This is a genomic window from Amycolatopsis acidicola, assembly GCF_007713735.2.
Classification (GTDB): Bacteria; Actinomycetota; Actinomycetes; order Mycobacteriales; family Pseudonocardiaceae; genus Amycolatopsis_E; species Amycolatopsis_E acidicola.
This window is the reverse complement of record NZ_VMNW02000055.1, coordinates 1-57,160: the sequence shown is the minus strand read 5'-3', so window position 1 is coordinate 57,160 and position 57,160 is coordinate 1. Positions and strand designations below refer to the sequence as shown.

Genomic DNA, 57,160 nt, shown 5'->3' with positions numbered 1-57,160 from the left:
ACATCGACCCCCACCAAGAACCCCGCCGCAACACCCTCCACACCATGCGCACCTGACAGGCCGGCGCTGCTCAGCCCTGGCGGGCGGGGCGGATGGTGATGTCGCCGATCTCGACGTCCTCCGGCTGCTCGATCGCGAACGCGATGGCGCGCGCGACGGCGTCCGGGCTGATGCCGAGCGCCGCCATCGCCTGCTGGGCCTGCTCACGCTGCTCAGGGTCGTCCACGTAGTCGACCAGCTCGGTCTGCACGAACCCCGGCGAGATCGACGTCGTGCGCAGGACGCCGTCGGTCGACTCCTGGCGCAGGGCTTCGAGCAGCGTGCGCACGGCGTTCTTGGTCCCGGCATAGACAGCCTGACCTGGCACGATCTTGATTCCCGACGTCGAGATCGTCGTAACGAGATGCCCATGGCCCTGGCTGCGGAACACCGGCAGCGCCGCGGCGATCCCGTGCAGCACACCACGCAGGTTGACGTCGATCATCGCGTCCCAGTCGTCCACGTCGAGCTTCTCGACGGGCGCGATCCTCGCGACTCCGGCGTTACCCACCAACACATCCAGCCGCCCGAACCGCTCCACAGCCAACGCCACCAGTCGCTCAAGGTCGACGCGTTTCGTGACGTCGACGTCCAGCAACTCGGCGCGCCCACCCGCGTTCCGGATCCGCTCCACGACGGACTCGAGCCGGTCCGTGCGCCGGGCGCCCAGGACCACGGCCGCCCCGCGGGCCGCCAACTCCACCGCCGTCGCCGCGCCGATCCCGCTGCTCGCGCCGGTTATCGCGACGACCTTGCTGTCCACACCACTCATCGAGAGGTCTCCTGCTCTAAGGTGACAGTTGTCCGGTTACGTCTTCCACTGTACCGGACAACTGTCCGCTTAGGGGAGGTGCTGTGACGGGTCGTGAGCTGAGGTCGGATGCCGTGGCCAACCGGGACCGCATCGTCGAGGTCGCGCGGGCCGAGCTGCGCAGGTCGAACGGTGCGGTCGCCGAGCTGAAACTGCACGGCATCGCGAAGTCGGCGGGTGTCGGGCAAGGAACCCTGTACCGCCACTTCCCGACTCGCGAGCACCTGCTGGCCGCGGTTTACAGCCAGGAGTTGACCCAACTCGTCGACACCGTCGAGCCGCTCCTCGCGGAGCGCCCGCCGCTTCGCGCACTGACCGCCTGGCTGGAACGGGTGGTCGAGTACGCGCGCGTGAAGCGCGGCGTCATGGCGGTGATCGAGGCCTCGGCGTGGCAGGACCTCTATGCGGGGCAGCATCACCGGCTGGACGAGGCACTCGCGACGTTGCTCTCGCGAGGCCAAGCCGCCGGCGACGTACGCCAGGGAATCGACGCGGCAGACGTGATCCTGCTACTGGGCGCCCTGTCGCGAATCCCCGAGCCGGAATGGGACACCCGCGCACCCACAGTAATAACGGTGATCGTCGACGGCTTGCGTTCTCGCTGAGAGAGAACTGCCGCCCCGCACTCCCGACGACCCACTCCCAAGACCGCCACCCGGCAACGCGAAGCGAGCCGTCCCGACGACCACACCCCTCCGCCGCTCCGATCCCCAGCCTGCTTTTGCGATCTTGGGGCTGGGTCAAGGTACTCTTTCCCGCCTTGACGCAGCCCCAAGATCGCAAACACTCACCGATCGGGGCGGCGGAGGGGTCCACACAGCGCGCCCTGCGCGCGTCCGTTGCTGCCCCAAGCCGAGCAACCACAAGGCCGAGGGACGCCGTCCCTACTTCAAACCTGATCGGACGAAGGCGTTCACGATGTGCCGTTGCAGTACCAGATACAGTGCGAAAACCGGCAAACATGCCAGTCCGGCCACGGCCATCAGCGGGCCCCAGTCGTTGCCTTCCGTGCCCATGAAACTCCGCAAACCCAGTTGTAGCACGGCATTGTTCCGCTGGAGCACCATCGCGGGCCAGAAGTACTCGTTCCACGAGTTCACGAACAGCAGGATGGTCAGCGCCGCCAGTGCGGGACGCAGGTTGGGCACCACGACCGTCCACAGTGTCGCCCACGATGAACGGCCATCCATTTTGGACGCTTCCAGCAGCTCCTTCGGGAACCCGTCCAGATGCTGCCGCAGCATGAGCACGCCGAGCGCCGAGCACAGGTTCGGGATGATCACCCCGGCCAGCGTGTTCAGCAGCCCGAGCTGGAACAGCAGCACGTAGTTGGGCAGCATCGTGACCTGGAACGGCACCAGCCAGGTCCCGACGAACGCCAGGAAAAGTGCGCGCTGCAAGGGAAAGCGCCAAGCGGCGAAGGCGTACGCGGCCAGGAGGCCGGTCAGCAGCTGGCCGAAGGCGGTCAGCAGGGCGACGATCATCGTGTTGCCCAGTAGCCCGGCCACGTCGACCTTGCCCGCCGCGTCCGCGTAGTTGCCGAGGGAAAGCGGCCACGGGAACGGCCGGAGCGAGAGTACGTCACCCGGCCGCCGCAGTGAAGTGGCGTAGAGCCAGTAGATCGGGAACACGCACAGCACGCCGAGTACGGCGAGCACCGCGTGCCCCCGGATCGTCCGCCACCGTTCGCCCACGCTCGTCTCCTCAGTTGTCGTGGAAGGTCAGCCGCTCGGAAAGCCACACGAGGATCGCCGCTACCACACCGAAACCGATGAACAACAGCATCCCCGCGGCGGCACCGAGACCCGCGTCGTAGCTGTGGAAGCTGTAGTCCCACAACAGGTAGTAGACGTTCGTGGTGGCATCGGCCGGGCCGCCCTGGGTGAGCGTGTCGATCAGCGGGAACGTCCACTGCGCCGACAACAACACGGTCATCAGGGTCAGGAACACCAGTGTCGGCGAAAGCAGCGGCAGCGTGATCCACCGCGTGATCTGCCAGCGCGAAGCCCCGTCCAGCTGCGCCGCCTCGGCGTAGTCGCCGTTGATGTTGGCCAGCCCGGCGGAAACCACCAGCACCGCGAAACCCACCAGATGCCAGCCGGTGATCAGCACGATCGCCGGATTCGCCGTGGTGATCTCGTGCAGCCAGTTCGCCGACGTGCCCAGCAGCCGGTTCACCGCGCCCGCGCCCGGGTCCAGCAGCCACTGCCACACCGCGGCACTCGCCACCGGAGCCACGAGCATCGGCGAGAAGACCAGCGCCTGGTACACGCTCCGCGCCCGGCCCTTGATCCGCTTGCTCAGCAGGCCGACGAGCACCGGGATGCCGATCGTGAACGGCAGCAGCCCGCCGATCACGAACAGCGTCCGCGTCACCGACTGCCCGAGCGCGGGCAGCTGCAGGAGCCGTTCGTAGTTGGCGAAACCCGCCGGCACCATCGGCTGCGTCGGCAGCAGATTCCACGAGTAGAACGACAGCTGCGCCGTCTGCACCAGCGGCCGGTAGGTCCAGATCACCAGCAACGCCAACGCGGGCGCCAGGTACAGGTACGGCGGCGCGGCCCGCAAGAGCCGCACCGGCAGCGACGGCCTTGCCACACGGGGCACGGCCACCGCCACCGGCGCGGGGATCTCGACGAACGTCACTTGCCGCCACCGGGCATCAGCGACACCGCCTGGTTCTTCGCCGCGGTGAGCGTGGACTGCGGGTCCGCGCCCTGGTAGACGGACTTCTCGACGGCGTCCATCATCCCGTCCCGGATCTGCAGATAGCTGTTGCCGGGGAAGGAGGTCCAGGGCTCCATCCTGGCCAGCTGCTCGACGTTCGGCTTGATCATCGGGTTCTTCGCGGCCCACGCCTGCAGCCCGTTCGGGTCGTCCAGCAGGCCGGTGCGCAGCGGCAGGTAGCCGATCTTGCTGGCGATCGTGGTGTAGGCGTCCTCACTGGTCAGGAACTTGATCAGCTCCCAGGCCGCGCGCTGCTTGGCCGCGTCGTTGGACAGCACGAACAGTGAGGCACCCGAGTTGGTCGGCACGGTCGGCTTGCCGTCGAAGCTCGGCATCCGCGCCGCGCGCAGGTCCCATTTGTCCTTGGCGCCCTTGGTGAACGTGGCCTGGATCGCGCTGGTCTCCAGGATCATCCCCAGGTCACCGCGCGCGAACTCCTCGTAGCCCTGCTGCTGCGTCAGCTTCGGGGTACTGCCGGTGTTCACCATGTTCTGCGCCATCTTCACGACGTCCACGTTGGTGGCGTCGTCGAAGGTGAGCGTCTTGCGGTCCTCGCTGAGCACGCGGCCGCCGTCGGAACGCACCAGGCTCTGGTAGCACCAGTCCTTCGCGGTCTTGGTCAGGCAGTCCAGGTAGGCGCCGTCCTTGTGCGTGACGTTCTTGATCGCCTGCGCGTCCTGCTGCACCTCGGCCCACGTCGTGGGCGGTTTGCTCGGGTCGAGTCCGGCCTGCTGGAACAGGGTGGCGTTGTAGTAGAGCACCGGGGTGGAGAACACGAACGGCACCCCGTAGGTCTTGCCTTCCCAGTCGCCCAGCGTGCGGGCGGCCGGGGCGTAGGGGTACTTCGCGCCGTCGAAGTTGGCCTGCACGGCTTCCTTGCCGACAACGTCGTCCAGCGGCTTCGCGCCGAGGCCGTGGATGGTGAAGTCGAGGTCGGAGAAGCCGAGCTGCGCGACATCGGGCGGGCTGCCCGCGGCCATCTGCGCCTGGATCGAGGAGATCGTGTCGGTCGCCGGGTTGGGGCTGTTGCCCTGCGGCTTCTGCGCCTTGACGTGGATGTTGGGGTGCGCCTGCTGGAACTTGCCGATCAGCTCGTTGAAGGTGTCGGTCCAGGCGCCGGCCTGGCCGAAGTTGTAGCTCTCGAACACGATCGACACCTGCTGGTCGGCCGCGAGCTCGGGGGCGCGGGCGACCGTGCTGGTCTGCCCGGCGTCCGTGCTGCCGAGGCCGCAGGCCGTAGCCGTGAGCGCGGTGACGACCGCGAGCGCGGCCACTTTCCGTTTCATACCTGGAACTCCTTTGTCGGGGCGGGGGAAAGCGAGGGAGCCCAGAGCAGCCGCCTGCCGCTGTCGCGGTGGAACAGATGCACGTGGGCGGGGTCGGTGGAGAGGCTGACGTCGTCACCGGCGGCGAGCCCGAGCGGGCGCGGGCCGCGCACGCAGACCCGCGTGTCGCCGACCGAACAGTGCGCGACCTCTTCGCTGCCGAGGTTTTCCAGCAGGCGCACGATTCCGCGCAGGTCGCGGCGTTCTCCGCCGAGGCGCAGGTGCTCGGGCCGGATCCCGAGGGTGACCTCGGTTTCCGGCAGCTCGGCGGTGATGCCGAGCGGAACCTCGAGCTCGGACGCCACGGCGAACAGCGAACCGCCGCGGCTGACGAGTGTGGCGGGCAGCAGGTTCATCGCCGGCGCGCCGAGGAAGCTCGCGACGAAGGTGGACGCGGGCTCGTCGTAGACCTGCGCGGGGGTGCCGACCTGTTCGAGTTTTCCCTTGTTCAGCACGGCGATCCGGGTCGCCATGGTCATCGCCTCCACCTGGTCGTGGGTGACGTAGACGAACGTGGTGCCGAGCCTGCGGTGCAGCTCGGTCAGCTCGGAGCGGGTCGCGGTCCGCAGTTTCGCGTCCAGATTGGACAGTGGCTCGTCCATCAGGAACGCGCCGGGATCGCGCACCAGCGCCCGGCCCAGCGCCACCCGCTGCCGCTGCCCGCCGGACAGCTCGCGCGGTTTGCGCTCGAGGAAGTCGGCGAGGTCCAGGACCTTCGCGACCTCGTCGACCTTGTCGCGCGCCTGCGCCTTCGACCGGCCGCGGGCGCGCAGCGGGAACCCGATGTTGCGCGCGACCGAAAGGTGCGGGTACAGCGCGTAGCTCTGGAACACCATGGCGAGGTCGCGGTCCCGGGGCGGGGTGTGCGTGATGTCCTTGCCGTCCAGGGTGATCCGGCCGGCGGTCAGTGGGGCGAGCCCGGCGATCGCGCGCAGCAGGGTCGACTTCCCGCACCCGCTCGGGCCGAGCAGCACGAGGAACTCCCCGTCGCCGATGTCGAGGCTCACCTCGTCCACGGCGGCGACCCCGCCGAACCGTTTGGTCGCCCCTTCGAGCTGGATCCGGCTCACCGAATGGCCTCCCGTGCGTTTTCCGTGATCACTGCGATGCCCCGGGATCACACCATCGCGGGATGTATCGCAGGTGAACGGGCGGACACGAGTGAAATCGGCAAAACCGCTGATCAGAGCCCGGAACAGGGATTATCGAAATCGCCTGCGCATCGATCGGCGAGCCGAATCACGGGCGGCCATCGGAATTTCCGATCGGTTGAGAACAATCGCCTTCGAGAGGGCATTCCGGCCGGAAGCCCGCGGTTAGCGTGAATCAGTGACTCCGCGCCCCCGGCTCGTGCTGACCCTGGTCTGCGTCGCGACGTTCCTGGTGTATCTGGACACCAGCATCACGCCCGTCGCGATCCCCGCCATCGACGCCGATCTCGGCGCCGGGGAGACCGCCGCCCAGTGGCTGCTCGACGCTTACACGCTCGCGTTCGCGTGCCTCCTGCTCACCGCCGGTTCGCTCGGCGATCGCCTCGGCCGCAAGACGGTGCTGCTGCTCGGGACGGCGGGCTTCACGCTCGCGTCCGTCGCGTGCGCGCTCGCCCCGGACATCGGGTTCCTCATCGGGGCCCGTGCCACGCAAGGCGTGTGCGCCGCGGCCGTCGTTCCGCTTTCGCTGGCCGTGACGTCGTCCCTGTTCGACGACGCCCGCGCCCGCGCGACGGCCATCGGCGTGTGGGGCGGCACCAGCGGTGTCGCGCTCGCGCTCGGGCCGCTGCTCGGTGGGGTGCTGGTGCAGGCGTCGGGGTGGCGCGGCATGTTCTGGATCAACCTGCCGATCGGGCTGGTCGCCGTACTCGGTCTGCTGTGGACGATGCCCTCGGTGGCCCCGGCGGGCGGGCGTCGGCTGGACTTCGCCGGGCAGATCCTGTTCGTGCTGGGCGGTTCCGCGTTGACGTTCGCGCTCATCGAGGGCGGTTCGTACGGCTGGGGTTCGGTGCCCGTCGTGGCGCTGCTGGCCGGGGGAGTGGTCGCGCTGGCCGTGTTCGTGGGGTGGGAACTGCGCGCGCCCGCGCCGATGCTGCCGCCGCGGTTGTTGCGGATCCCGGCGGTCGCCATCGCTTGCGCGGTGAACTTCCTCGGGCTCTTCGGGCTCTACGCGGTGTTGTATGTGGTGACCGTGTATCTGCAGGACACGCTCGGGCTTTCCCCGCTGGGAACCGGTTTGCGGTTCCTCGCCCTGTTCGGTTTCCTCGGCGTCACGGCGATTTTCGCTTCGTCGGTGGTGGCCAGGCTGGGCACGCGGCGCACGATGGTGACCGGCCTGGCGTGCATCACGACCGGCCTCGCCGGGCTCACGCTGCTGGAGACCGGGGTGCCGTATCCGGGCTATGGCTGGGCTTTCGTGTTGCTGGGCGTCGGGATCCCGTTGTCCGGCGGGGTGGTCGCGATCCAGGCGATGATGGGCGCGGTCCCGCCGTCCCTCGGCGGCACGGCTTCGGGCACGATGAACACGTTCCGCCAGTTCGGCGCGGTGTTCGGGGTGGCGCTGGCCGGGATCCTGCCCACGCCGACGATCACTTTCCTGGTGGCGGCCGCGGGCGCTTTGCTCGGTGTGGTGGCGGTCCTGATGCAGCGAACCGCGGTGGCGGAGCCGGTACCGGCACCCGTGAGCTGACGCCGGTCGATGCTCTGCGGTCCGGTGGCTGGTGTTCGCGTTCAGTTCCGCAACCGGACTCGGACAAAGGACCCGGCCAGCCCCAGGAGACCGAGAGCGATCAGCGGGAACACCCAGGCTCTACGCGCCGCGACCGCGGCGTCGCAGGCTCGCTGGTTGTCCAGATCGAAGCCGTGGTTGGCGGCTAGGGGAACACCGCACGAGAGCTGTCCAGCCGAAGTCGGGTGGGAGAAGTCGAAGTTCGAGACGATTCCCGTTGCGTGCACCTGCCACACCATCCCGAGCACCGCGACCACGAGGATCACGGCCGCGACGATGCGAGACCAAGGCTCGTGATGCGTGTTCCCGGAAGCCGGCGGCTTCCGGGAACGGTACGCTGTAACAGTCCTACGCCGGAGGTTTCCCCTCCACCAGCCACGCCGCCACGGCGGGGGCGATCACGTCGCTGTCCTTGATCCACGCGAAATGGTCGCGGTGCGCCACCCCGGAATCCGCGTCGATGTGCCACTTCGCGAGTTTCGCCGCCGGGATACGGCCGCCGAGGAAGTCCACATTGGACTTCGGGCCGAGGGTGTCCTCGTCCAGTGAGATCAGCAGCACCGGCAGGTCCAGTGCCCTGAGCAGCACGTTGTAGTTGCGCGACGTGCCCTTCGGCCGGTACCGGCTGGTCAGCGAGTGCCGCGACCAGTCGATCATCACGCCACCCGCCATCGCGCCCGGGATCAGCACGCCACCGGGCCACCAGCCCTTGACCCGCGAAACCAGCCCGATCCACTGGATCTTCCCCAGCGCTTCGGCCCACCGGCGCGGGCCGAAGGCGCGCCAGAACACCGTGCCCGTCCCGATCGTGGCGACACCGGCGATCTGGTCCCGGTGCGCGCTCGCGTACAGCAGCGCGACCTGCCCGCCGAGGCTGTGCCCGAACAGGTGCAGCGGCGCGCCCGGAAAACGCTCCTGGAGCGCCCGCACGATCGCGGGCAGGTCGACCTCGATCAGCTCCCGGTACCCGAAATCCGGGCCCTCGCGCAGCGCGGGCTTGCTTTCGCCCTGCGCGCGCAGGTCGACGGTCGCCGCGGTGAGGCCGGCTTCCCGCAGCGCCTTGGCCATCGGCAGGTAGAACTTCGCCTTCATCGCCATCGCGGGCAGCAGCAGCACGACCGGCGCGGCCGGGTCCTGGTGCGGCAGCAGGCGGACCACGAAGGACTGGCCGTCCGCGGTCGTGACGTCCAGTGATTCGAGCTCGGAGAACATCCCGTCGCCTCTCAGGAGGTGGTGCAGACGTACTCGAAGGTGAACTTGGCGACCAGCACGTCCTTCTCGTCGTACAGGTGCGCCCGGCCGTCGAGGTCGAAGCGGCCGCCGCCACCGGCGATGATCGCCCGCGCGTCGCGCTCGTCGACGGTGGCGACGGCGCGGATCCGGCCGATCGCGGGCTTGCGGAACGCCGAGCCCGCCGTGCGCAGCACCAGCATGTCCACAGTGGACAGTGCGGGCGCGACGGCACCGACGAACGCGCACGCGCCCGCGATGTCGGCGGCCAGGAACTGGGCCCCGGCATGCACGGTGTTCAGGTGGTTGCGCAGGTGCGGCTCATCCGGGATCTCCACGACCGCCCGCTCCGGGGCGATCCCGGTGATCTCGATCCCGGCGTGGTTGCCGAAGGGCACCAGCGTCGAGGAGATCTCGCGCAGCTTGTCGTAGTCGGGCTCGCCGGTGACGGCCGCGGCGAACGCGGCGGAGAACGTGAGAGCGGTGTCTGTCATGGGTTTTCCCCTCAACGATGGGTGCGCAGCACACGCCGCGCGATGGACCAGCGGAGCACTTCGGACGGACCCTCGTAGATGCGGAACGCCCTTGCCTCGACCAGGAACCGCGCCACCAGGTGGTCTTCGGTGACGCCGAGCGCCCCGTGCAGCTGGACGGCGCGGTCCAGCACCCGCCACACTGCTTCGGAGACGAAGGTCTTCGCCACCGACGCGAGATGACGGGCGGGCGAACTCGCGGCTCCTTCTTCGTCGATCGCCGTGGCGGCGCGCAGGATCAGCCCGCGCGAGGCCTCGATGTCGATTTCGTTGTCGGCCAGCTGTGCCTGCGCCATCCCGTGGTCGGCGATGCGCGCGCCGAACGACTCGCGCCCGGAGATGTGCCGCGCGGTCAGCTCCTGCGCGCGGACGGCGAGCCCGAGCCAGTTCATGCAGAACGTCAGCCGTGACGGGGCGAGCCGCACCTGCGCGTACTCCATGCCCTGGCCGACTTCGCCGAGCACCGCCTCGTCGGGCACGAAGCAGTCGGTGAAGGTGACCTCGCAGTGCCCGCCGGGCGCGCTGGTGTGGTCCAGCGTCGGCATCCGGCGGATCACCCGGAACCCGGGATTGTCCTTGTCCACCAGGAACATCGTCGGCCCGTCCTCGGTGCGCGCGACGCAGATGACGAACGCGGCCCCGTCGGCGCCGGTGGTGAAATGCTTGGCGCCGTTGATGATCCAGCCACCAGCCACCTCCTCGGCGGTGGTGCGCAGCATGCCCGGATCCGAACCGGCGCCGGGCGCGGGCTCGGTCATCGCGATCGCGGAGCGGACTTCGCCGGAGGCCAGCGGGGCGAGGTAGCGTTCGGCCTGCGTCGCGTTCGCGGCGTGAGCGAGCAGGTGGATGTTGCCGTCGTCGGGAGCCCAGCAGTTCAGCGCGAGCGGGCCGATCAGGCTGGTGCCCGCGGCTTCCAGCACCACGGCCTGCGCACGGGTGTCGAGGCCGAGCCCGCCGTACTGCACGGGCGAAAGCGGCCCGAACACCCCGGCTTCCTTCGCGGCCTTCTGCAGTTCGAGGCGGAGCGCGTCGTCCATCGGGCGGCTGTCGGCGACGATCTCCCGTTCGACGGGGAAGACGACTTCGGTGACGAAACGGCGAGTACGGTCGGCGAGTTCCCGCGTGTCCATGCGCCCAGTCTCGCCCCGCGCCCGCGCGGCGCCGGGACTTCATTGTGAAAACCAATCGGGCGAGTCGGATGTCGGCGCGCACGGCGAATCGGCCGCGTTCTTCGTGACGCTGGAAGCGTTTCGTGGAGCGAGGAGGGTACGTGCGAACGGTCCGGGTTACGGCGAAAACCTTACTGGCCGAAGAAGTGGCGTCGATCGAGCTAACCGGCGGTGACCTGCCGGCGTGGGCTCCCGGTGCCCACATCGACGTGGAGGTCCGGCCCGGGCTGGTGCGGCAGTACTCGCTGTGCGGCGAACCCGGCGCGCCGTGGCGGATCGCGGTGCTGCGCGAGGATCCCGGCCGCGGCGGCTCGCGGCATCTGCACGACGAGGTGCGGGTCGGCGACGAGCTGCGCGCCGGTGAGCCCCGCAACAATTTCCCGCTCACTCCATCGCCGGAATACGTGTTCGTCGCCGGTGGGATCGGGATCACGCCGTTGCTCCCGATGCTCCGCGAAGCCGACGCCGCGGGCGCCTCGTGGGAGCTGTACTACGGAGGGCGCCGGCGGGACCGGATGGCTTTCCTCGACGAGCTTTCCCGGTACGGCGAACGCGTGCACGTGCTCCCCGAGGACGAACACGGTTTGCTGCCGTTGAAGGAAATCTTCGCGGCGAGCGACGCCCCGGTGTACTGCTGCGGCCCGGAACCCTTGCTCGCGGCGGCGGAAAAGGTCTGCCCGCCAGGACGATTGCGCGTGGAGCGGTTCCACGCTCGTGAGCAAAGTGGACCTTCGGCCGGGTTCGAGGTGTCCGCCGGTGGCCGCACCATCCCGGTCGGACCGGAAGAGTCCATTTTGGACGCTCTCGATGCCGCGGGCATCCCGATGCCGTCCTCGTGCCGCGAAGGAACCTGCGGCAGCTGCGAGACCCCGGTGCTGGAAGGGGAAGTGGACCACCGTGATTCGGTGCTGTCCGAAGAGGAACGCGCGGCGGGCAAGACCATGATGGTTTGTGTGTCCCGCGCCCGCTCGCCGCGGCTCGTGCTGGACCTCTGACAGGCGATAGGCGCCGCCAATCGATCATTCGATCTTCGCCGTTCGTGGCTGCCCGGCGGGCGCGCAACGGTCATGCTGCCAGGAAGCCAGCGCGGGCCACCGGCCGCCGGTGCACGCGCGGGGAAACGACATCGGCAGATCGGAAGGCACGTATGCAGCTCACCGTTCTCGGATGCCGGTCGGGGATGCCCGCCGGTGGCCACCCGAGTTCCGGCTACCTCGTGGACACCGCGCGGACGCGGATCCTCCTGGACTGCGGGCCCGGCATCGCCACCGCGCTGTCCGCGGTCACCGGGCCCGCCGCGCTGGACGCCATCGTCATCAGCCACCTGCACGCCGACCACTGCTACGACCTGCTGCCGCTGGGCAAGATCCTGATCTCGGACTCGCTGCGGTTCCCCGGCGGGCCCGACCCGGTCACCGAGGAGCTGCGGCCGGTGCCGCTGTTCGTACCGGCCGGGGCGCGGGAGCTGTTCGCCCGCTGGGCGGGGCTGTTCCCGGTGACGTCGATGCCGATGCTCGACCAGGCCTTCGAACGCGCCTTCGCGGTGCGCGAGTACGAGTCGGGCGACCGGTTCGAGATCGGCGACGCCACGGTCGGCCTGCACGAGCTGAAGCACGTGCTGCCCAACTGCGGGATCCGCGTGGAGAGCGGCAGCCGGACGATCGCGTACACCGGCGACACCGGCGTGACCGATGCGACGACGAAGCTCGCGGCGGACGCCGATCTGCTGCTCGCCGAGGCGACGCTCAGCGTCCCGGATCAGACCGATCACGGGCACCTGTGCGGCGGCGACGCCGGGCGCATCGCGGCCCGCGCCGGGGTGGGGGAGCTGATGCTGACGCACTTCTGCTGCACCGAACCGGAGTGGCTGGACGCGCTGCGCGCCGACGCGGCGAGTGAGTTCGACGGCCCGATCCGGCTCGCCAGGCCGGGCGAGGTCGTTCAGGTGCCTGTGAGGTGAAAGCCCCATGGTGGGGCGGTGTTCGAGACCGCCCCACCGGTGTATAACGACCTACACGGCGCCGCTCTCACGCGCCGGCGCCGCCGTCCACCGGGACGATCGCGCCTGTCACCATCGAAGCACGATCGCTGAGGAGCCAGGCGGCCACCTCGGCGACCTCGCGGGGTTCGGCCATCCGGCCGAGCGGGCTCGACGCCTTGATGTGCTCGACGATGCCGGGCGTCGCCGCCTCCCATGCGTCGATCATCTCCGTCGCGGTGCCGCCGGGGGTGATGCCGTTGACCCGGATGCCCTGTGCCGCCCAGGTCACGGCCGCGGTCTCGGTGATGCTGTTGAGCGCCCGTTTCATGGCCCCGTAAGCGGGAAGCGCGGGGTTCGCGCGGCGGCTGCCGATACTCGAAGTGTTGACGATCGCCCCGCCGCCGTGTTCGCGCATCAGCCCGGCTTCGGCGGTCATCGCGGTCCAGTGCCCGCGGAAGTTCACCGCGAACTGCCGGTCGATGTCCTCGTCGCTCGTGGCGTCGAGCGGGCCGGGCTGCTGGATCGCGGCGCCGTTGTTGAAGGCGCCGTCGAGCCGCCCGTGCAGCTGCCCGATGTGGTCGACGGCGGCGCGCACGCTCTCGTTGTCGGCCAGATCCACCGCCACGGAATCGGCGACGCCGCCGTCCGCGCGGATTTCCTTGACGAGGAGGTCGAGTGCGGCGGTGCCGCGGGAGGCGAGTACGACGGAGGCGCCTTCGCGGGCGAAGAGCCGGGCCGCGGCCGCCCCGATTCCGCGGCTGGCGCCGGTGATGAACACGACCTTGCCGGTGAGCAGGCCGCGAGGAGTGGTGTCGATTTCGGTCATGTCCCCAGTGCAGTCCGGCGGCCGCGCCGGAGGCAGGCACAGGCGGTACCAGGATCCGCCGCCGCGGGGCGGGCAGACTGGAGGTATGGACAAGCACGAGCTCGGGGCGTTCCTCCGCAGCCGCCGCGAGCGGCTCCGGCCCGACGACGTCGGCCTCCCCTCGGGGCCGCGTCGCCGCACGCCGGGGCTGCGGCGCGAGGAGGTGGCCGTTCTCGCGCACATCTCGACGGAGTACTACGTCCGGCTCGAGCAGGGCCGCGCGCCGCGTCCGTCGGGCGAGGTCCTCGCCGGGATCGCGGTCGCGCTGCGGCTCACCGACGCCGAGTCCGACCACCTGCACGTCCTCGCGGGCACGGCGCCGAACCGCACCGGGCTGCACCGCCGCGACGTCCGGCCGAGCATCCTCGCGCTCATCGAGCGGCTGCCGCAGACGGCCGCCTTCGTGATCTCCGCCGCGTTCGAGGTGCTCGCGTGGAACGAGCTCGCGGCCGCGCTGATGGAGGACTTCGGCAAGCTCGCCCCCGAGGACCGCAACCTCGCGCGCCGCGCGTTCCTCGGGCCCGCCCACCCCGGCACGAGGCTGTACGGGATCTCGGATCTCGCGGATTTCCGGCACCACGTGGTGATGGAGCTGCGGGCCACCTTCGCCCGCTACCCGTCCGACCCGGCCGTGGCGGGGCTGGTCGCGGACCTCCGCGAAGGCAGCCCCGACTTCGCCCGGCTCTGGGAGCGGCACGACGTGCAGGCCGCGCCGGTGCTCCGCAAGACGTTCCGGCATCCGGCGGTCGGGGAGATCACCGTCGACTGCGACAGCCTCATGCTCTCCGACCGCGACCAGCACCTGGTGCTCTACAGCGCGCCAGCCGGCTCCCACGACGCCGAAGCCTTGGCACTGCTGAACGTCCTCGGGACGGAAGCACAGCTCTAGCACCGAAGGCCCGGCCGTCGAGGGAGACGCGCCTACAGCCCGTACGTCTTGCCGATGATGTCGCGCTGGATCTCGCTCGTGCCACCGTACACAGTGGACACCACCGTCGAACGCAGCAGCCGCTCCATGCCGTATTCGGTGGCATAGCCGTATCCGCCCAGCATCTGCATCCCGTCGAGGGCCATCGCCTTGGCGAACTCGGTCGCCTTCAGCTTCGCCATGGAAGCCTCACGCGGCAACGGTTTCCCGCCGGCGGCGTCGATCTTGCGCGCCACGTCGTGCACGAGCAGCCGGGTGCACTCCAGTTCCGTGGCGTGGTCGGCGAGCCGGTGCTTGAGCGCCTGGAACGAGCCGACGGGACGGCCGAACTGCCTGCGCTCCCGCACATAAGCCACCGTGTCGTCGAACGCGCGGCGCGCGGTGCCGAGCATCAGCGCGGCGAGGATCATCCGCTCCAGGTTCAGCCCGGCCATCAGCTGGCCCCAGCCCTGCCCCGGCTCGCCGACCACCGCGTTCTCCGGCAGCACGCAGTCGGTGAAGTAGAGGTCGTTGACCTCACGCCCGCCCATCGTGTCGATCCCGTGCACCGCAAGGCCTTCCGTGCCCGCCGGGACCGAGAACATGGTCAGCCCGTCGTGTTTCCCGCCGTCCCCGGAGGTGCGCGCGACGAGCAGGATGTGCTTGGCGATGTGCGCGTTGGAGCACCACGTCTTCTGCCCGTTGATCACCCAGCCGTCCTCCTGCTGGACCGCCTTGCAGGAGAGCGCGCCGACGTCGGAACCCGCGCCGGGCTCGGACATCGACACCGAGAGCACGTCGCCGCGCAGGAAATCCCCGAGCACCTCGCGTTTGCGCTCCTCGCCTGCGAACTTCTCGTACGACGCGGCGGTGATCACCGAGGTGGCGAACCCGCCGATCGGCACCTGGTGGTATCCCGTGGTTTCCAGGAACAGCACCAGTTCCAGCATGCCCTGGCCCGCGCCGCCGTATTCCTCGGGGAAGGCCACGCCGAGCCAGCCCAGCTCGGCCATCTTCCGGTACAGCGCCTCGTTGTGCGGATTCCGCCCCTCGTCGGTGAGCCGGAGCCACTGCTCCCTGGTGCCGGCCTCGCGGCGGCAGAACTCGTCGACGGCGGTGACGAAATCACGCTGTTCGGTGGTCAGGGTCACGAGAATTTTCCTCCTGCGTCCATCCGGAGCTTGTAGAGATACAAGGCTACGTGTTATGTATCTCTATATCAACGGCCTTCGGGACTCGAGGAGGAGTTCACGACATGGCGAACCTCAGCCGACGCAAGATGCTGCTTTCCGGCGGTGCGCTCGGGGCGATCGGCGCGCTGAGCGTCGCCTCGCCCGCGCAGGCGAGAACCTTGATGAACTGGACCTGGGCGCCGAGTGGTTCGGTCGCCGGGGCCGGGGCGGGCGCGGATCCGAGGTGGGTCTGGGACGAAGAGGCCGATCCGGTCGCCGCGGCCCTGCTCGACAGCGGGGTCGTGCCCCAGGTCAACGCCCTGCTGAAGAACTGGACCCGCAACGACCAGCCGTTGCCGGACGGATTGCCCGACTACCTCCACGCGTTCATGGAGAAGGCGCGCCAGCTGCCCGCCTGGGCCGATCAGGCGAAGCTCAACCAGGCCGCGGACTTCAACAAGCGCCGCGGGCTGTATCTCAACCTGCTCAACGGGGTCGGCGGCGGAATGCTCAGCACCGCGATCGTCAAGGAGGCCCAGGCGGTCTACTACTCCAAGGGTGGCGCGGACATGGAGGACCGCGTCGCGAAGACGAGCATGCTGGGCTTCGCCGTCGGCGCGCTGGACGCCTACCAGCCCGCCGGCACCTGCATCGTGCAGGCGGTGAAGACGCGGCTGGTGCACGCCGCCGTGCGGCATCTGCTGCCGCAGTCTCCTTATTGGACCGGTGACGTGCCGATCAGCCAGAACGACATGCTCGTCACCTGGCACACCCTGCCGACCTTCGCGATGCGCAAGATGCTCGAGTGGAAGGTGCCGATCAACGCCGCCGACTCCGCGGCCTACCTGCACGTGTGGCAGGTGACCGCGCACATGCTCGGCATCCGCGACGAGTACATCCCCGCCTCCTGGGACGCGGCCAACGCGCAGTCGGACCAGGTGCTGCCCCCGGCGATGGCGTCGACGCGCGAGGGCATCGAGCTGACCGACATCCTGCTCGGCCAGCTCGCCGAGCAGACCAGCCCGGGCAGCATCAGCAGGCCGCTGTGCAACGCGCTCGCCCGCTACCTCGTCGGCGACCAGGTGGCCGACTGGGACGCCATCCCGCGTGAACCCGTCTGGGACCCCGCGGTTTCCGCCGCGTGGCCGGTGCTGGTGGCCTTCCGCGAGGGCCTCGTCCCGTTGCCGCTCGTGCCCGAAGCGGCGTGGGTGATCGACGAGGCCGCCCGCCAGTACATCCTCTTCTACCTCACCAAGGGACAGGGCACCGTGATCGACATCCCGACGATCAACCGGCCGAGCTGAACGGGATGACGACGAGATGGGTCATTCTCTCCGGCGCCGGCAGTTCCTCGGTTTCGTGCTCGCGGCCCCGGCACTGGTGGCCGCGGCGGAACCCGGCGTGGCCGGGGCGTCCCCGGAGGTCGCGGATCTGCTCGATCTCAATTCCGCGCTGACCGCGGCCGCCCTGCCGACCTCCGGCCTGATCACGGTGGAGGTCGGGGAGGACGGCACGGTCTCGTTCGCGTTGCCGCGGGCGGAAGTGGGACAGGGCATCACGACGTCGAGCGCGATGCTGATCGCCGAGGAACTGTCCGTGCCGCTGGAGCGGGTGCGGGTGACACTGGCCGACGCCCGGCCGGAGCTGTTGTTCAACCAGCTCACCGGCGCGTCGAACACGACGATCTCGACCTACACCCCGATCAGGGTCGCCGCGGCGATCGCCCGGGATCGCTTGCTGCAGGCGGCTTCCGCGGAGCTGGGCGCGCCGGTCGCCGCGCTCAGCCTGCGGTCCGGTGTGGTCACCGGCCCGTCGGGCCGGGGCATCGAAATCGGCTCGCTCGCGAAGAAAGCGGCGAGCACGACGACCCAGCAGGTGTCGGTCACGCTCACGTCCCGGGCGGATTTCTCGGTCATCGGCACGCCTCGCAACCGGGTCGACGCGCTCGCGGCGGTCACCGGGCGCAAGACCTTCGCGATGGATCTCCAGGTCCCGGACGCGAAACCGGCCATGGTGTGCCGTCCGCCTACGCTCAACGGCACGGTCGGCTCGGTGTCCAATATGGACGAAGTGCGGGCCATGCCCGGGGTCACCGACATCGCGGTGATCTCCACCGGCGTGGCCGTGCGGGCCGGCACGTTCGGGCAGTGCATCGAGGCCGTGCGTGCGCTGCGGGTTTCGTGGAAACCCGGTACCGCGGAAGGGAAATCCGACGACGTCGTGCAGCGGGAACTCGCCGCGGCCGAGCTGCCGCCCGGGCTCCCGCCGCTCACGCCGACGGTGGAGGGCCGGTTCACGTTCCAGTTCCGCAGCAACAGCGCGCTGGAGACCAACTGCGCGGTGGCGGACGTGCGGCACGGGCGGGCCGAGATCTGGGCGTCGCTGAAATCGCCGATCGTCGCGCGGCAGAGTATCGCGCTGAAACTCGGGATCCCCGTCGACGCGGTCAGCGTGCACGTGGTCGAAGGTGGTGGTTCCTTCGGGCGCAAGCTTTTCTTCGACGCCGCGCTGGAGGCCGCCGAGGCGTCGCGGAAGATGGGCAAGCCGGTCAAGCTCATGTGGCACCGCGCCGACGATTCGCGCCAGGGCCGCACACACCCGATGGCGACGTCACGAGTGCGCGTGGCGTATGCCGGCGATGTCGTGCTCGGCTACGAACAACGGCACACCAGCGTTTCCACCGATCTCAGCCACGGGTTCGGCGAGATCGTCACCGCGCTGGCCGCGCGGCTTCCGGTGGGGGACATCGGGTTCTCCGAGGTGTTCTTCCAGCTCAGCCAGACGATGCCGTACGACTTCGGGCCCAGCAGCCAGCTGCTGAGCGAGACCGACAAGAGCTTCAACACCGGCAGTATGCGCAACGTCTATTCGCCCGACGTCACCACCGCGCGCGAGCTGATCGTGGACCAGCTCGCGGCCCGGCGCGGCCAGGATCCTTACCAGTTCCGGCGCGAGCGGATCCACGACGATCGCTCACGGGCGGCGCTCGATGCCGTGGCACAGGCCGGTTCCTGGGGCCGGGCCATGCCGGCCGGCACCGCGCAGGGCATCGCGTTCCACGCCGAATACCACTCGGTGAGCGCCTGCCTCGTGGAGATCGACTGCCGCCCCGCGACGACCGGCAGGCCCATTCGCGACGGCGTGGCCGGCCCGCGCGTCACGAAGGTCGTGTTCGCCGTGGACGTGGGGCTCGCCGTCAACCCGCGCGGGCTGGAGGCGCAGATGATGGGCGGCATCTCCGACGGGATCGCGCAGGCGCTGACGTCCAGCCTGCACCTGAAGGACGGCTACTTCCTGGAAGCCAGCTGGGACAACTACTTCTACACCCGGCAGTGGAACACCACGCTGGAACTGCGGATCCTGGTGCTGCCCAGTTCGTCGGAGGAACCGGGCGGCGCGGGTGAGCTCGCCGTGGCCGGTTCGATGGCGGCGGTCGCGTGCGCCTACGGGCGGGCCACCGGGACCATGCCCACCCGGTTCCCGGTCAACCACGGCACGCTGTCCTTCACCCCGAAACCCACCGTCCCGCCGGTGCCCGCCTCGCCGCTCGACGGACTGAACTACGCGTGGTGAACGGAGGTTTTCCTTGTCAGAACACACTTTCCGGGTCAACGGCGCGCAGGTGACCGTCGATGTCCCCGACGACGAGCGGCTGCTGTGGGTGCTGCGCGACGTCCTCGGCATCACCGGGCCGAAGTACGGCTGCGGCATCAACGTCTGCAAGGCGTGCACGAGCCACCTCAACGGCAAGGCGATCAACCCGTGCTCCATTCCCGTGCGGGACATCGGGCCGGACGACGAGATCACCACCATCGAAGGACTCCCGGCGACGGTGGGCCGGGAACTGCACCCGATGCAGCAGGCGTGGCTCGACCACGACGTCGCGCAGTGCGGCTACTGCCAGCCGGGGCAGATCATGGCCGCCGTCGCGCTGGTACGCCGTGTCGCCGCCGAGAACCGGGACCTCACCGACGACGACCTGGACAGCCTCCGCAACATCTGCCGCTGCGGGACCTACGTCCGGATCCGCGACGCCATCAGGACGGGGGCGAAGAACATGTGAGCGAGTCAGCCCTCGCGGGGCTGCAGCATCGGCACGAGGAACTTCCGCGCCACCGCGGCGAGTTGCTCCTCGTCGTCGAGGTCGATCAGGCGGCTCGGGATCGCCAGGAAGGAGGCGGACACCCGGACCATCATCTCGGCCGCGAGATCGGCGTCCGTCTCGGCGGGCATGGTGCCCGCGTGCTGCTCCTGGCGGAGCTGGCCGGCGACGAACTGCCGCACCGTGGCGAGGATCGCGCCGTCGTCGGTGATCATGGACTGCACGAGCAGGTTCGGCTCCGCGTCCAGCAGGCCGCCGATCAGCGGGTTCCGCCGGATCGCCCGCAGCGAGCTGACGAAACCCAGCACCAGCCGGTCCGCCGCGGTTTCCGCCTGTTTGATGTCGACGAGGAACTGGTCGAAATAGCGCCGGAATTCGCGGCGGACGACCTGTTCGACGAGCGCGTCCTTGTTCGCGAACCGGCGGTACACGGTGATACGGGAAACCCCGGCCCGTTTCGCCACATCCTCCATTGTGGACCGCTGGATGCCCATGCGGCAGAACTGTTCGTACGCCGCGTCGAGCACGCGGCCCCGGATCTGGTCGGTGTCGTCGACCTGTTCGACCGCGTCGGTATACGCGCGCTCCAAAAGCGAATCGGAGCCCGCCGGGCCCAGGAAAGGGGAAGCCGGTTCCACGATCACCTCCTCGGTCAGCTGATTCTGCCTCATGCCGCACCTTCCGCTTTCAGCCTAGGTCTTGTGATGGCTCCCACAACGTGGTCTCATGAATGATACGCAGATTCAATTTGCGTATCACAGTATCACTCCAGCTCTCTGTCTCGAGGAGAAGCGAAGGAATGGACAAAATCACCAGGCGCAACGCGCTGAAAGCCGGTGGGGCACTGGGGGTGCTCGGTGCGGTGAGCGTCGCCGCGCCGGCACAGGCCCAGACGCTGTGGACATGGTCCGCGAAGGGGTCGGTCGCGGGGGCCGGGGAAGGGGCCGATCCGCGCTGGGTGTGGGACCCGGAGGCCGATCCGCTGCTCGCCTCGGTCATCGACCGCGGCGACGTGCCCGCCGTCAACGAGCTGCTGCGCACCTGGACCAAGAACGGCCAGGCGCTGCCTGCCGGGCTGCCCGCGGACGTCAAGGAGTTCATGGAGCAGGCGCGGCAGCTGCCGTCGTGGGCGGACCAGAACAAACTCGCCACCGCGTTCCGGTTCAACCAGAAGCGCGGGCTGTACCTGGGGGTGCTCTACGGCCTGGCCAGCGGGATGATGAGCACGGTCATCCCGCACGAGGCGCGCGCCGTGTACTACTCCAAGGGCGGCGCGGACATGAAGGACCGCATCTCCAAGACCGCCAAGCTCGGCTACGACATCGGCACCGAGAACGCCTTCGGACCCGACGGCGAGATGATCGTGACCGCGGTGAAGACCAGGATGGTGCACGCGGCCGTGCGGCATCTGCTGCCGCAGTCGCCGAACTGGACCGCGAACGCCGACCAGACGGTACCGATCAGCCAGCGGGACATGATGGTCACCTGGCACAGCCTGCCGACCACGGTGATGCAGAAGCTGACCGCGTGGAAGGTGCCCATCCCAGCGGACGAGTCCGACGCCTTCCTGCACTCGTGGCAGCTGGGCGCCCACATGCTCGGGATCAAGGACGAGTACATCCCGAACTCGTGGGACGAGGCCAATTCCCAGGCCAAGCAGGTGCTCGACCCGGTGCTGGCGCCGACCGACGAGGGCATCAACCTGGCGAACATCCTGCTCAACCTCGGCTCCTCGGTCGACGGCGGCATCGTGACGCCGCACATCCTCGGCGCCTTCACGCGCTTCATGCTCGGGGACCAGATCGCGGGCTGGCTGCAGATCCCCAAGGAGCCCGTGTGGGACCCGCTTCTGAACACGGCCTGGGGCCCGTTCGTCGCCGTCCGGGAGGGACTGCTGCCGTTCCCGCTGGCGCCCGCCGCCTACTGGACGTTCGACGAGTTCCTCCGCCAGGCGGCGCTGCTGTTCCTGTCCGAAGCCAAGCCGATCAGCATCGAGATCCCGGTCGCGAACCGGCCGTTCTGAGCTCGTGCCCGCCGGCCACGGGGGAGGCCGGCGGGCACGGACGGATTTCCGCTGAATGGGAAAACGGGTAGTCAGAGGCCGGGAAAGCGCCGAAACTCGGCGTTATGCGTACTCAGGTCGCCATCGTCGGCGCCGGCCCTGCCGGGTTGCTGCTGTCCCATCTGCTCGACAACGCGGGAATCGAATCCGTGGTACTGGAAACCCGGTCACGGGAGTATGTCGAGGCACGGATCCGCGCCGGGATCCTCGAACAGTCCACAGTGGACCTTCTGCACGAGTGCGGGCTGGGGGAGCGGCTGGCACGCGAGGGCGACGAGCACCGCGGCATCTACCTGCAGTGGCCACACGAGCGCCATCACCTCGACTTCGTCGACATGATCGGGCGGAGCGTAACCGTGTACGGGCAGACCGAGGTCACCAAGGACCTCGGGAAGGCGCGCGAGGCCGCGGGGCAGGAATTCCGGTACGAGATCAGCGAAACCGCGGTGCACGACCTGGAGACCGATCAGCCGTACGTGACCTTCACCGGGGCGGACGGCCGCGCCGAGCGGCTCGACGCCGACGTGGTCGTGGGCTGTGACGGCTCGTTCGGCCCGTGCCGGGCGGCGGTCCCGGACGCGGGCAAGCAGACGTGGGAGCGCACGTACCCGTACTCGTGGCTCGGTGTGCTCGCGGACGTGGCGCCGTCCACCGATGAGTTGATCTACGCCTGGCATCCGGACGGGTTCGCGATGCACTCGATGCGCTCGGCGACCGTGAGCCGGCTGTACCTGCAGGTGCCCAACGGCACCGACATCGCCGACTGGTCCGACGACCGGATCTGGGAGGCGCTGGCCACGCGGCTCGGGCACGGGCAGGACGGCTGGACGCTGACGCCGGGGCCGATCACCGACAAGTCCGTGCTGCCGATGCGCAGTTTCGTGCAGCAGCCGATGCGCCACGGTCGCCTGTTCCTCGCCGGGGACGCCGCGCACATCGTGCCGCCCACCGGCGCGAAGGGGCTCAACCTGGCGGTGGCCGATGTCGCGCTGCTGGCTCCGGCACTGGCGGCTTTGGTGCAGGACAAGGATTCCTCGCTCGCCGACGCGTACTCGGACACCGCGCTGCGGCGGGTCTGGCGCTGCACGCACTTCTCGTGGTGGATGACGACGATGCTCCACCAGTCCGGCGACCCGTTCGACCAGCAGCTGCAGCTCTCGCAGCTGCGCTGGATCGCGAGCAGCGAAGCCGGGCGCACCGGGCTGGCGGAGAACTACGCGGGCCTGCCGATCGGGTTCTGACGCAAGGAAACCCGGATTCCCTGGGGGAATCCGGGTTTCCTTCGTGCGGGTCAGCGGCCGAGTTCGAGTACCGGGGTTCGGTGCGTTTCCCGGGCCGTCCACGCCGCGAAGGCCGAGATCGCCCCGCAGCCGAGCGCGAACACCGAGACGGGCCACCAGGCCGTGGAGCCCTCGCCGGTGATGGCGACCGCGATCGACGGCGAGAAACCGGCGAGCAGGAAGCCGAGCTGGGTGCCGATCGCGAACCCGGTGTAGCGCACGCGGGCGTCGAACATCTCGGTGAAGAACGAGGGCCAGAGCCCGTTCACGGCGCTGTAGGCGATGCCCGCGTGCAGCACGCCCATGACGAACACCAGCGGCATCGAGCCGGTGCTGATCGCCCACAGGTACGCCACGAGCGTGATCGCCGAAGCGAGCGCGCCGAACACCCACACCGGCCGCCGCCCGATCCGGTCGGAAAGCAAGGCCCACAACGGAATCGCGGGAATCGCCACCGCGTTCGCGACCACCGACACCCACAGCAGCGACGCCTTGTCCAGGCCCACGGCGCTGGACGTGCCGAACGCCAGCGCGAAAACGGCGAACAGCGTCTGGAACACCGCGAACACCGAGCAGCCGATCACCCGGAGCAGATCGCGCCACTGCTCGCGCAGCAACGTGACCAGCGGCAGAGCGGGTGCCGGTTCCTCGACGGCCGTGAACACCGGCGTTTCGTCGAGGCGCCGCCGGATGAAGTAGGCCACCGCGACGACGAAAACGCTGAGCAGGAAGGGAATCCGCCAGCCCCACGCGTGCAGGTCGTCCTTCGGCAGCGCGGCGACGGGGAGGAACACGAGCGTCGCCAGCACCATCCCGGCCGCGAACCCGGACATGGCGAAGCTGGTGAAGAACCCGCGGCGGCCCTCCGGCGCGTATTCGAGGGTCAGCGTGCTGGCCCCGGCCGCCTCACCGCCGGCGGAAAGTCCTTGCACCAGACGGCAGATCACGAGCAGCACCGGCGCCAGCGTGCCGACCGAGTCGTAGGTGGGCAGGCAGCCGATGGCCAGACTGCTGGCACCCATGAGGAGCACCGTCGCGAGCAGCACGCCGCGCCGCCCGAAGCGGTCGCCGAAGTGTCCGAACACGACCGCGCCCAGCGGGCGGGCGACGTAGGCGATGCCGAACGTCGCGAGCGCCAGCACGGCCGAGACCGTGGGGTTGCCGGGCGGGAAGAAGACGGTGCTGAAGACGAGCGCGGCGGCGGAGCCGTAGATGAAGAAGTCGTAGTACTCGAGCAGACTGCCGAGAAACGCGGCGAGCGCGGCACGCCGGGCAAGATCCCGTTCGCGCGCGGGGGCTTCCAGAGCAACGGACACCTGATCTCCTTTGGTCGATGTGTCCTGAGTTGCCAGAAGGGTGCGGGCGCGGGGTCACCCGGCGGAACAGTGGCTCCATTGAATGAGAAGCCGCGGTGGGCCAAGATGAGGACATGGCGCGTTCGAACTCCGGGGAATCCGTCCTCACGCGGGTGGACAGGGTGCTCTCGTGCTTCGACGCCGACAACCCGACCCGCACGGCGTCCGACATCGCGCGGCACGCCCGGCTGCCGATCGCCACCGCGCACCGGCTGGTCAACGAGCTCGTGACGCTCGGCTACCTCGAACGCACGCCGGGCCGCCGCATCCGGCTCGGGGTGCGGCTGTGGGAGCTGGCCTCCCGCGGCTCGCGCGCGGCGGGCCTGCGCGAGGCGGCGATGCCGGTGATGGAGGACCTCCACGCCGTCGTCGGCCACCATACCCAGCTTTCGGTACGAGACGGGTTCGAGGCGCTGTTCCTCGAACGACTGTCCACAAGGGGCGGTTCGCGCAACATCATCCGCGTCGCCGGGCGCCTGCCCGCGCACGCGTGTTCGTCGGGGATCGTGCTGATCGCGCACGCACCAGCCGAGGTCCAGGAGGAGCTGCTCGCCTCACGGCTCAAGCGCTACACCGACCGCACCCCGGCCGACCCGACGACGTTGCGCAGCCTGCTCGCCGACGTACGCAGCCGCGGCGTCGCCGTCGCGGACGGGTTCATCACGCCGGGCGCCACCGGGGTCGCGGTGCCGATCCGCGGGCCGCAGGAGGACGTCGTGGCGGCGCTCAACGTGGTCGTCCCGTCCGGTGATGGCAACGCCCCGGCCCAGATTTCCGCGTTGCTGGCGGCGGCGCGGTCGATCTCCCGCGCGCTGGGCCTGCATCCGCGGCTGGACGCGGACCTGACCTCGATGTAGGGCGAACTTCTCATTCAACGGAGTCCTCCTTTCGCGGCGGACCCGCGCGGGGCGATCGTCGGGGGAGAGATCCTCCGTCGAGCAAAGGGGTCGCCGATGATCCGGCACGTCGTCCTGTTCCGCTGGAAGCCCGGGTACGACCCGGGGGAGTGGCTGGCGGTGGTGCGCGGGCTGCCGGCACGGATCCCGGAGATCCAATCCCTGTCGGTGGGCGAAGACGTCCTGCACGCGGAGCGTTCCTGGGACGCGGCGATCGTCGCCGATTTCGAGCGGATCGAGGATGTCGCCACCTACACGGCGCATCCCGCGCACCAGCCTGCGATCGCGCTGTCCGGCGCGGGTGCCGAGCAGATCGTTTCCGTCGATTTCGAGGTGGCCTGATGAGGGTCGCGGGGAAGACGGCGATCGTCACCGGTGCCGCCGGGGATCTCGGCCGCGCCACGGCGAAGAAGCTCGCGGAAGAGGGCGCGACCGTCGTCAACTTCGACCGCGCGGCGGCGGAAGGCGGCTGGGACGGGCTCGCGGTGCGGGACCGGATCGTCGACGTCACGTCCGAGGAAAGCGTTGCCACGGCGGTGGAAGAGGTCGTCGCCGAACTGGGCGCGCCGGACATCCTGGTCAACGCGGCCGGGATCATCGGCCGCCCCGCGCCGTCGCACGACGCGACCGTCGAGGAGTTCGACCGGATCTTCGGCGTCAACGTGAAGGGCGTCTGGCTGATGACCCGCGCCGTCGTGCCGCACATGATCTCCGCCGGGCGCGGCAGCATCGTGAACTTCTCCTCCATCCACGGCCTCACCGGCGGCAAGACCGTGCCGCTGTACCACGCGACCAAGGGCGCGGTGCGGCTCCTGTCCAAAGCGGACGCCGCGGCCTACGGCGAGTACGGGATCCGGGTCAACTCGGTGCACCCTGGTTCGATGCGCAGCCGGATGAGCCGGGCCGCCGCGGAGAACTCGGCGATCGGGCCCGAGGCCTACTACCGCCAGCTCGTCGGCGGGAATCCCTTGCCAAGACAGGGAGAACCGGAAGAGATCGCGTACGCGGTGCTCTACCTCGCGTCCGACGAATCCGCTTTCACCACCGGCGCCGAACTGGTCGTCGACGGCGGCTACACGGCCATCTGAACCACGTTTCGAAGGAGAAACAGTGCAGACCATCAACACCGACGTGCTCGTCATCGGTTCCGGCGCCGCCGGGATCGCCACCGCGCTCAAGGCCGCGCACGAAGGCCACAGCGTGATCGTCGTCGACAAGGACCGCTACCTCGGTGGCACGACCGCCATCTCCGGTGGCTGGGCGTGGCTTCCCGGCAACCGGCAGGGAGTGTCGCAAGGGGACACTCGCGAGGAGGCCGAGACCTACATCCGCCACCTGGCAGGGAAAAGTTACGACCCGGTGGCCGCCGGGGTGTTCCTCGACAGCGTGCCGGAGGCGATGAACTTCTTCGAGGACGACGCCCGCATCGAGTTCCAGTACCCGGAGAAGGCGCCGGACTACCAGATGGACACGCCGGGCGCGAAGGTCTCCGGCCGCGCGGTGACCGTGCCCGCCGCCGACGCGCGGATGCTCGGCCACAACCGGCTTCGCGTGCAGCCGTACCTGTTGTCGTACACCGTTTTCGGCTACATGCCGGAGGTCGGCCCGGACATCGCGATGTTCCTCAAGGCCAACCAGAACCTCAAGGCGTTCACCTACGCGGCGAAGCGCGTCACCTCGACGTGGGCGCAGACGTTGCTGCACAAGCGCGCGTACACGCGCACCAACGGCAATGCGCTGATGACCCGTATGATCGCCGCGGCGGACGAGGCCGGGGTGCGGATGTGGACCTCCACCAGCGCGCAGGAAATCCTGCGCGACGCGTCCGGTGCCGTGACCGGCGCCCGGCTCTCGGGCGAGCACGCCGGTGAGGTGCGCGCCCGGCTCGGCGTGGTCATCGCCGCCGGCGGGTTTTCCGGGAACGCGGACCTGCGCAAGCGGTTCTTCCCGCACGACCCCGAGGGCACGAACCACACCACGCCGACGATCGGCCATCACGGCGATTCACTGCGGCTGGCGGAACCCTTCGGCGGGCACATCGACGACACCCCGCACCAGCCGGCGGCGTGGGGCCCGGTCACGGTGTTCCACGGGCTGCGCGGGCAGAAGCGGTGGTTCCCGCACTTGCGCGCGTTCGGGCTGCCGGGCTTGATCGCGGTGGACCGCGAGGGCGTGCGGTTCGCCAACGAATCGTTGTCCTACCACGACTACGGCGTCGAAATGCTCAAGAACGACAAGGGGCGCGAGGGCACGTACGGCTGGATCATCGCGGACCAGAAGGCGATGCGCCGGTACGGGATCGGGTACGCGAAGCCGTGGCCGTTCCCGCAGACCTACTTCAAGCGCTCCGGCTTCCTGCACAAGGCCCCGACGGTGGCGGCGCTCGCGCGCGAGATCGGCGTTCCGGCGGACCGGCTGCAGGCGACGCTCGACGAGTTCAACGCCGGGGCCGCGCGCGGCGAGGACCCGAAGTTCCAGCGCGGGTCCAACTGGTTCCACCACTTCAAGGGGGACATGGACCACAAGCCGAACCCCAATCTCGCGCCGATCGACCAGGGGCCGTACTACGCGGTGAAAATCGAGATGGGTGACCTGGGCACGTACGCCGGGCTGGCGGTCAACACGCGCAGCGAGGTCCTCGACGACGACAACCAGCCGGTGCCCGGCCTGTACGCCGTGGGCACGGCGGCGGTGAGCGTGTTCGGCGGCGGGTATCCGGGGTATGGCGCCAACATCGGGCCGGCGATGGTGTTCGGTTACCGGGTCGGGCGGGACATCGCCGCGCACGCCGAAGAACGTCGTGTGGCGAAGCCCGCGGCGAGGAAATCGGTGCGGTCGTGACTTCTGGCGTGGTGGTCGTGACCGGGTCGGCGTCGGGCTTGGGCGCGCGGATCCGAGAGCGGGCGTCGGGTGACGGGTGGGCCGTCGCCGGGATCGACGTCGCCGGGGGCGAGTACCAGGCGGACGTCCGCGACCCGGCCGCGCTGCGGCGGGTGTTCGCGGAGATCCGTGAGCGGTACGGGCGGGTCGCGGGGCTGGTCAACAGCGCCGGGCTGACCCGCCCGGGCCCCTCGGCCACGCTCCCGGAGGCCGACTGGCGGATGGTCGTGGATGTCGACCTGTCGGGGACTTTCTTCGCCTGCCAGGCGGCTTTCGGGCATTTCGCCGAGTGCGCTTCGGTCGTCAACATCTCGTCCATCGCCGCGGCGCGGGGCCTGCCCGCGCGCGCGGCGTACAGCGCGGCGAAGGCGGGAGTCACGGGGCTGACGAACGCGCTCGCCGCGGAGTGGGGGCCGCTCGGGTTCCGGGTGAACGCGGTCGGCCCGGCGTGGACGAACACCCCGCTGGTGCGGAAAATGGTGGCCGACGGCGTCCTCGACGAACGCTCGATGACGGACGCGATCCCGCTGGGCCGCCTGTGCACCGAGGACGACGTGGCCGACGCGGTGCTGTTCCTGCTGTCGGCTCGCGCCTCCTTCGTGAACGGCCAGACGCTGTACGTGGACGGCGGATACTCGGCCGCCGGATGAGCGCGTGTTTGCCTTTCGCGCGGGCGTGTTGGCCGTTCGCGCGGGCGTGTTGGCCCTCGGGGGTGGTGTGTCGGCTTGCCCTCCCCGGGATAGGTACGGCGGTGGGGGCGATCCGCGAACGGGAGTGGCCAACTCGCGAACGGGGGTGGCCAATTCGTGGGCGGGAGTGGCCAACATGGGCGCCGGGTGGGGGCGCTGCCGCGGCGGGCTCGGTCCCGGGTCAGAGATCCAGCACCAGCCGCGCGCCCCGGCACCGGGACACGCAGATCATCATCGTGTCGTTCGCGGCCTGTTCTTCGGGGGTGAGGAGCGAATCGCGGTGGTCGGGGGTGCCCTCGAGCACCGGGGTTTCGCACGTGCCGCACGTGCCCTCGCGGCAGGAGGACAGCACGGGGAGCCCGGCGTTCTCCGCCACGTCGAGGATCGAGCGGTCCGCGGGCACCGGGCAGGTCACGCCGGAGCGGGCGAACTCGACCGAGAAGCCCGTCCGCGCGCCGGTGTCTTCCTTGGGGGAGAAGCGTTCCGTGTGCAGGCTGACCGGGAGGCGCGCGGCCTTCGCCTCGACGGCCGCGAGCAGCGGCTCCGGGCCGCAGCAGTAGACGGCCGTCCCGTCGGGAACGTCGGCGAGCAGGCCGTCCAGCTCCAGCGGACCGGTTTCGTCCGAGGGTGACAACGCCACTCTGTCCCCGTACTTCTGGGTCAGCTCGTCGGCGAACGCCATCGACGAATGCCGCCGCCCGCCGTAGGCCAGCCACCATTCGGCCCCGCTCGCGTCGGCCGCCGCGACCATCGGGACGAGCGGCGTGATCCCGATCCCGCCCGCGATGAACAGGTACGAGCCGGCCTCGACGAGCGGAAAGTGGTTACGTGGCCCGCCGATCCGCACCAGCGCGCCCGCCTGCAGCTCGTCGTGCACGAAAGCCGACCCGCCGCGGCCATCGGTTTCGCGCAGGACAGCCACTTCCAGCATCGAACGGTCACCGGGGTCCCCGCACAGCGAGTACTGGCGGACCAGGTCCGTCCCCAGCCGCAGGTCCACGTGGGCGCCCGCGCTCCACTCCGGCACCTGCCCGCCACCGGGCAGGCGCAGCGTCAGCCGCACGACTCCGTCGGCGATGGTTTCCTTCTGCGCCAGCAGAACCTCGAGATCGGTCATGACTGAACAGTCAACGCGAGCCGGTGAACACGCGCGTGGCGCGCACGTCAAATTCCCGTGTCGGCGGTCTCACCGCAGGCACCCGGGCGCGTGAAAACCGTTGCGGCGCTTGGCAAATACTACGCACACTTCCCCGCGAAAGGGAAGCGGGACGCGGATCCCGAAGTGGGAGCTGTTTGCCCGCGCCCCTAGCCGAGGGTGAGGCGTACGGACACGCGCTGCGGGAAACGCCGGGGCCACGCGTTCGGGAGGTCGCTCTGCGCGGCAGGCCACGCGCAGACGATGACGTTCAGGTTCCGCGCCAGCTGGGTCAGCAACCGCTCCACGAAAGCCGTCGTCTGGGCCGGGTCGAACGGTCCGCGCCGGGCCTGGAAGTAGACCACCCCGCGGTTGGACACGGCCAGCAGCACGTTCACGTCACCGAAATAGTCGCGGAACCCGGTCATCAGGTTCTGCCTGCCTGACACCGGCCCGCGCCGCGCGCCCACGGGCTGGCGAGGCCGCGTCCAGGCCATCCACAGCACATCGGCGTCGCTGAGCCACTCGTTGCCCGCGGCGGAACTCCGCTGGCGCGGTACGACGGCGGTGACCCGGCCGCGCATCAGCTCCAGCAGCCGCGGCTCCTCGATCAGCCCCCATCGCACGAGGTACTGCGACACCGTTGCCGCGCTGATCAGCACCCCGAACTCCCGGTTCACCAGTTCGACGATCGCCTGGCGCGTCCACAGCCGGTGTGGCAGGCCGTGCTCGTCCGGTGTTCCGTCCACAATGGTCCGCACCGTCTGTGCCTGCTGCTCGGGGGAGAGCGCGAGCTGCTCGCCAGGGCGGCGCCCGCGCCGTTTGGGGCGGAAGGCGTCGTCGCCCTCGCGCTGGTAGGCGGAAACCCAGGCGCCGACGGTTTTCCTCGACACACCGAACAGCCGCGCGACCTCGGCGCGGGTGACCCCGGCCTCGACCGCGGCGACGGCTCTTCGCCGGAGTGCTTCCAGCGCTTCCGCGGAAAGACTCCGGGCGTCACGAGTGGCCATGTCCAAGCCCTGAATGGTGGCGAGTGTCCTGTTCGTGATCAATACGGTCCCGTGAACGAATCATCACCACTCGCCGGATCGCGGGGAGACGGTCGTAACGCGGCGTTAACGCCCGCCAAGGACCCAGCGCCGCACCAAGACCGCGCTCACGACGCTCAGCAGCATTAACGCCGTGAGTTCGGTCAGCGGCAGCTGTTCCGCGCTGGTGGGCAGGACGTCCGCGGAACCGCCGGACTGCGGCGAGGCGCCGAGCGCGGTGGGCTGGCTGATGTCCAGCGGCGCGGACACGCCCGGGATGCCGGATCCGCTCAGCGGGAAGAACGTGGCCACCGGCAGGGGAGTGCCGAACAGCGCGCCCCCGCCGGAGCCGAACCGGCTGGGCGCGGCTACATCGGCCGGTGTGGACGAAAGCCCGCCGCTGACCGGATTCGCCGGGGCGACGGGTTGCGCGGGCTGTGCTGGCTGAGCCGGCGCGGCGGGCGGGGCGGGGAGCGCCGGGACCACCCCGTGCAGCACGAGGCCGCACAACGAGTCCAGCGTCTGCGACAGCAGCGAAGTCAGCTGCCCCAGAACCGGCCCCAGCAACGGAATCTGGCCCAGCCGCCCGGTCACCGCGTCCGCGATGTCCGCGCCGGTGACCGTCGACCGTCCCTCGGGGATCGTGCCCACGGGGATCGGGCTCGTGTTCGCCCATGCGGTCCGGAACTGGCCGGAGAGCAGCCCGAGCGGATCCAGCTTGTCGAGCGCGCTGGTGATCGGCGCGGTGACCGAGGCCGGGTCGAGCAGTACTTGACGGCCCGGGGCACCCTCGACTGTCGCCGAGCACGAGACGATCGTCGACTCGGCGGCGGTGGCGGGCGTGGCGCTCAAGAGGAAGAAGGTCAGTGTGCCGGCGGCCATGATTCGTCGCGATCGCATGTGCTGTCCCTTCACGAGGTTGCGAGCCAGCCGGTGGGGAGGGCGGCCGCGCCGGCGGGCCAGTCACGGACGACCAGCCGGACGTCGCGGGAGAGCTGCATGCGCAGCCTGCCGTGGAACCGGGTCAGCACGTCGGCGGTGAACGGCTCGTCCGCGGCGTGGAAGTGCAGGAGCCCGCGGCGGTTCACCGCCACCAGCGCGTGGCAGCTGCCCTCGCCCGCCGGTGGCCCCGGCCGCGTCCAGCTGACCAGGAACGTCTCTTGTGGACAGTCCGGGGCGCCGGGGGAGCGCGGGAGGAACCCCCAGCGGCTGAGGTACTGGTCGACCGTGACCCCGGCCAGCGCGACGCCGAACGCGTCGTGGATCAGGTCCGCGACGGCCTTGCGCGTCCACAGCAGATACGGCAGGCCCTGTTCGTCCGGCGGGCCCGACACGATCGCGGTGACCAGCCAGGACTGCTGTTGTTCGGTCAGCACCAGGAATTCGCCGGTGCGGCGGCCCCGGCGGCGCGGGCGGAACGCCGATTCACCGTCGGAGCGGTAGGCGCGGACCCAGTTCCCGACGGCCCTTCTCGACACGCCCAGCTGGCGCGCGGCCTGGGCCTGCGAGATCCCGGATTCGACGGCGGCGACGGCCCGCCGCCGCAGTTCTTCGAGCGCGTCCGCCGGGAGGTTGCGGGCGCCGGCGGAGGCGTGGCCGATCGTGCGCGGCAGATGCGGTGCGCGCATGAAGAGTCCTTTCTTGACTTTTCGCGCCGCGGTGGCGGAAACCGCGGTCCGCCCATTACTCCGGTCCTTTGTGACCGGTGGGTCACGCGCGCGTTGAAGAGTGATTAAAGAACTGCCGCGGAAGATTTTCCGGGGAGTGATTCCGGGGCGGGAATGGCACCGTCGCGCCGGTTCGATACGGCAAAGATAGCACATCCGCGCGCGTGGTCAAGATCGTCGATGACGGCCGTTTCCGCAGCAGGCCGGGCCGGCGTTCCCCGGCGTCACCCGGAAGGCCGAGTGACCTATTTGCCCGCGCGGGCATTATCCGGACACCCCGGCGTCCTTTGTGGACCGGGAACGGAACGGGCTGCCGTCCGGGGCCGGGGAACTGCCGGAACGCGGGTGTTTCGCGGAGATGAACGGGAGTGACCCGATGCCGGTTGACGGCGGCGGCCCGCGGCTGGTCAACTCTTCGCTGCTCGTGCCACGATGTGCCGCGGCGCAACGGAAAGCGCCGCGCTGGGCGAGCGGAACGCGGGGGCCGGTGGACGTTCCGCCCGTCCGCCGGCCCCCGCCGGGACCCCGGCCGCATCCGGGGTCGTCCCCACGATATGCGCGCGGACGGCGCGATGCCTGAGGGGAACCTTTGAATCGCGCTTCCCGGGAAGGACAGGTCTTCGGGTGATGCTGAAGTTCGGAACGTTCGCGGCCGGCCTGCTGGCCGCGGTCTCCTGTGTCTGGTCACTGGGGCTGGTGGCCCAAGGTCTGGGAGACCAGCCTCCGCCGCGGGCGAACAGCGCCGGTGCTCCCCGCGTGACGGCTCCCGCGCAACCGGGGATCGCCACGCCATCCGCCCCGGCGCCGCCGATGGTCACCCCGGCCCCAACCGGCGTGACATCCCCGATATCGCCGTCACCGGCGACGATCACGCGAAGCGGCACGGCCACGATCTCCGCGCCGAATCCGCCATCGGTGACCACGGAAACGACGGTCGTCCCGACGTATATCTCGATCACGCCCGAGCCGACCACGACGCCGAGCACGGCGCCGCCGGAAACGACCACCACGACCGAACCCGCCCCGACGAGCCCGCCCGCGGCCGGGTGTATGGCCGACGGACTCGTGGGCGCGCTGCTCTGTACCGTCGCCGACCTACTGGGCTGAAATAACCGCGACCCGTGTCGCGGCTATTTCATTCCCACCGTGGGCACAATTTTACCGCGCATTCCGTGAACCCATTCACGACGCCGTCCGAAGTGGACCGGAGCAAAGTTCATTACGGGGTAACATTGACCGCTTCCCGTTGTGGTTCACTTTTTTCGTCCGGAACCACAGGTGCCGGTGGAATTCTTCCTTCCACCGCTTTTCCGCGCGCCGTGGTTCGACCGGAAAGAGAAAGGAAGCCCATGTCCGAAGCAGCTCCGCCGTCGGCCTCGAAGAGGCGAAGGCGGTTCCGGGTGGTGGCCGCGGTAGCCGCGGCCGCGGTCACCACCTCCGTCGTGGTCGCCACACCGGCCTCGGCGCAGTTCCCGGTCGGGGTCGGCCCCGTGCCGATCTCGTTCCACCTCAGGGACGACAACGGCAAGTGGTTCGACTCCGGGCTCAACCTGTTCGGCGACCAGTCGCTGGCCGTGGCGGAGATGCCGCGGCTCGGCACGGTGGGCGGGCTGACCACCGGTGGCGAATTGACCAGCCTGCTCAACTCCGACCTCTCCGGCGCGCTGGGGAACCTGGTGCGCAACGTCGCGGGCCAGGTGCCGGTGCTGGGCTCGCTCGGCACCGAACTGTGGAAGGCGCTGAACCTCGACAGCACGCTCGCGTCGATCCAGTCCATCGGGGCGTCCAATCCGGACGCCACGGCGTCGGCCACGAAGGCGGCGGGGCTGCTCGGCTCGTTCGCGACGGAGCTGTCCACGCTCCCGGCGGACCAGCCGCTCGACCTCAACGCGCTGCCGGTCGGCCTCGACCTGCAGGGAGCGCTCAACGACCTGGCCAAGTTCGCGGTCAAGGGCCCGCCCGTGACGGTGAACTTCACGGTCGACCCGAACGAGTCCTCCGGTATCCGCGACCCGATGGGGCTCATCGCCCCCGAAGGCGCGCAGGGCTTCCCGTACGAGAACCCGGCAGGCGCGTTCTTCGGTGAGCGGTCGATCCAGCTGACCGAGCCGGGCCTGTACGCCTTCACCGACATGGTGACGCCGTACATGCTGGGCGCCGTGGTGGTCGACGATCCGCTCACCATCGGGCTCGACTTCGGGAAGGCCTCGCAGGTCAACTCGCGGAACCTGGTGGTGCCGACGAACTCCGACATCGTCAACCGGCTGGTGAACACGTTCTTCAACATCACCAACCCGAACAACTGGCAGCAGTTCAAGGCGGACTCGGAGAACTCGTTCGACCCGATCCAGCCGCCGGTGCCGATCCTGGAGTACGACGCCGCGGGCAACCCGGTGCTGATCCCGAACCTGGACGCCTACTTCGACACGAAGTTCTCGTACCCGAAGACACTGGCCAAGGGGAACCAGCTTCCCGCTGCGCCCGGTGTCGGCGAGGTGTGGATCGACACCGAGATGGAGGAGTGGGCAGGCAAGGACAAGGTCGGGTCCGCGACGAAGGTCGACGTCACCAACTGGACCGTCGACCGCAAGATCGGCGCTCCGTCGATCGACATGAACAACCCGCACAACATGTGGACCGACAAGGACTACAAGTACCTGTACCAAACGGAATGGTTCTCCGACAAGGTGGACGTGTTCGACCGCAACACCGGTCAGTTCATCCGCTCCACCCAGGTCGGGCACAACCCGGCGCACGTGATGACGGAACCGGGCAGTGACAACCTGGTGATCGGGATCAACGCGGGCAACGAGGTCGTCGAGCTGGCGCCCGGCGGCACGAACGTGCTCCGCAAGATCACGGTCAGCCCGACCGGCGAGGTCCGCCACCCGCACGCGCACTGGACCAGCGCGGACGGCAAGACCGTCGTCACGCCGAACGTGCTGACCAACAACGCGTCGGTGATCGACATGCCGACGGGCACGGTCAAGACGGAGAAGACCGGGCAGTTCCCGATCGCGACGAGCATGACACCGGACTCCTCGAAGTTCTACACGGCCGACTTCCTCGGCGAGTCGCTCACCTGCGTCTCGCTGGCGGGGAACGCCTGTAACGAGAACGGGCAGAAGGTGCACAGCAAGACGATCGACCTGTGGGCGAACTACAGCCCCCAGGACGGTCCGAAGAGCGGCGCGCCGTTCGGCGGGCTGACCATCCAGCTGCCGGTGAGCCCGGACGGCAAGGCGCTGCTCGCGGCGAACGTGCTGTCCCAGACGGTCACGGTGGTCGACCCGAAGACCGACCAGATCGTCAAGGACCTGCCCTGCACGGGTGGCTGCCACGGCATCAACTTCGGTGCCAAGAAGGGCGGCGGCTACTACGCCTACGTGTCGAACAAGTTCTCCAACGTCATGCAGATCATCGATATCGACCCGAACAACGACGGCAACATCTCGGACGCGAAGGTGGCGGGCCAGCTGACGCTGGACCCGACGTCCTCGACCAAGATGGACGGCTCGATCTCGGGCAAGGCCGGTTACGGCGGTCAGGGCGTCCTGCCCGTGCCGCTGGTCTACAACGGCTGGGCGCAGCAGAACCAGGGAAGCTGGCGCAGCCAGCTGACCTGTCAGCAGCTGAACCCCATCACCCCGTCCGCGTGTAGCTGACCGGTTCGTGGCCCGGGGCGGGACTTGGCCCCCGCCCCGGGCCACGGCTTCGAGGAGAGTCCGCGATGTCCCACCGCCAGAAAGCCTTGCTCCACACCGTGATCGCGCTGTGCGCGGCGTTCGCCGGGCTGTTGCTCGCACCCGCGCCGGCCTCGGCGCAGGTGTCCATCGTGCCCGACCAGGTCGACGGCGGTGGCACGCACACCTTCGCCTTCCGCCTCGCCGACGGGAAACCGGGCACCGCGACGACCCGCCTGGAGCTCACGTTCCCGCCGGACCCGCCGGTCGCCTACGTCAAGGTCGATCCGGTGCCGGGCTGGACCGTCACCGTCACCCCGCGGCCGCTCGACCCGCCCGTCCAGGCCGGAGACCGGACGGTAAGCGAGGTCGCGGCCTCGCTCGTGCTCGACGGCGGGTCCGTGCGGCCCGGCGAGTTCGAGCAGTTCCTCGTCACGCTCGGCCCGCTGCCCGGCGACGGGCGGCTCACGTTCGAAGCGAAGCAGACTTTCGCCGACGGCACCGTCGCGCAATGGGGAGCCACGACGGCTCCCGCGCCGGTGATCACGCTCGGCTCCGGTGCCGTCGCCGGTGCCGCTGGCACGCCCGGCGCCGTGGCGAAGGGCGAAGCCGCCGCTTCGCCCGCGCCCGCGAACCAGGCGGCCAGGACGGAAATGGTCAGCAGCACAGGGTTTCCGTACTCCGTGCTGTGGGGCGCGCTGGTGCTCGCGGCCGTCGTGATCGGTGTCGTCTGGCTGCGTGCGCGGCGGAAAGCGGGTGCGGAATGACGCTGGTGAAGGAACGCTCCCGGACCCGCCGCCGCCCTGTCGCGGCGCCGCTTCTCGGGTTTCTCGTGCTCGTCGGGGTGTGCTGGGCGATCGTGCTGGCGGCGACCCCGTCGCCGGCCGGGAATCCCGTGCTGCTGACGACTTCGCCGGGCAGCGCCGAGCTCGTCAAATCGCCGGACGAGGTCGTGCTGACCTTCGACCGGCCGGTGCCGGCCGGGCTGGCCACGGTGCGCGTCCTCGACCCGGACGGCAGCCAGGTCGTGTTCGAACGGCCGGTGCACCCGGACGGCCGCGAGGACCGGATTTCCGTGCCCATGCCCAAAGAACGTCACGAGGGCACCTACGCGATCGCGTGGACGATGCCCTCGGACCGGCTGGAACCGATCAGCGGCACGTTCACCTTCGACGTGTTCTCGACGATCGAACCCGAGGGCGTGCCCGCGATCGAGACCACGCACGACACGACGGTCTCGGTGGTCTACTCGACCGCGCGCGTGCTGTCGATCGTGGCGATGGGGCTGCTGGCCGCCGCCGTGTTCGCCGTCGCGCTGACCGGGCCGACTCGCTTGCGGCGCCGGCTGATCAAGACGTCGGCGTGGGCGCTCGGGGTGGGGACAGTCGTCACGTTCCTGTCCTTCGGCCCGTACGCGGCCTGGGCGCCGTTGCGGGATGTACTGGATCCGCGGCTGTTCACCGGCGCGCTGGAGTCGGCGGGCGGCGGTGTTTTGCTCGCTCGGCTGGCCGTGCTGATTCCGGTCGCGCTCGGGATCGCGCAGCTGATGAGCCTGCCCGACGCCGAGAACGCGGGCGAGCGGTGGTGGCGGGGCGCGACCGTGCTCGGCTGCGCCGCGGCGGTGTTCGCCACGTGGACCTTCGCCGAGCCACGCTCGCCGGGCGGGTCGCTCATGCTGGCGGGGCACGTCGCGGTGCTCACCGCCGGCGCTCTCGCGCTGGGCGGCGCGATGCTCCTGCGGTCACGGATCCTTTGTGCGGCAGGGGTTTCCGTGCTGATGGCCGGGCTGGTGTTCGTCGCTTTCCTGCCCCGTTCCGGCGCGCAGGCCCCGGCGGCGGTGCGGGACCAGGTGGCGCCGACGAGGCTCGCCTTCGACACCGGTTCGGTGGATCTGGTCGTGCTGCCCGAAAACGAGGGGCAGCAGGTGCGGCTCGACACGCGGTTGTCCCTGCTCGGTCCGGGTGACGTGCAGGTGACGGCGAAGCTGACCGGCAACGGGCAGACCGTGCCCCTGGCGTTGCGGCAGGCCGGAACCGCTTACCTGGCGGGCGAAGCGACGTTGCCCGGGCGCGGTTCGTGGCAGCTGAGCCTCGACGTCGCGACCGGGGGCCGCACGCAGACGCTCACCCAGCCCATCGACGTGCGATGACCCATCGCCCGCAGCCAGGAGGCGCCGTGTCGACCACCTCTCCACCGCGCAGACGGCCGGCTCCGGCGCCGCGGCTGAGCACTACGGTGCAGCTCGTCGCGCGGCGGGTGCACTTCCTCGCCGGAATCGTCGTCGCGCCGTTCCTCGCCGTGCTCTGCCTGACCGGGCTCGTGTATGTGTTCAGCCCGCAGATCCACGACAGCCTCTACCACAGCGACCTGCACGTCAGCCAGGTCGGCGAGGTCCAGCGCCCGCTCGCCGAGCAGATCGAGACGGCGCTGCGGGCGCACCCCGAGTCCACCCTCAAGTCCGTGCTCACCGCGCCCGCGCCGGATCGCACCACCCGGGTGGTGCTCGCGGTGCCGGGCCCGGCGGGCACCCCGGACCGCACGGTGTTCGTGGACCCGTACACCGGTTATCTCAACGGCGAGCTGACCACGGCCGAGAACCGGTTGCCAGCCAACACGTGGCTGCGGAAGTTGCACAGCAATCTGCAACTCGGCCCCGCGGGCCGGGTCTACGCCGAACTGGCCGCGAGCTGGCTGCCCGTCATCGCGGTCGGCGGGCTCGTGTTGTGGTTCGCGCGCACGCGCCGCAAACGCCCGTGGCGGGAGGTCGTTTTCCCTGCGGTGAAGGGAAAAACGGGGTGGCAGCGGCTACGGGCGATCCATGGCGCCGCCGGGTTGTGGCTCACCGCGGGGCTGCTCGTCGTGAGCGTGACCGGGCTGGCGATGAGCCAGTTCGCGGGCGGCCGCGCGGATCAGTCCGTGGACCCGCTCCACCTCCGCGCCCCGGCGCTGGCCGCCGCGCCTGTCGCCGTGCCGGCGCAGGCGAAGCCGATCGGGGTGGACGAAGCGGTGGCGCTCGCGCGGACGGCCGGGCTGAGCGGCGAGCTGTCCGTCGTGCCGCCGGTGAGCGTGGATTCGCCTTACACCGTAACGGAAATCGCCGAGGGACTGCCGGTCCACCGCACGGCGGTCGCGATCGACCCGTACACCGCGACGGTGACCGAACGCCTCGGCTGGGGCGACTACTCGCTCGCGGCCAAGCTCAGCACGCTGGGCACGGAGTTCCACACCGGCTCACTGTTCGGGCTGGCGAACCAGATCCTGCTCGCCGTGGTCGCGGTGGCCCTGCTCGCGCTGGTGCTCCTCGGGTACCGGATGTGGTGGATCCACAACCCGTACCGGGGAAGGTGGGCGTCGCTGCCGAAACCGGTGTGGCGCCAGGTGCCGCCGCCGGTGCTGCTCCTCGTGTTCCTCGCGGTGGCGGCGCTCGCGTGGGTGCTGCCCGTGTTCGGCGCGAGCCTGGTGGTGTTCGTGGTGGCCGACGCCGTGCTCACCCGGGTCGCCCGGCGGCGGTCCGGCGAGACGTGACAGGCGCCTATCTACCGGACGTTTGACAAACTCTCGCGGGTGCTCAATGGTGGACGGGCAGCCTGCGAGAGGGTGACTGATGCCGAGCTACGACGTGGTGGTGATCGGGGCGGGGGCCGCGGGGCTGTCCGCCGGGGCGTTGCTGGCCAAGGAGGGCAAGCGGGTCGTCGTCCTCGACCGCAGCCCGTACCTGGGCGGGCGCGCGATGGCGGTGCCGGACGAGGGGTTCACCGTGAACCTCGGCGGGCACCTGATCGAGGACGGCGGCTCCGGGATCACCAAGGTCTTCGAGCACGTCGGCAAGGAGCTGGTGCACGGCGAGGTCAGCAACGAGATGCCGATCTGGGAGAACGGCAAGGGCTGGGGCTCGGTCCGCGACCGCTACACCGACCGCGCCGAGCTGAAGAAGGTGATCAAGGCCCTCGTCGAAACCCCGTACGAGGAGCTCGACGACTGGGACGACCGTTCGCTGCGGGAGTGGATCCACCAGTACACGTCGGATCAGGGCGTGGTGGACCTGTTCGAGTTCATCTCCGTGCTGGAGTGCATGACGGACAACTGGTACGACCACTCCGCCAGCGACAACCTCTACGTCCGCAAGATGCACTTCGAGGAGCGCAACACCGCCGCCTACTCGTGCTGGCCGGGCCAGGGCTGGGACGGGCTGTGGCGAGACCTCGCCGACGCGATCACCGAGCACGGCGGCGAGCTGCGGCTGGGTACGGCCGTCGAGCGTGTGGTCATCGAAAACGGTGCGGTGAAAGGGGTCGCGGTCGGGCGGGAGCCGAAGGTGCTGCCGAACGAGTTCTTCGAGGAGGAGATTCTCGAGGCCCCGGCGGTGATCTCCACGTTGCCGGTGTGGAACGTGCTGAACGTGGTCCCGCGCTCGGCGCTGCCGGAGTGGTACGCCTCGCAGATCGAGTTCCTCGCGCAGGACAAGTTCCGCATCGCCTGGCTGGGCCTGTACCTCGCGACCGAGGAGCCCGTCACGAAGTACGACCCGCGCGAGCTGGCCACCTGGACCGCGACCCCGTCCACGGACTGTTCGGGGTTCATGTTCGACCAGTCCGCGATGGACCCGTCATGCTCGCCCGAGGGCACGCATCTGCACGTGATGGGCGCGGTGATCCCGGGCGCGAAGGGCCGGGACAAGGAATGGTGCCGCGCCACGATGGAGGCGTTCGAACGCGACGCGGTGACGATGTGGCCCGGCTTCGGGAAAGCCGTGTGGCGCAGGCGGCACCTGGTGTTCGAGCCCAGTTTCGGGGTGATCCAGATGCCCGGGCTCGTCGGGAAGTACCGGCCGCATTGGCGCGCGCCCAACGTCGACGGGCTGTGGTTCGCCAGCGAGACCTTCCGCAGCCGCGGCATCGGCACCGACCGCGCCGCGCGCGCGGCGCTGACCTGCGTCGAGGACTACCTCGGCGCCCGCATCCCGGCTTTCGGCGACGGATGGAGGTACTGAGTGGAGCGCCTGCAGCTCGGCGTGCCGGGGCAGATCATGCCGCCGGCGGACGCGGCGGTGAAGTTCGCGCGGCGCAGCGAGGCCGAGGGCTACGACGCGGTGTGGTGGCCCGATCACCTCATGGGCTGGCACGCCGACACGATGTGGACCGAAGACCTGACGCCGCTGGCGAAGGTGCAGGCCAACCCGCACACCTACTTCGACCCGATGATCATGATGGGCGTCGTCGGCGCGCGGACCGAGCGGATCAGGGTCGGCGTGGTCGTGACGGATCTGATCCGGCGTAACCCGGCGATGGCGGCGGCCACCGCGCTGACCCTCGACCACGTCACGAAGGGCCGCGCGATCATCGGGCTGGGCTCGGGGGAGAAGCTCAACGTCACGCCGTACGGCATGTCCTTCGAGAAGCCGGTGGCCCGGTTGTCCGAGGGCATCGACGTGATGCGCCTGCTGTGGGAGGCGGACGGGCCGGTCCACTACGAGGGCCGGTTCCACAAGCTGGAGAACGCGGTGCTCGGCCTGTCGCCGTACGGCGGCGCGCCACCGGAGATCTGGACCGCCGCGCACGGGCCGCGGATGCTGAAGCTCACCGGCACCAAGGCCGACGGCTGGCTGCCCACCAAGATGACCGCGCCCGACTACGGCAAGGCGCTGGGCACGATCCGCCAGGCCGCGCAGGACGCCGACCGCGATCCGGCGAAGATCACCCCGGGGATGCTCGGCTACCTCCTGATGGGCCCGGACGAGGAGACCGTCCGCCGCCTCACCGAGGCGCCGCTGGTGCGGGCGCTGTGCGTTTTGCTGCCCTCACAGGTTTTCCGCGACCTCGGCGTCGAACCCCCGCTGGACGCCGGCTCGGGTTTCCACGACTTCATCCCGGCCGCGGTCCCGCGCGCCGAGTCGTTGCGGATCATCGACGCGATCCCACCCGAAGTGGTGCGGCACTACGCGTTCTGCGGCACGCCGGAACAGGTCGCCGAAGAGCTCTACGAGTATCGCGAGGCGGGCCTGGAACACCTGGTGATGTGGAACATCACGGCGTTCGGCGACCCGTCGCTGGCGAAGTGGTCCTTCCAGGCGATGGCGCGGCTGAAGGAACTGGTGGGTTCGTGAGGGCGGTGGTCGAGCGCTACTTCGCGGCGATCAACTCGGATTCCTTCGGGGACCTGGCGAAGGTGTTCGCCGAGGACGTGGAGATCCACACGGTCGGCGCGCCTGCCGTGGCCGGGCGGGAGGCGGCGCTCGGGCACTTCCCGAAGATCCTCGCGGGCTACGCCGAGCACGAAGACCGCGTGACCCGGTGGATCGAAGCCACGGACGCGATCACCACCGAGATCGACTTCGCCGGACGGCTGCGCGACGGCCGCCCGATCACCTTCTCCGCGCTCGACGTGTTCGATCTGCGCGACGGGCTGATCACGAAGGTCACCACCTGGTACGACACTCGCGCGCTGCGGCGTCAGCTGGTCCCGCCGCAGGGGCTGCACCACCTCGGCGTCCGTGTCGGCGACCTCGGCCGCTCGATCGGGTTCTACCACGCTCTGGGCGCGAAACTCCTTGCCCCACCGAGGAAACTGGGCCGCACCGCCGCGGCGATGTCGATGGGCGCGGAGAACGTGCGGGTCGCGCTCGCCGGTTTCCCGGACGGCACCGGGATCGAGCTGTTCAGCTTCGACGGCCCGGTGCCGGAGTGGTGCCGCGAGCGGGATCCGGCCGCCCGCCTGCCGCACCTCGGCATCCGGGTCACCGACGTGGACGCCACGCTCGCCGCCGCCGAGGCCGCGGGCGGCGAACGGCTCTGGGCCGAGCCCGGGTTCTTCGGCCCGGTGCGGGTGATCTACCTGCGCGATCCGGACGGCACCGTGCTGGAACTACTCGACGGATCGTTCGGCGCGATCGCGGACGTGGCGGGCACTTCGCCGGAACCACCCGGAACCAAGCGGTACTGAATCGACGAGCAAGGAGGCTGTCGTGGCGGGACGGGTCGAGGGCAAGGTCGCGTTCATCACGGGCGCGGCGCGGGGACAGGGCCGGGCGCACGCCGTCCGGCTGGCGGAGGAGGGTGCGGACATCATCGCCGTCGACGCCTGCGCGCGGATCGAATCGGTCGACAAGTACCCGTCGGCCACCGAGGAGGATCTGGCGGAAACCGTTGCGGCGGTGGAAAAACTGGGCGGCCGGATCTTAGCCCGCAAGGCCGACGTGCGTGACGCCGATGGGCTGAGCGCGGCGCTCGGCGAAGGTGTGGAGCGCTTCGGCGGGCTGGACATCGTCGTCGCCAACGCCGGGATCGCCAGCTACGCCATGTCGTGGGAGCTCACCGAGCGGATGTGGCAGGACATGCTCGACGTGAACCTCACCGGCGTCTGGCACACCGCGAAGGCCGCCGTGCCGCATCTGGTGCGCCGTGGTGGCGGGTCGATGGTGTTCACCAGCTCGATCGGCGGGTTGAAAGGCATCATGCAGGTGGCGCACTACGTCTCGGCCAAACACGGGATCGTCGGGCTGATGCGCACCATGGCCAACGAGCTGGCCGGGAAGCACGTCAGGGTCAACACCGTGCATCCGACCAATGTGGACACTCACATGATCCAGAACCCGGGCACCTGGGGGATGTTCTCCGACGACCCCGAGCCGACGCAGGAGAAGGCGATGGCGGGCTTCATGTCCCTCAACGCCCTCGAAGTGCCGTGGGTCGACCCGGTGGACATCGCGAACGCCGTGCTGTTCCTCTCCAGCGACGAGGCCCGTTACATCACCGGCGTGGCGTTGCCGGTGGACGCCGGGGCGGCGGTCAAGTGAGCCGCATCGCCCTGGTGACCGGGGGTTCGCGCGGCGTCGGGCGGGCGGTGGCGATCAGGCTCGCCGCCGAGGGGACGGCGGTCGCGGTCAACTACCGGCGCGACGAGGCCGCGGCAGGGGAGGTCGTGTCCGCGATCGAAGCGGCGGGCGGGAAAGCGCGGGCTTTCCGTGCGCGGGTGGATGATCCGGACGCGGCGGCCGGGCTGGTGCGGCAGGTGCGCGAGACACTCGGCCCGCTCGACCTGATCGTCAGCAACGCCGGGACGGCGAGCCGCGGGACGGCGATCGCGGACACCGACGACGAGGAGTACCTGCGGCTGCTCACCGTGCACGCGCTCGGGCCGCTGGCGTTGATCCGCGCCGCGTTGCCGGACCTGCGCGCCGCCGGGCGCGCGGACGTGATCGTGATGTCCAGTTCCATTGTGGACAGTACCCCGCGCAACGGGGCGCCTTACACGATGGCGAAAGCCGCGATGGAGGCCGCCGCGCGCACGCTGGCGTACGAGGAACGGGAGCACGGTGTTCGCGTCAACATCGTCGCGCCGGGGCTGGTCGCCACGGACATGGGGGAGCGGCTCGCGGCCGCGTCCGGCGGCGCGACGGTCGCCGAGCTGGATGCCGGTTATCCGTTCGGGCGCGTTGCCAGGCCCGAGGACGTGGCCGGGGTCGTCGCGTTCCTGGCCTCGGCCGAGGCGGATTACCTGACTGGGCAACGCATCCTGGTCGATGGGGGTGGCCCCGACATTCCGATCGTCGCGCCGCTCAGCCGAGGGTGACCAGTGGGGCGCCGGCGGAGACCGGGCTGCCGGGGGCGACCAGTACCGCACCGACGGTCCCGGTCACGGTGCTGCGGATCTCCAGCTCCATCTTCATCGCCTCCAGCGTCGCGACCACGTCCCCGGGCGCGATCCGCTGACCGGGTTCGACGCGGACTTCGACGACGGTGGCGTCCATCGGGGCCGACGGCGGCCCACCCGCCGCCGTGCTTTTCGCCGCGACGGACACACCTTCCCGTGACGCCCGCTGTAAACCCCGGGGACGGCTCCGGCCGTGGACGGCGACCTCGACGGGACCCCGGTCCGTGGCGATCCGGACCCGCCGCACCGGCGACACCGGCTCGGCGGAAGGCCGTGCGACCGGGTCCGGAACCCATTCCCGCGCAACGGAACCGGTGTCGTGGCTGCCTTCGGTGAACGAGCGCGATTCCAGGATCGTGCGCAGATAGGGCGCGGTCGTCGGCACGCCCGTGACACGCAGCTCGCCCAGTGCGGCGGCCAGGCGGAGGCGCGCGGCGTCGCGGTCGGCGCCGAAAGCGAGCACCTTGCCGAACAGCGAGTCGTACATCGGCGGCACCTCGCCGCCGCCGGTGATGCCGAAGTCGTTGCGGATACCCGGACCGGACGGCAGTACCAGCTCCGACACCACGCCCGGGGCGGGCCGGAAGTCTTCCCACGGGTCCTCGGCGGCGATGCGGGCCTGGATGGCGTGCCCCCGCACCACGACGTCCTCCTGCCGGAACGGCAACGGCTCGCCCCTGGCCACCCGCAGCTGCGCGGCCACGATGTCGAGCCCGGTCACCAGCTCTGTCACGCCGTGCTCCACCTGCAGCCGGGTGTTCATCTCCAGGAAGAAGAACTCGTCCGTGCCCGGCACGACGAGGAACTCGACCGTGCCCGCGCCGACGTAGGAGACCTCACGGGCGAGCCGCACCGCCGCGTCGCGCAAGCCCGCCCGCACCGTCGACGAGAGCCCGAATGCCGGGGCCTCCTCGATCAGCTTCTGATGCCGCCGCTGCACCGAGCAGTCCCGGTCCGCGAGCTGCGCCACCGTCCCGTGCGCGTCGCCGAGCACCTGCACCTCGACGTGCCGCGCCGGTTGCAGGTAGCGCTCCAGGTGCACCTCGGACCGGCCGAACGCCGCACCGGCCTCACGAGCCGCCGCGGCCATCGCCCCGGCCAGTTCGCCCGCCGAGCGCACCACGCGCATCCCGCGGCCGCCACCGCCGAAGGAAGCCTTGACCACCAAGGGAAAACCGATGCGTTCAGCCTCGGCGGCCGCCTGCTCCGGGGCGAGGTCGCCGGTGCCGGGCGGCACGGGGACGCCGCAGTTCTCCGCGATGGCGCGGGCCGCGACCTTGTCGCCCAGCTTCGCGATGATGTCCGCCGAGGGGCCGACGAACCCCAGCCCGGCCGCCGTGACGGCCGAAGCGAAAGTGGCGTCCTCGCTCAGCAATCCGTACCCCGGGTGCACGAGACTCGCGCCGGCTGCCTTGGCGGCGCCCACCACCGCGTCGATGTCCAAATAGGACGAGAGTGCCGGCGCCGGCCCGATCCGGTGCGCCTCGTCGGCCAGCCGGACATGCCACGCGTCGGCGTCGGCATCGCTGTACACGGCGGCGGCGCGCAGGCCGAGCTCGTGGCAGGCCCGGATGATCCGCACCGCGATCTCGCCTCGGTTGGCCACGAGCACTGTGTCCGGCATGTGTTCTGTCTACCAACCTACCGTCTGATAGTCTAGTGTCGGACCGGCCGGGAACGACCGAGCCGAGTGGAGGTCCCGTGACGTCGAACAGCACCACGGCAGGCGACGGGCCGGGCGAAGCGACCATGGCGCGGCGGCTCGAAGTCCTCCGTGCGCGGCAGGAAGCCGCGCACGCCAGCGGCGGGCCCGAAGGTCTCCGGCGGCATCGTGAGTCCGGGCGGCTGCCGGTGCGCGAGCGCGTGGATCTCCTGCTGGACCCCGGCACCTGGTTCGAAATCGGCGCGCTGGCCCTGCCCGAGCTGCGCCGCGAAAAGCCCATCCCGGGTGACGCGGTGGTCACCGGGTTCGGCCTGCTCGACGGCAGGCGCGTCGGCGTGATCGGGATCGACTCCTCGGTGGTCGCGGGCACCACGGCGCCCATCAGCATGCGCAAACAGGGCAGGCTGATCGAGCACGCCCAGCGCCACGGGTTCCCGCTCGTCCTCCTCTGTGACGCGGACGGCGGCCGGATGCCGGACGTGTCCGGCTGGCGGTTTTCCGGACTGCCGCTGGACTTCACCACCTTCCTCAAGCCAAGGCCGGGGGAGCCCGTCGTGCCGCGCGCGGCCGCGGTGCTCGGCCCCAGCTACGGCGATTCGGCCCTGCACGCCTCCACCGCGCATTTCGTCGTGATGGTGCGCGGCGGGTCGATCGCGCTGTCCGGTCCGTCCGTGGTCGAGCCCGCGATCGGCGAGAAGGTCACCGACGCCGAACTGGGCGGCCCCGCCGCCGCGACCGAGGCCGGCAACGCGCACCTGGTCGTCGAGACCGAGGGTGACGCGATGGACGCGATCGCCGCGTTCCTGTCCTACCTGCCGCAGAACTCCTCGCAACGCGCGCCGGTCGCCCCGCCCCTGCCGCCGCTACGGGATCCGCGGGACCTGGAGTCGATCGTCCCGCTCGGCGCCCGCTCCGGGTACGACATGCGCGACGTCTTCGCCTGCCTCGCCGACGAGGCCAGCGTCCTGCCCTGGGCCGACGACTGGGGTGGCAGCCTGCTGTGCGCGCTGGCCAGGATCGAAGGCAGGCCTGTCGGCCTGATCGGCAACCAGCCGATCGTGCGCGCCGGAGCGCTCGATCCCGCCGCGCTGGCGAAGGAGCGCACCTTCGTGCAGCTGTGCGACACGTTCGGCCTGCCCTTGGTGTTCCTGCACGACGTGCCGGGGCTGATGATCGGCACCCAGGCCGAACGCGGCGGAATCCTGCGCGGCTACGAGGAACTCGTCTCCGCGATCGCCGAAGCGACCGTGCCGAAGATCGGCGTGGTGCTGCGGAAGGCGTACGGCGGCGGCCATTTCGCGATGGGCGGCCGCCCGACGAAACCGGATTTTCTCTACGCCTGGCCGAGCGCCGAGCTGGGGTTCATGGCCCCGGAGACGGGAATCCGCACGATCCACCGGCGCCGCCTCGAACGCGTACTGGCCGAGGAAGGCCCCGAGGCGCACGCCGCGCTCGTCGAACAGCTGACCGCGGAATGGGTCAGCGAGGCCGAGCCGTGGGAGGCCGCCGCGCACCTGTCGCTCGACGACATCATCGAGCCCGCCCGGACGAGAGAGGTCGTCGCGGCGAGTATCGACATCACCCTCGGAGGGCAGACGTGATGGCCACCCTGCGAGTCGACGCGGAAAAGGCCGTCGCGGTGCTCACGATCGACGACCCGGCCAAACTCAACGCGATGGGCCGCGAGTTCTGGCCCGGGCTACGCGAGGCCCTGGCCTCGCTCGCCGCCGACGGGCAGACCCGCGCGGTGATCATCACCGGCGCCGGGGACAAGGCGTTTTCCGCCGGAGGCGACATCGCGAGCTTCGCGGAGCTGACCGACGTCGCGGCGAAGCGGGAGTTCCAGCAGGACTGCATGCGGACGTTCGCCGCGGTCGAGGAGTCGCCGCTGCCGGTGATCGCGGCGGTGAACGGCTACGCGATGGGCGGCGGCTGCGAGCTCGCGCTGGCCTGCGATGTCGTGGTCGCCGCGGAGAACGCCACTTTCGCCATGCCCGAGGCCGCCGTAGGGCTCGTGCCCGGGTTCGGCGTGCTGCGCGCGCCCTCGGTGATCGGACGGCACTGGACCAAGCTGATGATGTTCGCGGGGGAGCGGGCCGACGCGGCCACCGCGCTGAGCATCGGGCTGGCGCAGAAGGTGGTCCCGGCCGCGGAATTGATGGCCACGGCGCGCGACCTCGCCGAACGGATGGCGGGCATGGCGCCGCTGGCGCTGGCCACCGGCAAGAACCTCGTCAACCGCGGTGTGGACCGCGGCGAGTTCGACCACTCCACCGGCGCGCTCACCGCGTTGCACGCCACCGCCGACGCCGCCGAGGGCATCGCCGCGTTCAAGGACAAGCGCCCGCCCCGGTTCGAGGGCCGCTGATGAGCGCGCCCGAACCGTTCGTGGCCCTGATGCGGCGCTACGTCAACGACTACACCAACCGCCACGACGTCTCCGTCTGCGCCGAGATCATGGAGCCCGGCTACACGCTGCGGATGGGGCCGCACGAGGTGGCCGGCCGCGACGAGGCGTACATCCCGGCCGCGCGACGGCAGTTCACCCAGTACCCCGGGCTTTGCCTGACCGTGCACGAAATCGTCACCAACGGCGACCGCCTGGCGATGCGGTTCTCCGAGCACGGCCGTTCGGCGAAGGCCGGGGAAAGCGCTGTCTGGTCCGGGATCGGGCTCTACAGCTGGAACGGAAGAAAACTCGTCGCGAACTACGTCGAGCAGGACTACTTCTCCCGGAAGCGCCAACTCGACTCCGGCATCCCGGACGCGGTCGAGCCGCCCGCGCTCGCCCCGTGGGACACACGCGCCGAGCCGCCCGATCCCGAAGCGGAAACCGTGGTGCGGCGATGGATCGAGACCGGGGCGGCCGTCCAGCCGCACGACCCGGTGGTCCGTTTCGACGACGGCGCCGCCGGGCCGCCCCTGCTCACCGGATCGTCGTCCACCGTGGACGATCTGTTCTCCGCCGGGCCCCACGTCGCCTTCCGCGTGACCGCGACCGGCACTTACGCCGAAGCACCCGCCGGCACGCCCGCCACCCTCCACCTCGTCGGCCTCGTCACGGTCGCCCACGGCCGGGTCACCGGCGGCCGGATCGTGCGCGACCGGCTCGGGCTGGCGCGCGCTCTCGCTTCCGCCCGCAGTTGAGAGGACCAGCATGCCTGTCACCGACCTGGTCACGCCCGAGGCCACCGAAGACCCGTACGCGGCGCTGCGCGAGCTGAGGGAGTCGGATCCGGTGCACTGGAGCGAAGCACACCGCGCGTGGCTGATCACCCGCTACGACGACGTCTCGGCCGCGTTCCAGAACAAGGCCCTTTCCAACGACCGCGTCCGGCCCCTGCTCGCTTCCGGTAAACGGCCGCAATCGACGGCTTCGGCCGCCGTGCTCGGGCTGATGTCGGAGTGGATGGTCGTCTCCGATCCGCCCGCCCACACCCGGCTGCGCCGGCTGGCGGCGCAGGCGTTCAAGGGCCAGCGGATCGCCGCGATGAGCGAGCTGATCACCACCATCGTCGACGAGCACCTCGACACCTTCCTGCGCGGCCCCGAGCCGGGCGACCTGATCGAGAACGTCGCGTATCCCTTGCCCACCAAGGTGATCGCGACGATGCTCGGCGCCCGCACCGAGGACCGGGACCGCTTCCGTGATTGGTCCGACGAGCTGGCGCTCGTCGCGTTCGGCACGGGCGGCGCGGCCCGCGCCGTGCGCCACGAGCGGGCGTTGCGCGGGCTCCGGGAGATGGACGCCTACTTCCGCGGGCTGATCGAGCTGCGCCGGAAGGAACCCGGCGAGGACATGCTGTCCGCGCTGATGGCCCGCGACGGCGAAGACCGGCTCTCCGACGACGAACTCGTCTCGATGTGCGCGCTGCTCCTGTTCGCCGGACACGAAACCACGACGAACTCGATCGCCAACTCCGTCCTCGCCCTGCTGCGGCACCCGGACCAGCTGGACCGGCTGCGGCGGGAGCCCGGGCTGATCGGCACCGCCGTCGAGGAGCTGCTGCGTTATGACGGGCCGATCAAGGTGCTGAACCGGTGGGTCGTCGCGGACACCGAAATCCGCGGCAAGACGATCTCCCCCGGCGAGCGGGTGCACCTCGTGCTCGCCTCGGCCAACCGGGACCCGGAGAAGTTCGCCGATCCGGACAGCCTCGACCTCGGCCGCAGCCCCAACCCGCACATCGCCTTCGGCAAAGGGATCCACGCGTGCATCGGGGCGCAGCTCGCCCGGATGGAGACCCGCATCGCGGTGGCGCGGATCGTCGAACGGCTGCCGCGGCTGGAGCTGACCGCCGAACCGCGGTGGAAGCAGGCGCTCGCGTCGCGGTCGATGGAAGCGCTTTCCGTCGCGCACGGGAGGTCGTCATGAAGATCGGGCTGGCACCGGGCGCCTGCGAGGGGCACGCCCAGTGCTCCGTGATCGATCCCGACCTCTTCCCCTTGGACGACGACGGGTTTTCCGCCGTGGGACCGGAAAAGGAGGTGCCGCCGGGGGAGGAGGACACCGCCGAGACGGGTGTGGACGCCTGCCCCGTGCGCGCGCTACGGGTGCTGCCGTGACCGGCGCGCTGTTCACGCCGGTGCGGGTCGGCGGGGTCACGTTCGCCAACCGGCTGGTGATGGCGCCGATGGGCACCTGCCTCGACCAGGGCGGGTTCGTCACCGACGACACGGTCGCCTACTACCGGCGGCGCGCGGAGGGCGGGGTCGGCGCGATCACCGTCGAAGGCTGCCTGGTGTCGTCCGGCACCGTCGGCCCCGAACCCCGGCTGAGCGGCCCGGAGTACGTGCCGGGGTTGCGGCGGGTCGTCGAAGCGGTCAAGCCACACGGCGTGACCGTCGGCGTCCAGCTCATGCACCCCGGGCGCCAGGTCACCGAAGGCCCGTCCGTGGCACCCTCGCCGGTCCCGTTGAACTCCGTCTCGCCGACCCCGCACGAGCTGACGGTGCCGGAGATCGACGGCATCGTCGCCGACTACGCGCGGGCTGCCCGTTATGCCGCGGACGCGGGGTTCGAGTACGTCGAGGTGCACGGCGCGCACGGCTATCTGCCCTCGAACTTCCTTTCCCCACGGCACAATCAGCGCACCGACGACTACGGCGGCACGCTCGGAAACCGGGCCCGGTTCTCCCTCGAAGTCGCGCGGGCGATCATCGGCGCGTCCGGGCTGCCGCTCGTGTGGCGGCTCAACGGCACGGACACCGAGCCCGGCGGGTTCGACCTGGACTCCGCCGTGGCCGTCGCGCGGATGCTGGAGGACGCCGGGGCCGCGGCGATCTCGGTCTCGTCGGGCACCTGGCTGACCCTGCAGCAGACGCTCGCGCCGATGTCCGTTCCACGCGGCCACATGCGCCCGCTCGCCCGCGCGGTGAAGCAGGCGGTGTCGGTGCCGGTGATGGCAGTCGGGCGCCTGGACGATCCCGCGCTGGCCGAAGACGTCGTGGCGTCCGGCGACGCGGATCTCGTACTACTGGGCCGTGGCCTGATCGCCGAACCGGACTGGCCGAACCTCGTGCGCGCCGGACGGCTGGACGAAGTGCGGCCGTGCATCGCGTGCAACGCCTGCGTGGACCTCGTCGGGCGGGGTGAACGGGCACAGTGCTCGGTGAACCCCGAAGCAGGCCGCGAACGGACCTGGCAGGTCAAACCCGCCGCCGTGCCGCGGCGCGTGATGGTCGTCGGCTCCGGGCCAGCGGGCATGGAAGCGGCGCGGATAGCGCGGGTGCGCGGGCATCGAGTGTCCATTTGGGAGCGTGACGCGGCCCTCGGCGGCAAGCTGGAAGTGGCGGGTTCCGCGCCGAGTAAGCGGGAAGTGCTGCGGTACCGGGATTTCCAGGCGCGCCGGCTCGAACAGCTTGGCGTCGAGATCCACACCTCGGCCCCGGTCTCGCCGGAAACCGTGCGCGGCCAGCAGCCGGACGTCGTGGTCGTCGCGACGGGCGCTGTCCCGCTCGTGCCGCCGATCCCCGGCATCGACGGGCCCTCGGTGTATGACGCGCAACGCCTGCTGCTCGGGGAGATCCCGGTGGCGCCGGACTCGCGGCTGGTGGTGGTCGGCGGCAGCGCGACCGGCTGCGAGACCGCGGAACTGATGCGCGCCAAGGGAATCGAGGTCACCCTCGTGGAGATGCGCGGCAGCGTCGGCCGCGGCATCGAAGCGATCACCCGGCGGCAGCTGGTGAAACAGCTCGAACGCGACGGGGTCGCGCTCCTCACCAAGGCTGTGGTCGTCGGCATCGAGCCCGGTCTCGTGCGCTGGCGGCCCGCGGACGGCGGCGAGGAACGAGCGCTGGCGGCCGATGTGGTCGCGCTGGCGATCGGCTGGCGCGCCACCGGCGCGGACGTGACCGCCGGCCTGGACCTCGGGGACATCGAGGTCCGGGTTCCCGGCGACGCCGCATCGCCCGCCGATTTCGTCCGCGCCGTCAATGCCGGCGCCGACGCCGGTCTCGGCATCTGAGCGTCAGTACCGGTCGTTTGATAGATTTTCCGGCAGGATCCGGATGGGGTGGTCGAGGTGCGGGAGCCAGTAGGACGTTCGCGGCGGCGCGGCAGCGGGGAGCGCAAGCCCCGCGAGGAACGCTGGGCCGAACTGTTCGCGGTGGCCACCGAAACCTTCCACGAGAAGGGCTACGAAGGCGCTTCGCTGCAGGACATCGCCGAGCGGCTCGGGATGCTCAAGGGCAGCCTGTACTACTACATCCATTCCAAGGAGGACCTGCTCTTCGAGGTCATCAACGAGGTCCACCAGCAGGGGCTGGCGAACATCGCCGAGCTGGCGGGCCGCCCTGGCGACCCGTTGCAGCGCCTGCGCAACGTGATCGTCGGGCACATCGAGCACATGTGCCGCAACCTCACCGGCACCACCGTGTTCCTGCACGAGATGCAGGCGCTGCCGAAGACACGCCAGGAGGAGATCCTCGGCGGCGAACACGCCTACCGTTCCGTGTTCCTCGACCTGATCAGCAAGGGCAAGGCCGAAGGGCTGGTGCGCGAGTCCGTCGACCCGAAGCTGGCGAGCCTGTCGATCCTCGGTTCCGTCAACTGGGTCTACCGCTGGTTCTCGCCCGGCGGGGAGTTCACCCCGGCGCAGATCGGCGAGCACTTCGCGGACCTGACCCTGCGCGGCCTCGCCGCGCCCGGGGTCGAGCTGCCGGTGGTCAAGCCGGTGAAACGCGCGCGGAAGGCGCACTGACAGTCCTTTGTGGACAGATCGGGGACACCTCCGTGTTCCCCACGCGAGCGACGCATCACGTACGGTAGGTGAACCGTGCACTTGAGAGCTGAACTGCGCCGAAACGGAGGAACGGTCCCATGCCACAGTCTGAAGCGGCCAAGAAGGATCCGGAAAAAGGGTATCTAGCGCTGCTGGGCTGGAGTCTCAACGCGGTCGAGGCGCTGGACCGGTTCGACCGGCGCTACGTCGTAGTGGCGCCGGACTGGGCGGAGGAGTACTGCACCGAGCACGGGATCCCTTATCTGCCTTGGGATTTCGAGCGGTTCAACGACCGGTCGATGGAGATCGCCGAAATCCTCAAGAAGGAAGGCGTCGACGTCGCCATCCCGTTGTTCGAGGAGACCGTGGAGTGGGCGGGAGCGATCAACTCGGTCCTGCTGCAGAACCCGCGGTTGTTCGGACAGGCGATGCTGCTGCGCGACAAGTCGCTGATGAAGCGCCGCGCGCAGCTCGGCGGCATCCGGGTCGGGATCTTCGAGGAGGCCCACGACCGCGACGACGTGATCCGGTTCCTCAAGCGCGTCAACCAGACGCTGCTGAAGCTCGACGGCGACCCGAACGACCTGATCCACCTCAAGGCCTTCGACAAGGCCGGGAGCCTCGGGCACCGCGTGATCCGCACCCCCGACGAGATCGACGCGATCCCGGAGGAGGACTTCCCGGTGCTGATGGAGTCCCATCTGGACGGCTGGGAGTTCGCCGTCGAGGCGTGGATCCACGACGGCAAGATCAAGTTCCTGAACATCTCCGAGTACGTCCGGCTCGGCTACTCGGTGTTCGTGCCGGCCACGCCCGAACTGGAGCGTTACCGGCCGCAGATCACCGCCCAGATCGAGAAGCTCATCAAGGCCTTCGACATCGAGTTCGGGTTCGTGCACCCGGAGTACTTCGTCACCAGCGACGGCGAGATGTACTTCGGCGAGGTCGCCTACCGGCCGCCGGGGTTCAAGGTGTTCGAGCTGCTCGAGCGCGCCTACGGGTTCAACGCCTACCAGGGCCTGGCGCTCGCCTTCGACCCGAAGACGACCGAGGAGGAGATCGACGCGTTCTTCCCCAAGGAGGTCGTCGACGCGACCGGGATCGCGGGCTGCTTCGGGGTGTACCCGCGCCGCCGCGTCGTCAGCGAGCTGGAGATCCCGGAGGAGACCGAGAACGACGACTACTACGAGTCACACGACCTCTCGGCGCCCCTGGAAGAGACCGTTACGAAGAGGACCGCGTTCGGCACGCACTGGGGTCTGCTCTACTTCTTCGGTGAGGATCCGTACCGGATGCGCGATCTGCTGAAGCAACAAGAAGAACTCGACTTCTACGTGTAAGTCTGGGGAAACCCTGTGGAACCGAACGACGTCACGGGCGAGGCCACGACGCTGGACAAGCGCGTGGCCTCGCTCGACGACGCCATCAGGGCGATGGCGGAGACCCGCGACTTCGGCAAGCACACGAAGCTGCGGCGGATGCTGGAAGCCCTGCGGCGGACGCTGCGCGAGCCGGGCGGAGCCGCCGCCGTCCAGGCGCGCGCGCAGGCGCTGGAGGAGGCCGGCCTGTTCCTCGGAACGGACTGGGCCACCCCGGAGATCCTCGTCCCGGCGCTGGTCGGGCCCGGCCTGCGCAGCGGCGACGCGGACACCGTCGTGATGGAGGCGACCAGCGAGCTGCGCATGCTCGCGGTGGCACTCGGTGACTTCGCCCACCCGGCGATCTCGGCGGAGGACGCGCGGAAGTTCCTGGCCCAGGTCCTCGCGATGAACCTCGAGCTGCTGTTCACCCCGCCCACCGAGGCGGAACGCGTGCAGCAGGGCCGCACGGCGCAGCTGATCCGCGACCTGTTCCGGCATCTCGCCGACCAGATCGGCTACGACAGCGTGCTGGACCGGCTGGTCGAGGAGATCTGGCGGATCCTGCGCCAGCGCCCGATCCAGGTCGACCAGGTGCAGTCGCTGATCACCCGGATCGCGATCTACCGCGGCGATCCCGACGTCGACCTCGGCCCGGCGTCCGGGCAGGGCATCGACCGGCTCGTCACCAGCCTGTTCGGTACGACCGAGGCCTGCCGGGAGGATCCGGGCATCGAGGTGTTCCGCTCCCGGCTGGAGGCGATGGACACCGGTGACCTGCAGTACGAGGCCACCGGGTTCGCCAGGGCGATGCACGACACCGGCCTGGTTTCGCCGTACCACGCGGAGCTGCTGCGGTTCGTGCGGAGCCAGAGCGACTACCTCGTCGGTGAGGCGCTCGGGCTGTCCGAGACGGGCCGGAACTGCCTGCTGCGCTACCACGAGCTCGTGCACGCGCTGATCGAGCAGGCCGTGCACCCGCAGACGGCGCAGTGCGTGTACGGGCTGGCGCTGTTGCTGGACCGGGGGATTCTGTACGAGTCGCCGGTGGTGCCTTCGCTGTGGCGCCAGCTGGGGCTGCAGCTTTCGCAGGTCGCGCAGGACAGGCTCACGTCGGTGTTCGGTGACCAGCCCGGCCCGCGCGCGCGGCTGACCGCCGGCGTGCTGTCGATGCTGGGCCAGCCGCTCGGCGTCGGCCAGGGCGACAACCCGACCTGCCAGTCCGCCCGCGCGCTGTCGATGTGGGCCTACAACGACCCGGACTATCTGCTGCAGATGGTGGTCTGGGCCGCGCGGGACGACGAGATCACCATGCACTTCGAGGGGCAGCGGATTTCGTCGATCGAAAGCGAGCGCGGGGTCGCGAGCAAGCTGCCGGTCGACCTGGACCCGGTGTCGCTGCTCGTGGTGCCGCACCTGGACCGGATCTACGCCGAGATGGGGCGCCGCTGCATCGGCCGCCCCGGCGACCCGCACCGCTGGGTCAACCCGGAGTTCCACGGCTGGTGGGCCTCGCGCGGGTTCCGGATCAACGTCGACGTCGAGTCCGGGAACCTGATCGAACTCGACTACTTCCTGCGCCAGTTCCACGCGAGCTACCACACGGCGTACAACGGCGGGCAGCCGCTGATCCACCCGCAGCCCGCGGGCATCGCCGTCACCGACAGCGCGGCCCGGTACGTCGGCTGGCACGCGATCACCATCCTGCGCGCCGCGCCCGACCCCCACGACGTGATGCGGGTCTACTTCTACAACCCCAACAACGACAGTGGCCAGGACTGGGGCGACGGGGTAGTGGTGTCCACGGCAGGCAACGGCGAACGCTTCGGCGAGGCCTCGCTCCCGTTCGACCAGTTCGCCTCCCGGCTCTACATCTTCCACGTCGACCCCCTCGAACACGGCGAGCCGGACAAGGTGCCCGCCGAGGACATCGAGCGGATCATCGGCTACATCGAGCGCAGCTGGGGCGCCGACCGCCTCACCGCGGGCAAACTCCAGGCCACGCCGCCACCC

Annotated in this window: 52 protein-coding genes; 34 read left to right on the top strand and 18 right to left on the bottom strand. The window is 70.0% G+C overall.

Features of this window, described 5'->3' with window-relative positions; all coding sequences use genetic code 11:
* Positions 1-70: 70 nt before the first annotated feature.
* The gene (locus FPZ12_RS29405) at positions 71-811 is read right to left on the bottom strand and encodes an SDR family oxidoreductase (RefSeq protein ID WP_144755748.1); all 741 of its coding nucleotides are present in this window, start codon (positions 809-811) and stop codon (positions 71-73) included.
* A gap of 83 nt (positions 812-894) precedes the next feature.
* Between FPZ12_RS29405 and FPZ12_RS29400 the strand changes: the two genes are divergently transcribed.
* Positions 895-1,455, top strand: a complete 561-nt coding sequence (locus FPZ12_RS29400) for a TetR/AcrR family transcriptional regulator (protein ID WP_144755745.1) — start codon at positions 895-897, stop codon at positions 1,453-1,455.
* Between the two features lie 279 nt (positions 1,456-1,734).
* Here FPZ12_RS29400 and FPZ12_RS29395 read toward each other — a convergent pair whose 3' ends face one another.
* From FPZ12_RS29395 to FPZ12_RS29380, 4 genes are read right to left on the bottom strand one after another with little or no spacing between them, the layout of a single operon-like run.
* A complete protein-coding gene (locus tag FPZ12_RS29395) occupies positions 1,735-2,544 on the bottom strand; it encodes a carbohydrate ABC transporter permease (protein WP_144755742.1) in 810 nt (269 codons plus the stop codon).
* 10 nt (positions 2,545-2,554) lie between these two features.
* Positions 2,555-3,496, bottom strand: coding sequence for a carbohydrate ABC transporter permease (locus tag FPZ12_RS29390; RefSeq protein ID WP_208026061.1), 942 nt, complete (start codon positions 3,494-3,496; stop codon positions 2,555-2,557).
* Positions 3,493-4,863 carry an ABC transporter substrate-binding protein gene (locus FPZ12_RS29385; protein ID WP_144755738.1) on the bottom strand — a complete coding sequence of 457 codons (1,371 nt, stop codon included), beginning with the start codon at positions 4,861-4,863 and terminating at the stop codon, positions 3,493-3,495. Before FPZ12_RS29385 ends, FPZ12_RS29390 begins: the two co-directional genes overlap by 4 nt.
* Positions 4,860-5,972 (bottom strand): ABC transporter ATP-binding protein, encoded by a 1,113-nt coding sequence (locus tag FPZ12_RS29380; protein WP_144755735.1) that lies wholly within the window; start codon positions 5,970-5,972, stop codon positions 4,860-4,862. Before FPZ12_RS29380 ends, FPZ12_RS29385 begins: the two co-directional genes overlap by 4 nt.
* Before the next feature lie 259 nt (positions 5,973-6,231).
* Between FPZ12_RS29380 and FPZ12_RS29375 the strand changes: the two genes are divergently transcribed.
* Positions 6,232-7,581: an MFS transporter gene (locus FPZ12_RS29375; RefSeq protein WP_144755732.1), complete on the top strand. Its 1,350-nt coding sequence runs from the start codon at positions 6,232-6,234 to the stop codon at positions 7,579-7,581.
* Between the two features lie 41 nt (positions 7,582-7,622).
* On the opposite strand, the gene FPZ12_RS29370 is transcribed toward FPZ12_RS29375, so the two are convergent.
* The 4 genes from FPZ12_RS29370 to FPZ12_RS29355 all read right to left on the bottom strand — a co-directional run bounded on the left by FPZ12_RS29370 (position 7,623) and on the right by FPZ12_RS29355 (position 10,513).
* A complete protein-coding gene (locus FPZ12_RS29370) occupies positions 7,623-7,886 on the bottom strand; it encodes a hypothetical protein (protein ID WP_144755729.1) in 264 nt (87 codons plus the stop codon).
* Positions 7,887-7,968: 82 nt separating this feature from the next.
* Positions 7,969-8,832: an alpha/beta hydrolase family protein gene (locus FPZ12_RS29365; RefSeq protein ID WP_144755726.1), complete on the bottom strand. Its 864-nt coding sequence runs from the start codon at positions 8,830-8,832 to the stop codon at positions 7,969-7,971.
* An 11-nt stretch (positions 8,833-8,843) separates the two neighbouring features.
* Entirely contained in the window at positions 8,844-9,344 is a 501-nt protein-coding gene (locus tag FPZ12_RS29360; protein WP_144755723.1) for a DUF4442 domain-containing protein, read from the bottom strand.
* Between the two features lie 11 nt (positions 9,345-9,355).
* Positions 9,356-10,513 (bottom strand): acyl-CoA dehydrogenase family protein, encoded by a 1,158-nt coding sequence (locus FPZ12_RS29355; protein WP_144755720.1) that lies wholly within the window; start codon positions 10,511-10,513, stop codon positions 9,356-9,358.
* A gap of 140 nt (positions 10,514-10,653) precedes the next feature.
* Here FPZ12_RS29355 and FPZ12_RS29350 point away from each other — a divergent pair, with 140 nt between their 5' ends.
* Positions 10,654-11,547 carry a PDR/VanB family oxidoreductase gene (locus tag FPZ12_RS29350; RefSeq protein WP_208026060.1) on the top strand — a complete coding sequence of 298 codons (894 nt, stop codon included), beginning with the start codon at positions 10,654-10,656 and terminating at the stop codon, positions 11,545-11,547.
* 152 nt (positions 11,548-11,699) lie between these two features.
* The gene (locus FPZ12_RS29345) at positions 11,700-12,512 is read left to right on the top strand and encodes an MBL fold metallo-hydrolase (RefSeq protein ID WP_144755708.1); all 813 of its coding nucleotides are present in this window, start codon (positions 11,700-11,702) and stop codon (positions 12,510-12,512) included.
* A 67-nt stretch (positions 12,513-12,579) separates the two neighbouring features.
* Here the strand turns inward: FPZ12_RS29345 and FPZ12_RS29340 are convergent, their stop codons facing one another.
* The gene (locus tag FPZ12_RS29340; RefSeq protein ID WP_144755705.1) at positions 12,580-13,359 is read right to left on the bottom strand and encodes an SDR family NAD(P)-dependent oxidoreductase; all 780 of its coding nucleotides are present in this window, start codon (positions 13,357-13,359) and stop codon (positions 12,580-12,582) included.
* Positions 13,360-13,444: 85 nt separating this feature from the next.
* Between FPZ12_RS29340 and FPZ12_RS29335 the strand changes: the two genes are divergently transcribed.
* A complete protein-coding gene (locus FPZ12_RS29335) occupies positions 13,445-14,287 on the top strand; it encodes a helix-turn-helix transcriptional regulator (protein WP_144755702.1) in 843 nt (280 codons plus the stop codon).
* A gap of 32 nt (positions 14,288-14,319) precedes the next feature.
* Here the strand turns inward: FPZ12_RS29335 and FPZ12_RS29330 are convergent, their stop codons facing one another.
* Complete coding sequence (locus FPZ12_RS29330; protein WP_144755700.1) at positions 14,320-15,462, bottom strand: acyl-CoA dehydrogenase family protein; 1,143 nt, start codon at positions 15,460-15,462, stop codon at positions 14,320-14,322.
* Positions 15,463-15,560: 98 nt separating this feature from the next.
* On the opposite strand from FPZ12_RS29330, the gene FPZ12_RS29325 reads away from it, so the two are divergent.
* The 3 genes from FPZ12_RS29325 to FPZ12_RS29315 are packed head-to-tail and all read left to right on the top strand — an operon-like array spanning position 15,561 to position 19,540.
* Complete coding sequence (locus FPZ12_RS29325) at positions 15,561-16,781, top strand: oxygenase MpaB family protein (protein WP_144755697.1); 1,221 nt, start codon at positions 15,561-15,563, stop codon at positions 16,779-16,781.
* A gap of 16 nt (positions 16,782-16,797) precedes the next feature.
* A complete protein-coding gene (locus FPZ12_RS29320) occupies positions 16,798-19,050 on the top strand; it encodes a molybdopterin cofactor-binding domain-containing protein (RefSeq protein ID WP_144755694.1) in 2,253 nt (750 codons plus the stop codon).
* A gap of 13 nt (positions 19,051-19,063) precedes the next feature.
* Positions 19,064-19,540 (top strand): (2Fe-2S)-binding protein, encoded by a 477-nt coding sequence (locus FPZ12_RS29315; protein ID WP_144755691.1) that lies wholly within the window; start codon positions 19,064-19,066, stop codon positions 19,538-19,540.
* Between the two features lie 5 nt (positions 19,541-19,545).
* Here FPZ12_RS29315 and FPZ12_RS29310 read toward each other — a convergent pair whose 3' ends face one another.
* Positions 19,546-20,250, bottom strand: coding sequence for a TetR/AcrR family transcriptional regulator (locus FPZ12_RS29310; RefSeq protein WP_144755688.1), 705 nt, complete (start codon positions 20,248-20,250; stop codon positions 19,546-19,548).
* 128 nt (positions 20,251-20,378) lie between these two features.
* Here FPZ12_RS29310 and FPZ12_RS29305 point away from each other — a divergent pair, with 128 nt between their 5' ends.
* Positions 20,379-21,602, top strand: coding sequence for an oxygenase MpaB family protein (locus FPZ12_RS29305; protein ID WP_144755685.1), 1,224 nt, complete (start codon positions 20,379-20,381; stop codon positions 21,600-21,602).
* A gap of 104 nt (positions 21,603-21,706) precedes the next feature.
* Positions 21,707-22,882, top strand: a complete 1,176-nt coding sequence (locus tag FPZ12_RS29300; RefSeq protein ID WP_144755682.1) for a 4-hydroxybenzoate 3-monooxygenase — start codon at positions 21,707-21,709, stop codon at positions 22,880-22,882.
* A 50-nt stretch (positions 22,883-22,932) separates the two neighbouring features.
* On the opposite strand, the gene FPZ12_RS29295 is transcribed toward FPZ12_RS29300, so the two are convergent.
* Positions 22,933-24,237, bottom strand: a complete 1,305-nt coding sequence (locus tag FPZ12_RS29295; RefSeq protein WP_243770091.1) for an MFS transporter — start codon at positions 24,235-24,237, stop codon at positions 22,933-22,935.
* A gap of 113 nt (positions 24,238-24,350) precedes the next feature.
* On the opposite strand from FPZ12_RS29295, the gene FPZ12_RS29290 reads away from it, so the two are divergent.
* From FPZ12_RS29290 to FPZ12_RS29270, 5 genes are all read left to right on the top strand, one after another.
* Positions 24,351-25,133 (top strand): IclR family transcriptional regulator, encoded by a 783-nt coding sequence (locus FPZ12_RS29290; RefSeq protein ID WP_144755679.1) that lies wholly within the window; start codon positions 24,351-24,353, stop codon positions 25,131-25,133.
* Between the two features lie 96 nt (positions 25,134-25,229).
* Positions 25,230-25,514, top strand: a complete 285-nt coding sequence (locus FPZ12_RS29285; RefSeq protein WP_144755676.1) for a Dabb family protein — start codon at positions 25,230-25,232, stop codon at positions 25,512-25,514.
* Entirely contained in the window at positions 25,514-26,260 is a 747-nt protein-coding gene (locus FPZ12_RS29280) for an SDR family NAD(P)-dependent oxidoreductase (RefSeq protein WP_144755673.1), read from the top strand. The genes FPZ12_RS29285 and FPZ12_RS29280 overlap by 1 nt, the downstream gene beginning before the upstream one ends.
* Positions 26,261-26,282: 22 nt before the next feature.
* Positions 26,283-28,013, top strand: a complete 1,731-nt coding sequence (chcC2, locus tag FPZ12_RS29275) for a 4-oxocyclohex-2-ene-1-carboxylate 5-dehydrogenase (RefSeq protein WP_144755671.1) — start codon at positions 26,283-26,285, stop codon at positions 28,011-28,013.
* Entirely contained in the window at positions 28,010-28,702 is a 693-nt protein-coding gene (locus FPZ12_RS29270) for an SDR family NAD(P)-dependent oxidoreductase (RefSeq protein WP_166462946.1), read from the top strand. The genes chcC2 and FPZ12_RS29270 overlap by 4 nt, the downstream gene beginning before the upstream one ends.
* A 220-nt stretch (positions 28,703-28,922) precedes the next feature.
* Here the strand turns inward: FPZ12_RS29270 and FPZ12_RS29265 are convergent, their stop codons facing one another.
* From FPZ12_RS29265 to FPZ12_RS29250, 4 genes are all read right to left on the bottom strand, one after another.
* On the bottom strand, positions 28,923-29,858 hold the full coding sequence (locus FPZ12_RS29265) for a PDR/VanB family oxidoreductase (RefSeq protein ID WP_144755973.1): 936 nt from the start codon (positions 29,856-29,858) through the stop codon (positions 28,923-28,925).
* A gap of 188 nt (positions 29,859-30,046) precedes the next feature.
* Positions 30,047-30,886 carry a helix-turn-helix domain-containing protein gene (locus tag FPZ12_RS29260; protein ID WP_144755976.1) on the bottom strand — a complete coding sequence of 280 codons (840 nt, stop codon included), beginning with the start codon at positions 30,884-30,886 and terminating at the stop codon, positions 30,047-30,049.
* A gap of 105 nt (positions 30,887-30,991) precedes the next feature.
* Positions 30,992-31,804 carry a hypothetical protein gene (locus FPZ12_RS29255; RefSeq protein WP_144755970.1) on the bottom strand — a complete coding sequence of 271 codons (813 nt, stop codon included), beginning with the start codon at positions 31,802-31,804 and terminating at the stop codon, positions 30,992-30,994.
* Positions 31,805-31,815: 11 nt separating this feature from the next.
* The gene (locus FPZ12_RS29250) at positions 31,816-32,532 is read right to left on the bottom strand and encodes a helix-turn-helix domain-containing protein (protein WP_144755967.1); all 717 of its coding nucleotides are present in this window, start codon (positions 32,530-32,532) and stop codon (positions 31,816-31,818) included.
* Positions 32,533-33,198: 666 nt separating this feature from the next.
* On the opposite strand from FPZ12_RS29250, the gene FPZ12_RS29245 reads away from it, so the two are divergent.
* The 10 genes from FPZ12_RS29245 (at position 33,199) to FPZ12_RS29200 (ending at position 44,822) form a co-directional block, all read left to right on the top strand.
* Entirely contained in the window at positions 33,199-33,678 is a 480-nt protein-coding gene (locus tag FPZ12_RS29245; RefSeq protein ID WP_144755965.1) for a hypothetical protein, read from the top strand.
* A 242-nt stretch (positions 33,679-33,920) separates the two neighbouring features.
* Complete coding sequence (locus FPZ12_RS29240) at positions 33,921-36,236, top strand: YncE family protein (RefSeq protein ID WP_144755962.1); 2,316 nt, start codon at positions 33,921-33,923, stop codon at positions 36,234-36,236.
* Positions 36,237-36,301: 65 nt separating this feature from the next.
* On the top strand, positions 36,302-37,021 hold the full coding sequence (locus tag FPZ12_RS29235; protein ID WP_144755959.1) for a DUF1775 domain-containing protein: 720 nt from the start codon (positions 36,302-36,304) through the stop codon (positions 37,019-37,021).
* A complete protein-coding gene (locus tag FPZ12_RS29230) occupies positions 37,018-38,403 on the top strand; it encodes a copper resistance CopC family protein (RefSeq protein WP_144755956.1) in 1,386 nt (461 codons plus the stop codon). Before FPZ12_RS29235 ends, FPZ12_RS29230 begins: the two co-directional genes overlap by 4 nt.
* Positions 38,404-38,429: 26 nt before the next feature.
* Positions 38,430-39,779, top strand: coding sequence for a PepSY-associated TM helix domain-containing protein (locus tag FPZ12_RS29225; protein WP_243770090.1), 1,350 nt, complete (start codon positions 38,430-38,432; stop codon positions 39,777-39,779).
* A gap of 79 nt (positions 39,780-39,858) precedes the next feature.
* Positions 39,859-41,244: a phytoene desaturase family protein gene (locus tag FPZ12_RS29220; RefSeq protein WP_144755950.1), complete on the top strand. Its 1,386-nt coding sequence runs from the start codon at positions 39,859-39,861 to the stop codon at positions 41,242-41,244.
* The gene (locus tag FPZ12_RS29215; protein ID WP_144755947.1) at positions 41,245-42,357 is read left to right on the top strand and encodes an LLM class flavin-dependent oxidoreductase; all 1,113 of its coding nucleotides are present in this window, start codon (positions 41,245-41,247) and stop codon (positions 42,355-42,357) included.
* Complete coding sequence (locus tag FPZ12_RS29210; RefSeq protein ID WP_166462945.1) at positions 42,354-43,193, top strand: nuclear transport factor 2 family protein; 840 nt, start codon at positions 42,354-42,356, stop codon at positions 43,191-43,193. Before FPZ12_RS29215 ends, FPZ12_RS29210 begins: the two co-directional genes overlap by 4 nt.
* A 22-nt stretch (positions 43,194-43,215) precedes the next feature.
* A complete protein-coding gene (locus FPZ12_RS29205) occupies positions 43,216-44,046 on the top strand; it encodes a mycofactocin-coupled SDR family oxidoreductase (RefSeq protein WP_144755941.1) in 831 nt (276 codons plus the stop codon).
* Positions 44,043-44,822, top strand: a complete 780-nt coding sequence (locus FPZ12_RS29200; protein ID WP_144755937.1) for an SDR family NAD(P)-dependent oxidoreductase — start codon at positions 44,043-44,045, stop codon at positions 44,820-44,822. The genes FPZ12_RS29205 and FPZ12_RS29200 overlap by 4 nt, the downstream gene beginning before the upstream one ends.
* Here FPZ12_RS29200 and FPZ12_RS29195 read toward each other — a convergent pair.
* Positions 44,809-46,527: an acetyl/propionyl/methylcrotonyl-CoA carboxylase subunit alpha gene (locus tag FPZ12_RS29195; RefSeq protein WP_144755934.1), complete on the bottom strand. Its 1,719-nt coding sequence runs from the start codon at positions 46,525-46,527 to the stop codon at positions 44,809-44,811. The two genes, FPZ12_RS29200 and FPZ12_RS29195, sit on opposite strands and share 14 nt — an antisense overlap.
* A gap of 77 nt (positions 46,528-46,604) precedes the next feature.
* Between FPZ12_RS29195 and FPZ12_RS29190 the strand changes: the two genes are divergently transcribed.
* From FPZ12_RS29190 to FPZ12_RS29155, 9 genes are all read left to right on the top strand, one after another.
* Positions 46,605-48,167 (top strand): acyl-CoA carboxylase subunit beta, encoded by a 1,563-nt coding sequence (locus FPZ12_RS29190; protein WP_144755931.1) that lies wholly within the window; start codon positions 46,605-46,607, stop codon positions 48,165-48,167.
* Positions 48,167-48,934 carry an enoyl-CoA hydratase/isomerase family protein gene (locus FPZ12_RS29185; RefSeq protein WP_166462944.1) on the top strand — a complete coding sequence of 256 codons (768 nt, stop codon included), beginning with the start codon at positions 48,167-48,169 and terminating at the stop codon, positions 48,932-48,934. The genes FPZ12_RS29190 and FPZ12_RS29185 overlap by 1 nt, the downstream gene beginning before the upstream one ends.
* Complete coding sequence (locus tag FPZ12_RS29180) at positions 48,934-49,713, top strand: nuclear transport factor 2 family protein (RefSeq protein ID WP_144755925.1); 780 nt, start codon at positions 48,934-48,936, stop codon at positions 49,711-49,713. Before FPZ12_RS29185 ends, FPZ12_RS29180 begins: the two co-directional genes overlap by 1 nt.
* 10 nt (positions 49,714-49,723) lie before the next feature.
* Complete coding sequence (locus tag FPZ12_RS29175) at positions 49,724-50,941, top strand: cytochrome P450 (RefSeq protein WP_144755922.1); 1,218 nt, start codon at positions 49,724-49,726, stop codon at positions 50,939-50,941.
* Positions 50,938-51,132 (top strand): ferredoxin, encoded by a 195-nt coding sequence (locus FPZ12_RS45760; RefSeq protein WP_166462943.1) that lies wholly within the window; start codon positions 50,938-50,940, stop codon positions 51,130-51,132. The genes FPZ12_RS29175 and FPZ12_RS45760 overlap by 4 nt, the downstream gene beginning before the upstream one ends.
* The gene (locus FPZ12_RS29170; protein ID WP_166462942.1) at positions 51,129-53,033 is read left to right on the top strand and encodes an NAD(P)/FAD-dependent oxidoreductase; all 1,905 of its coding nucleotides are present in this window, start codon (positions 51,129-51,131) and stop codon (positions 53,031-53,033) included. The genes FPZ12_RS45760 and FPZ12_RS29170 overlap by 4 nt, the downstream gene beginning before the upstream one ends.
* A 57-nt stretch (positions 53,034-53,090) precedes the next feature.
* On the top strand, positions 53,091-53,768 hold the full coding sequence (locus FPZ12_RS29165) for a TetR/AcrR family transcriptional regulator (protein WP_166462941.1): 678 nt from the start codon (positions 53,091-53,093) through the stop codon (positions 53,766-53,768).
* 119 nt (positions 53,769-53,887) lie between these two features.
* On the top strand, positions 53,888-55,129 hold the full coding sequence (locus tag FPZ12_RS29160; protein WP_144755914.1) for an ATP-grasp domain-containing protein: 1,242 nt from the start codon (positions 53,888-53,890) through the stop codon (positions 55,127-55,129).
* 15 nt (positions 55,130-55,144) lie between these two features.
* A partial coding sequence (locus tag FPZ12_RS29155; RefSeq protein ID WP_144755911.1) for a hypothetical protein occupies positions 55,145-57,160 on the top strand: 2,016 nt, incomplete at its 3' end.

What these genes read in the sequence shown, in the direction of transcription:
- FPZ12_RS29405 (WP_144755748.1), bottom strand. Translation starts at nt 811, where the DNA reads ATGAGTGGTGTGGACAGCAAGGTCGTCGCGATAACCGGCGCGAGCAGC.
- FPZ12_RS29385 (WP_144755738.1), bottom strand. Translation starts at nt 4,863, where the DNA reads ATGAAACGGAAAGTGGCCGCGCTCGCGGTCGTCACCGCGCTCACGGCT.
- FPZ12_RS29365 (WP_144755726.1), bottom strand. Translation starts at nt 8,832, where the DNA reads ATGTTCTCCGAGCTCGAATCACTGGACGTCACGACCGCGGACGGCCAG.
- FPZ12_RS29360 (WP_144755723.1), bottom strand. Translation starts at nt 9,344, where the DNA reads ATGACAGACACCGCTCTCACGTTCTCCGCCGCGTTCGCCGCGGCCGTC.
- FPZ12_RS29355 (WP_144755720.1), bottom strand. Translation starts at nt 10,513, where the DNA reads ATGGACACGCGGGAACTCGCCGACCGTACTCGCCGTTTCGTCACCGAA.
- FPZ12_RS29345 (WP_144755708.1), top strand. Translation starts at nt 11,700, where the DNA reads ATGCAGCTCACCGTTCTCGGATGCCGGTCGGGGATGCCCGCCGGTGGC.
- FPZ12_RS29340 (WP_144755705.1), bottom strand. Translation starts at nt 13,359, where the DNA reads ATGACCGAAATCGACACCACTCCTCGCGGCCTGCTCACCGGCAAGGTC.
- FPZ12_RS29335 (WP_144755702.1), top strand. Translation starts at nt 13,445, where the DNA reads ATGGACAAGCACGAGCTCGGGGCGTTCCTCCGCAGCCGCCGCGAGCGG.
- FPZ12_RS29325 (WP_144755697.1), top strand. Translation starts at nt 15,561, where the DNA reads ATGGCGAACCTCAGCCGACGCAAGATGCTGCTTTCCGGCGGTGCGCTC.
- FPZ12_RS29320 (WP_144755694.1), top strand. Translation starts at nt 16,798, where the DNA reads ATGGGTCATTCTCTCCGGCGCCGGCAGTTCCTCGGTTTCGTGCTCGCG.
- FPZ12_RS29310 (WP_144755688.1), bottom strand. Translation starts at nt 20,250, where the DNA reads ATGAGGCAGAATCAGCTGACCGAGGAGGTGATCGTGGAACCGGCTTCC.
- FPZ12_RS29305 (WP_144755685.1), top strand. Translation starts at nt 20,379, where the DNA reads ATGGACAAAATCACCAGGCGCAACGCGCTGAAAGCCGGTGGGGCACTG.
- FPZ12_RS29300 (WP_144755682.1), top strand. Translation starts at nt 21,707, where the DNA reads ATGCGTACTCAGGTCGCCATCGTCGGCGCCGGCCCTGCCGGGTTGCTG.
- FPZ12_RS29290 (WP_144755679.1), top strand. Translation starts at nt 24,351, where the DNA reads ATGGCGCGTTCGAACTCCGGGGAATCCGTCCTCACGCGGGTGGACAGG.
- FPZ12_RS29285 (WP_144755676.1), top strand. Translation starts at nt 25,230, where the DNA reads ATGATCCGGCACGTCGTCCTGTTCCGCTGGAAGCCCGGGTACGACCCG.
- FPZ12_RS29280 (WP_144755673.1), top strand. Translation starts at nt 25,514, where the DNA reads ATGAGGGTCGCGGGGAAGACGGCGATCGTCACCGGTGCCGCCGGGGAT.
- FPZ12_RS29265 (WP_144755973.1), bottom strand. Translation starts at nt 29,858, where the DNA reads ATGACCGATCTCGAGGTTCTGCTGGCGCAGAAGGAAACCATCGCCGAC.
- FPZ12_RS29260 (WP_144755976.1), bottom strand. Translation starts at nt 30,886, where the DNA reads ATGGCCACTCGTGACGCCCGGAGTCTTTCCGCGGAAGCGCTGGAAGCA.
- FPZ12_RS29255 (WP_144755970.1), bottom strand. Translation starts at nt 31,804, where the DNA reads ATGCGATCGCGACGAATCATGGCCGCCGGCACACTGACCTTCTTCCTC.
- FPZ12_RS29250 (WP_144755967.1), bottom strand. Translation starts at nt 32,532, where the DNA reads ATGCGCGCACCGCATCTGCCGCGCACGATCGGCCACGCCTCCGCCGGC.
- FPZ12_RS29245 (WP_144755965.1), top strand. Translation starts at nt 33,199, where the DNA reads ATGCTGAAGTTCGGAACGTTCGCGGCCGGCCTGCTGGCCGCGGTCTCC.
- FPZ12_RS29240 (WP_144755962.1), top strand. Translation starts at nt 33,921, where the DNA reads ATGTCCGAAGCAGCTCCGCCGTCGGCCTCGAAGAGGCGAAGGCGGTTC.
- FPZ12_RS29235 (WP_144755959.1), top strand. Translation starts at nt 36,302, where the DNA reads ATGTCCCACCGCCAGAAAGCCTTGCTCCACACCGTGATCGCGCTGTGC.
- FPZ12_RS29230 (WP_144755956.1), top strand. Translation starts at nt 37,018, where the DNA reads ATGACGCTGGTGAAGGAACGCTCCCGGACCCGCCGCCGCCCTGTCGCG.
- FPZ12_RS29220 (WP_144755950.1), top strand. Translation starts at nt 39,859, where the DNA reads ATGCCGAGCTACGACGTGGTGGTGATCGGGGCGGGGGCCGCGGGGCTG.
- FPZ12_RS29195 (WP_144755934.1), bottom strand. Translation starts at nt 46,527, where the DNA reads ATGCCGGACACAGTGCTCGTGGCCAACCGAGGCGAGATCGCGGTGCGG.
- FPZ12_RS29185 (WP_166462944.1), top strand. Translation starts at nt 48,167, where the DNA reads ATGGCCACCCTGCGAGTCGACGCGGAAAAGGCCGTCGCGGTGCTCACG.
- FPZ12_RS29180 (WP_144755925.1), top strand. Translation starts at nt 48,934, where the DNA reads ATGAGCGCGCCCGAACCGTTCGTGGCCCTGATGCGGCGCTACGTCAAC.
- FPZ12_RS29175 (WP_144755922.1), top strand. Translation starts at nt 49,724, where the DNA reads ATGCCTGTCACCGACCTGGTCACGCCCGAGGCCACCGAAGACCCGTAC.
- FPZ12_RS45760 (WP_166462943.1), top strand. Translation starts at nt 50,938, where the DNA reads ATGAAGATCGGGCTGGCACCGGGCGCCTGCGAGGGGCACGCCCAGTGC.
- FPZ12_RS29160 (WP_144755914.1), top strand. Translation starts at nt 53,888, where the DNA reads ATGCCACAGTCTGAAGCGGCCAAGAAGGATCCGGAAAAAGGGTATCTA.